The following is a 57671-nucleotide window of genomic DNA, read 5'->3' as shown; positions in this document are numbered from 1 at the left end:
TTTAGATATTTCTTTTGCGTTCAAGCAAGGAAATTTTGGTAAAAAACTAATTTTGTATTATATTGACCCAAAATTATTTGAATATATTTATAAATTTTATCTAAAAATCAAAGGTTAAATATGGTTAATCCACTAATTTCAGTAATAATCCCCGTTTATAATGTCGAAAATTTTTTGCATGATTGCCTAAATTCGGTAATTTCGCAAACTTATACAAATTTAGAAATTATTTTAGTCGATGATGGAAGCACAGATAAAAGTGGCGAAATTTGCGACGAATTTGCCGCGCATGATAGCCGTATAAAAGTGCTTCATCAAAAAAATTCAGGTCAAGCAGTAGCAAGAAATAATGCACTTGATATAATGCAAGGCGAATATTTAAGCTTCGTCGATAGCGATGACATAATCGATGAAAACTATATACAAATTCTTTTTGATTTGATTAAGAAATACAATACGAAAATTTCTATGGCAGGTTATAAAGAATTTAGCAAAAACGAGCAAATTCAAAGCTACAAAGAAGAGAATTTACAAAATAATGATGAAAAATTATTAGAGCCAAAAGATATATTTATCGGTAGTTGTGTTGAGAAGTGTTATTATTTGACTGCTGTTTGGCGATGTTTATTTCATAGAGATATTTTTAAAAATTTGCGTTTTCCAGCTGGCGAAATTCACGAAGATGTGGCGATTTGGTTTGAAATATTCAATAATGCCAAAAAAATCATTTCGAGTAAAAAAAATATATATTTTTGGCGTGATAATTTAGCTTCTACGGTTAGGAAAAAAATCGATGATAAATTTTTTGTAATTATCAAAAATACACAAAAATTTACAAATCAATTTGAATTGGCATACCCACAATATGCTAAATTTGCAAGATATAAGATGTGTTGTGTGTATTCAAGTCTTAGTTATAAAATAATTTCTAATGAAAGCATTGAATATTACGATAGTTTGCCAAAGTATCATTTCTATGTCAGAAAAAATTTGGATTTGAGCCTAGCGTTTAAATATATAAAAATTAGTTTTACAAACAAAATATTATTTTTATTTTATATTCATCCAAAACTGCCTTGTAATTTGGTAAATTTTTACTCAAAATTTATAATGCCGATAAAAAATCAAATCAAAAAAGTGATTAAACGATGAAAAAATTGAGCGTATTTATTTATTCTATGGCTGGTGGTGGGGCTGAGCGGGTTGTGAGCAATCTTCTGCCAGAACTTTGCAAGGCTTACGAAGTGCATTTGATTTTGATGAACGATACTATTGCTTATCAAATTCCAAATTCGGTGCAGGTGCATTTCATAGAAAAATCAGCTCCGTTTGAAAATGGCTTAAAAAAGCTAATCAAACTACCATTTTTAGGGCTAAAATATAAAAATTTATGCAAAAGATTAGGCATTGATATTCACTTTGTCTGGATGAATCGACCTTGTTATGTGGCTGGTTTTGCGCGAATTTTTGGAGATAAAAAACCTTTGATAATCAACGAGTGTTCGACGCCAAGTGTGCTTTATAAGGAGCCGAATTTAAAATCGAAAATCAGTAAATTTTTACTTCGCTGGCTCTATCCGAAGGCCGATTTTATCTATCCAAATTCGCTTGGCAATTTGGCCGATTTGCGTGATAATTTTGGCATAAATCCAGCTAAAATGGGTGTTTTATACAATGCGCTAAATTTAGACGAAATCGCGCACAAATCGCAAGAGAGTATAAATTATGAAAAGCCGTTTTTTCTAAGTGTTGGCAGACTTGATGCTGGGAAAAATCACGAGCTTTTAATCCGCGCCTATGCAAAGCTTAAAAACTGCGATAAGGACTTGCTAATTTTAGGCGATGGCGTGTTGCATGAGCATTTGCAAAATTTAATAAACGAGCTTGGGTTAGAAAATAGAGTAAAACTGCTCGGTTTTGATAACAATCCTTATAAATATATGTCAAAATGCTACGCTTTTGTTTTCGTTAGCCTTTTTGAGGGCTTTTCAAACGCGCTAATCGAAGCTTTGGCGTGTGGAAAACTCGTCATTTCAAGCGATCATCAAAGCGGCGCAAGAGAGCTTTTGGGTGATGATGAATGGGGCGTTTTAGTTGGCGTAAATGACGAAGAGGGCACCATAAAAGTTATGCAAAAAGCGATTGATGAGCCTGAATTTGTAAAAATTTATGAAAAAAAGGCTAAAATAAGAGCCACTTTTTTTGACAAAAAAAAGATAAGCAAAGATTTAATCTTAAAAATTGAAGAAATCTACAAAGGATATAGGGGTGAATAATAGCGCGCAAAACACGCAAAATGGGGCAAATTTGCCACAACAAAAAGGTAGCGTTTTTAAATTTATTAAAAATTTTGAACTCTCCAAACATTTGTTAATTTTGATTGTTTTAGCTTACGGCGTGAGCGTGATTTTTAGGCTGTATTGGGTGCAGTGGGCAGAGGGATACTCTCACATACTTTCGTGGAATAATCAAATCATGATCAACACAAACGACGGATATGCGTTTGCTGAGGGGACGAGGGATTATTTGGCTGGATTTCATCAGCCAAATGATTTAAGCTACATTGATTTTCCCCTAGCCAAGCTAACTGCGTTATTAGCGCAGATTACGCCATTTTCGTTAGAAACCCTATTTTTGTATATGCCGGTTGTTTTTTCATCGCTTATCGTCGTGCCGATTTTGCTCATTTCGGCTGAATTTCGCGCCCTTAGGGCTGGATTTATAGGCGCGCTAGTTGCTTGCGTGGCAAACAGCTACTACAACCGCACAATGGCTGGGTATTATGATACCGATATGTTAAATATCGTCTTGCCGATGTTTATCTTGTGGGCGTTTATCAGGGTTTGCACCAAGGGCGATGCTAGGGCGCTATTTTTTACAGGCGCATTTGGGATTTTTTATCTGTGGTGGTATCCATCTAGCTTTTCGCTAAATGCGATGATGTTAGGCGCGCTAGTGCTTTACACGCTGATTTTTGCGCGCAAAAATTTGGTGAATTATGAAGCGATAATTATATTTTTGCTAGCGATTTGTATGTTTAATTTATATGCTAAAATTTTGCTTTTTTTAGCGATTTTTTATCTTTTTGCATACAAAAAAGAGCTTGTAAATTTTAGAATTTTGCTTGGTGTGGGAATTTTGGTCTTTGCGATTTTTGTTTATTGCGGTGGATTAAATCCGATTATTTTCCAGGCTAAATTTTACATTTTCCGCTCACTTGCGGACAATCCTGACACGGTTTTTCACTTTTTTAATGTCAATCAAACTATCCAAGAAAGCGGTCTCGTGCCAAAAGAGGTCTTCATGCGCCGAATCAGTTCGAGCGTGATTGTCTTCGTGGTGGCGTGCGTAGGGTATGTGGTGCTGTGTTTTAGGCACAAAGAGTTTTTGCTATCACTGCCACTTTTGCTTTTGGGCTTTGCGGCAAACAAAGCTGGGCTTAGATTTACCATTTATGCTGTGGGCGTAATGGGGCTAAGCTTTGGGTATATTTTGTATTTTTCGGTAAAACGGCTAAATCTGCCAAAATTTGCCGGTCGTATTATCTTGCTAGCCTTAACTATTTTGGCGCTTTATCCAGCGTGGCAACACATCAAGGCCTACACCGTCGAGACTGTGTTTTTCAAAAGCGAGGTTGAGGTTTTAGACAAGCTCAAAACTATCGCCGATCGCGAGGATTACGCGCTTGCGTGGTGGGATTATGGATATGTGATAAGGTATTATTCCGATGTCAAAACCCTAATCGACGGCGGCAAGCACCTAGGCAACGACAACTACCCGGTAAGTTTTGCGCTTTTGGCTGATCAATACAGCTCAGCGCACATGGCGCGCGTAGATGTCGAATATACAGAGCGAAATTTCACCGAGAAATTTCCAAATAAAATAAAGCAAATTTTAGCTGATTACAAGCTCGATGATTTCAATGCGTTTTTGCTAAATTTAAGCTTGCCAGATTTCAAAACACCAGCCAAAACGCGCGATATTTATTATGTCTTGCCAGATCGCATGATGAGCATACTTTCGACCGTGTCGCAGTTTTCGAACATCGACATAACCACAGGCAAAATGAAAAAAGATAAAATTTTCATTGCTAGCGAAAGGTTTTGGCAAGATGAAAGCGGTATAACTATGGATAATGGTATCAAAATCGCAAATAACTTGCTTAGCATAGAGGCTGAGGGCAATAAATTTCCGATAAATACATTTTTTGAAACCAGCCACAACGCTAGTGGCAAACTCGAAGTCAAAGAGATCAAAGTCGATAGTTCGGCGCAATTTTCGATAATTTATATGAAGGATTATGGTAGATTTTTGTTGCTTGATAGAGAAATGCTAAATTCGACCTATATCCAGCTTTTTGTGCTAGAACGCTACAAAAGCGATCTTTTCGAGCCTGTGGTCATAAGCCCAGCTGTGAAAGTTTATAGATTAAAGAAATAAAATGGCGAAATTTGGTTTCCTTTCACACTCGGATATGAGCATTTATTTTTTCAGAGCGCCCATTATGCGGGAGTTACAGTGTCTTGGTCACGAGGTTTTTGCGATAGCACCACGCGGAAATTATACGGCGGATTTGGAAAAAGAATTTATTAGCGTAACTTACGATTTAGACAAAGCTAGTCTAAATCCGCTCAAAGTATCGCAAAATACGGCAAATTTAGCCAGAATTTTAAAAGGGCTAAATTTGGATTTTTTGCAAACTTCGGCGCACAAATCAAATGTTTTTGGCACATTTGCGGCCAAAAAGGCTGGAATTTCGCGTGTGTTAAATTTAGTCGAGGGGCTAGGAAGCTTTTATATCGACACTGACCTTAAATCTCGCATGGTCAAATTTAGCATTGAAATGCTCTATAAAAGGGCGTTTGCGCAAAGTCAGGGTTGCATTTTTGTAAATGACAGCGACCCTGATTATATGCTCTCTCGCGGACTTATTAGCGAGAATAAAATTTTTCGCATTAAAAGTGTCGGCGTAAATAGCGAAATTTTCGACGAAAACGCTCACGAGCGCGCGAGTCTGCCTGAGATCACAAAGGGCAAAAAAATCGTGCTAATGAGCGGTCGTGCGCTTTGGCATAAAGGAATTGCCGAATTTTACAAAGCTGCTGAAATTTTAAAAGAGCGAAAAGACGCTGTTTTTGTCTTCGCAGGCGATGTTTTTGCGGGAAATAAAAGCTCGGCTGATGAGGCGTTTTTGCGCTCGGGAAATGTCGTTTGGCTAGGGTGGAGAGATGATGTAGCGGCGCTTTATAAGGCGTGCGATATTTTCGTGCTTCCAAGCTACAAAGAGGGCTTTCCGCGCACCGTTTTGGAGGCTATGAGTATGAGTAGGCCTTGCGTGGTAAGCGATGTGAGTGGCTGTATCGAGGCTGTGAGCGATGGCGTAAATGGGCTAATCTGCAAGGTTAGAAACGCAGACGACTTGGCTAAAAAAATTGAAATGCTACTTGATAATGAGAGTTTGGCGCGCAAAATGGGGCAAGCTGGGCGTAAAATGGTGGTCGAAAACTACGATGAGAAAATCATAGCGAAAAAATATATTGAAATTTACAGGAAATTTATCGATGTATAGGGCATTTTTCAAACGATTTTTGGATTTTTTTGGCGCACTTTTTTTGATAATTTTGACTTCGCCACTTATGATTGTGACATATTGTCTAATCCGCAAAAACATAAGCAAAAGCGCGATTTTCACGCAATCTAGGCCGGGGCTTGACGAAAAAATTTTTAAAATTTATAAATTTAAAACCATGAGCGACGAGCGGGACGAGGGCGGCGAACTTTTGAGCGACGAACTGCGCCTGAACGAATACGGCAAAAAAATTCGTGCTTTAAGTTTGGACGAACTACCACAGCTTTTCAATGTCCTAAAAGGCGATATGAGCTTCATCGGACCTAGACCTTTGCTCGTAGAATACCTGCCACTTTACAACGAAGAGCAAAAACTTCGCCATAGCGTGCGACCGGGCATAACGGGTTTAGCGCAAGTAAATGGGCGAAATGCCATTAGCTGGGAAAAAAAGTTTGAATTTGACACATTTTACGCTAAAAATTTAAGCTTTTTACTAGATCTTAAAATCGCGCTTTTAACCATAAAAAAAGTCATCAAAAAAGACGGCGTTAATAAAGACGGTATGGCGACAACGGAGAAATTCAATGGAAAAAACTAAACTCTACATTTACGGCGCAAGCGGTCATGGTAAGGTCGTAGCAGATGTCGCAAAAAGCGCAGGTTATAAAGAAATCATTTTTTTAGACGACAATGGCGAGTTAAAATTTAGCCCTGATTTGCCGAAATTTCCCGTTATAATCGCAATCGGCGATAATAAAATAAGAGCAAATTTGCAAAAAAAAGTCAGCGAAGCGGGTTTTGAAATAGCCACACTTATCCATGAAACTGCCGTGATTTCGCCCACAGCTAAAATCGGCAAAGGCGTGGTTATCATGCCAAATGTCGTGGTAAATGCGGACGCGATTATCGGCGACGGGGTGATTTTAAATTCAGCTTGTATAATCGAGCATGATTGCGTAGTGGGCGAGTTTAGCCACATTTGTCCGCGCGTGGGCGTGGCTGGAAATACCAAAATCGGGCGTGGCGTGTGGCTCGGGATTGGCTCGTGCGCAATCCAGGGCATAAATATCGGCGAGGGCTCATATATAGGGGCTGGAAGCGTTATCATCTCAGATATCGCCCCATTTAGCCTAGCTTACGGCAGCCCAGCGAGAGTGATAAAAAACTTGTCAAATTCTAGGTAAAATTTTAAAAAATTTAACTTTATGATAGTAAAATACAGGCTTTTATTTATAGGAGATTATAAATGGCAAGAATATTTTTAAGCCCCCCAAATATGGGCGGAAACGAATTAGAATATATCAAAAAAGTTTTTGAAAGCAACTACATCGCGCCACTTGGCGAGTATGTTAATAGATTTGAAAAATCAGTTTGCGATTACACTGGCGCGAAATCAGCTCTTGCACTAAATGCCGGTTCAGCCGCACTTCATCTAGCATTGCGAACGCTAGGCATAAAAGACGGCGATGTGGTGCTGGGATCGACTTTTACCTTTATGGCGAGCCTTAATCCGATCTTTTATGAGCGTTGCGTCCCTGTGCTAATCGACAGCGACGAAAGCTGGAATCTAAGCCCCGAACTTCTAAAAAAAGCAATCAAACTAGCGCCCAAAAAACCAAAAGCCCTAATCCCGACCCACCTTTATGGACAGGCTGCGAAAATGGACGAGATAATGGAGATTTGCGAAAACGAAAATATCGCCGTTATCGAGGACGCAGCTGAGGCACTTGGCGGATTTTACAAGGGCAGGGCGCTTGGCACGATTGGCGCGTGTGGTGCGCTAAGCTTTAATGGCAACAAAATCATCACCACAAGTGGCGGCGGAATGCTAATTTCGGGCGACGAAGCCTTAATCGCCAAAGCAAGGTATTATAGCACGCAAGCCAGAGAGCCACTTTTGCATTATGAGCATTTGGATTATGGCTATAACTACCGATTAAGCAATGTTTTAGGCGCGATTGGCGTGGGACAAATGGAAGTTTTGGAAAAACGCGTCGAGCGAAAAAGAGAAATTTTCGCACTTTATAGTGAGCTTTTAAAAGACTGCGCCGAATTTATGCCAGAAATCGAAAATTCACGCGGAAACAGGTGGCTTACGACCTTGGTTTTCAAAGAAAAAAATGCTCACTTACGCGTAATCGACGCACTCAATAAAGCCGATATCGAAAGCCGTCCGCTATGGAAGCCAATGCACATGCAGCCAGTTTTCAAAGGCGCATTAAGCGTAATCGATGGCACGAGCGAGGATCTATTTAGTCGCGGAATTTGTCTGCCAAGTGGAAGCGATATGAGCGATGAGCAGGTCGCAAAAGTCGCCGAAATTGTAAAGAAAAGCTTATGATTTTTAGACCGACCAAGCTCAAACGCTTCGCATTTTTTCTGATTTTAGATATTTTAATCTCGATTTTTAGCGTTGCAATCGCCTTTGTTTTGCGTTTTAGTGGCGATATTCCAAACGAATTTTACAAAGGCTTGCTACTAAGCGCGACCCTAATTACCGCTATTCGCATTGCGTATTTGTGGTTTATGAAAATTTATCTGGTACCGTGGCGATTTTTTGGGCTTTACGAAGCGCGCAAAATTTTCTACACGCACATTTTCACGGCTTTGACATTTTTGGCGATTTTCTTTTTAATGGAGAATATTTTCAACCCCTTCCCGCGCTCTGTGATTGCCATAGACGCCGCGATTTGCTTTATTTTAATCAGTGGCGTAAGAATCTCAAAACGCATGTTTTTGCTCCACGAAAAGTCAAATTCTAGCGCCAACGAACCCTGCGTCGTCGTGGGGGCAACTAGCAAAACCGTGCATGTGCTAAAAGGTATGCGCCAACACCACATAAACTACTATCCTGTGGGCGTCGTCGATGGCAGAAAAGAGCTAGTGGGCACATACTGCGAAAATTTCGTCGTGCGCGCAAAAAGCACAATCCCAGAAATGATAAAAGAAAGTGGCGCCAAAACCGCTATCGTGGCACTTTCGCTGCACCCAGAAGATCTCAAAGAGCTCTACGACGAGCTAATCGCGTATGGGCTAAAAGATATCAAGCTATTTTCGCTACTAGAAAACGAGCAGAAAAAAATCCGCGACATTTCGATCGAAGACCTGCTCGCGCGCAAACCAAAGGATTTGGATAAAGAGGCGATTAAAAATTTCATCGACGGTAAGGTCGTTTTAGTAACTGGCGCAGGTGGCACGATAGGAAGCGAGATTTGCAAACAATGCTTGAATTTCGGTGCAAAACGGCTGATTATGGTCGAGCATAGCGAATTTAATCTTTATCAAATCAACGAAGCCACGAACGCAGACCCTCGCAACGAATTAAAAATGATAAATATCGTTTATCGCGATGAATTCGATGAAATTTTTGCCGAATTTAAGCCTGATGTCGTGGTGCATGCAGCAGCGTATAAACATGTGCCACTTTGCGAATTTAACCCGCATTTAGCGGTGAAAAACAATGTCCTTGGCACAAAAAATGTGATTGATTTATCGAAAAAACATGGCGTTAAAAAGGTCGTTTTAATCTCCACCGACAAGGCTGTGCGCCCTACGAATATCATGGGCACGACAAAGCGAATTTGCGAGCTTTACAGCCTAAATTCGAGTGATGAAGCCACTCAAATCGTGGCTGTGAGATTTGGAAATGTGCTAGGAAGTAGCGGAAGCGTAATCCCGAAATTTAAACGCCAAATCGAAGCAAACGAGCCACTCACCGTTACGCACCCTGATATCGTAAGGTATTTTATGCTAGTGAGCGAAGCTTGTCAGTTAGTGCTTCAAGCAGCCTCAATCGCCAAAGGCGGGGAGCTTTTCGTGCTTGATATGGGCGAACCTGTCAAAATCGCAGACCTTGCTAAACGCATGTTGCAGTTAGCTGGAAAAGAGGAGCTTGGGATTAAATTTGTAGGACTTCGTCCCGGCGAGAAGCTTTACGAAGAGCTTTTGATTAACGAAAACGATAAAAGCACGAAATATCAATCAATCTTTGTTTCAAGCTTTACAAAATACGATTTAGAAAAGCTAAATTTGCAAATTTCAGAGCTTGTAAATGCGCAAAACTGCGAAGTTGCAAGCAAACTCAAAGAGATTGTGCCAGAATTTGACCATAAATTAAATAAGGATTGATTTTGATAGGAATTGTTGATTATGGTGCTGGAAATATACGAAGCGTGAAAAACGCCCTTAGCTTTTGTGGGGCGAAATTTGAGTTAGTGAGTGAGCCTGAAAAACTTTTAAGAAGCGACAAAATTTTACTTCCTGGCGTTGGGGCGTTTGGCGAAGCAATGGCTAAACTAAAAAGCGCAAATTTAGATGAAGCGATAAGAGAATTTGTCGCAAGTGGGCGGTATTTTTTGGGAATTTGCCTTGGTATGCAACTTCTCTTTGACAAAAGCGCAGAATTTGGTTCGAGTGAGGGGCTTGGGATAATTAGTGGCGAAGTGGTGAAATTTGATGAGAGCAAATTTAGCGAGAGTTTAAAAATCCCGCACATGGGCTGGAATACACTAGAATTCACGCGCGCCACACCCATAAATTCGGGGCTTGAAAGCTCGGTTTATGCGTATTTCGTGCATTCTTATCACGCGCTTTGCGATGAAGAGTTTATCCTAGCAAAGACGGCGTATGGGTATGAATTTCCTAGCGCAGTTTGCAAGGAAAATGTCTTTGGCTTTCAGCCACACCCCGAAAAAAGCCACGAAAATGGCATAAAAATAATTAAAAATTTCACGGAGTTATAATGGAAATTTTACCTGCGATTGATTTAAAAGAGGGCCTTGCTGTGCGCCTTAGTAAGGGCGAAATGGGAAGTGCTAAAATTTATTCAAAAACCCCTTGGGAACTAGCCAAAAAATTCGAAGACATGGGGGCGAAATACCTGCATTTGGTAGATTTAGACGGAGCGTTTGCGGGAGAGCCGATAAATTTCAAAACGATTGAAAAAATCGTAAATTCGACAAATTTAAAGGTCGAAGTAGGTGGTGGAATCCGCGATGAAAAGCGCATAAAAGACTACCAAAATTTGGGCGTTTATAGATTTATTTTAGGCTCAGTTGCGCTAAAAAATCCAAATTTTGTCAAAGAAATGTCGCCAAAATACAATATCGTCGTAGGAATCGACGCGCTTGGTGGCATGGTCGCAACCGAGGGCTGGGCAGATGTGAGCAGCATTAAGGCGACTGATTTGGCTAAGCTTTACGCAGGAGCGGGAGTTGGCGCGATTATTTGCACGGATATCGGCAAAGACGGCATGCTATGTGGCGTAAATGTGGGATTTACCGAAGCAATCGCCGAAGCTAGCGGGATTGATACAATCGCAAGTGGCGGCGTGAAGGACATTAGCGACATTTTGGCGTGCAAAAACAGTGGCAAAATCGCAGGCGTGATTGTCGGCAAGGCATATTACGAGGGCAGTATAGATTTAGAAAAAGCGTTTAAAATTTTGTGATATCGTAATGGCTTTTAAGGTTTTGAGATGAAAGAATTTTATAATGAAATGAGTGTAAAGAGCCAAAACGGCTTGGAATTTTTCAAAGATTTTGTCTTTGAGCTTGGGATTTCGTGCATAGAAGAGCGCGAGGGCGAGTTTATCGTGCGCGATGAGGATAGCCTAGAAATGGTGAAATTCGCGCTAATCGAATTTAAAGAAGCCTTGCAAAAATCCACAGGGGCGCAAATTTCGCTAGAAATCGAAATTTCGCAAAAGAAAAATCAAGATTGGATAAACGAGTATAAAAAGGGCGTCGAGCCGATCGAGGTGGGTAAATTTTATGTCCGCCCTAGCTGGTGCGAGAGCAGGGCAGGGCTAATAGATATTTTAATCGATCCAGCGCTTGCCTTTGGCTCAGGGCACCACGAGAGCACAAATATGTGTTTGCAAATTTTAAGCGAGATTACCAAAGAGGGCACAAAAGCCCTTGATGTGGGCTGTGGAAGCGGAATTTTAAGTATCGCGATGAAAAAGCTTGGCGCAAATGTCAGCGCGTGCGATACTGACGAGCAAGCCACTGATGCTAGCGTGCAAAATGCGCAAAAAAACGGCGTGAGCTTGGATAAAATTTGGACAGGAAGTATCGCAGGAGCGGGCGAAAAATACGATTTAGTCGTAGCAAACATAATCGCTGATGTGATTTTGATACTAGCCAGCGATTTGAAAAATGCGCTAAATTCTGGCGCACACCTCGTGCTTTCTGGAATTTTAGAAAATTACAAAGATAGAATAAAATCTGTATTTTCGGATTTGCGCTTCGTGAAAATGGAGCAAAAAAACGAGTGGTGTAGCTTTGTTTATGAGAAAGGTGAAAATGAATAATCAAAATAATAAAAATCAACAAAACGGCGGAGGAAATTTTTTCAACAAAAATCCTATTGGTATGTTTGTGGTTTTTGCGCTGATTTTAATTGTGATTTTTAGGGCAATTAGCCCAAATGGTGGCGGTTTTGGCGAGGGTGCGACCCTTGGAAATTTAGGCGTGGGACAGACTAGAAATGTCAGCTACTCAGAGCTAAAATCACAGCTTAAAACAGCTCAAATTTCAATGGTTTCTATCGGCAAAACCACGATAAAAGCCCAAAGTGGCGATACTATGTATGTGGCTCAAAGGGTCGATGATAACGAGCTTGTGAGTATTTTGGAGAGCAGAAATATCCCTTATGGCGCATATAACGAAACAAATTTACTCACAGATTTGCTTTTTAGCTGGGTTTTACCGCTTGTGATTTTCTTTGGAATTTGGATGTTTTTGGCCAATCGTATGCAAAAAAATATGGGTAGCGGTATGCTAGGAATCGGCAGTTCGAAAAATTTAATGAGCGCAGAGAAGCCAAATGTCAAATTTAGCGATGTCGCCGGTGTCGAAGAGGCCAAAGAAGAGGTCAAAGAGATAGTCGATTTCCTCAAAAACCCTGAGCGATACATAAGCTTAGGAGCGAAAATCCCAAAAGGCGTCTTGCTCGTAGGCCCTCCTGGCACGGGTAAGACACTGCTTGCAAAGGCTGTCGCAGGCGAGGCTGATGTGCCGTTTTTTTCGATTTCGGCTTCTAGCTTTATAGAGATGTTTGTGGGCGTGGGCGCAAGTAGGGTTAGAGATTTGTTTGAAACAGCCAAAAAACAGGCGCCCGCGATTGTTTTTATCGATGAGATTGACGCGATTGGAAAAAGTAGAAATTCAGGTGGAATCGGCGGCGGAAACGACGAGAGAGAGCAGACCCTAAATCAACTTTTGGCAGAAATGGACGGCTTTGGCACAGAGTCTAGCCCAGTCATCGTCCTAGCTGCGACAAACCGCCCAGAGACGCTTGACGCTGCGCTTTTGCGCCCGGGTAGATTTGATAGGCAGGTTTTGGTCGATAGACCTGATTATGACGGCAGAATCGCGATTTTAAAGGTGCATATGAGAGATGTCAAATTTGCCCGCGATATCGATATTGAAGAGATTGCTAGGCTAACTGTGGGCTTTGCAGGAGCTGATTTGGCAAATATCATAAACGAAGCCGCGCTTTTGGCGGGTCGTGAGGCGAAAAAAGAGGTCGAGCAAAAAGACCTGCTCGAAGCAATCGAGCGCGTGGCGATAGGATTAGAAAAAAAATCGCGCCGCGTAAATCCTGTGGAGAAAAAAATCGTCGCCTACCACGAGAGCGGTCATGCGCTCATCGCCGAGCTTACCAAAGGCGCAATGCCAGTTAGCAAGGTTACGATTGTTCCGCGCGGGCTTGGCGCAGCTGGATATACGCTAAATTCGCCGTTTGAAAATAGATTTTTGCACCAAAGATATGAAATTTTCGCTGAAATTGATGTTTTACTCTCTGGTAGGGCGGCCGAGGAGGTATTTTTGGGTGAGATTACAGACGGGGCTAGTAATGATTTACAACGCGCTACTGATTGGCTAAAATTTATGGCGGCCAAGGTTGGTATGACAGACGAGCTAGGCTTAATCGTGCTTGAAAAACAGCAATATTCGTTTTTAAACGGTGGTCAGAGCATTAAGGATTACAGCGAGGAAACAGCGGTAAAAATCGACAACTATGTCCGCACGAAGCTCGATGAGCGCTACAAAGCTGTGAAAGAGACCTTGCGAGTTTATGCGCCTGCAATCGAGGAAATGGTAAAAACTCTGTATGAAAAAGAGACCGTCGCTGGCGAGGTTATCGTGGATATTATAGATAAATTTGAAAAAGAAAACAACTTGCCAACGCGTTTGGTGCGAAATTTAGCCAAAGAAAATCCAGAAGAAGAGGCGTAAAATGGAAGAAGAAAGAGGAAAATTAGTATATATTTTGCCAAATCTTTTCACCGCGGCTAGTATATTTTTGGCAATGCTAAGCATTTTTGCCTCGATAAATGGCCATTATGCTAGCGCGATTGCGTATATAATTTTTTCTTTGATTTTTGACGGACTTGACGGGCGCGTGGCAAGGCTCACGCACACGACGAGCAAATTCGGCGTGGAATTTGACAGCCTAGCCGATATAGTGGCGTTTGGCGTGGCACCAGCGGTGCTATTTTATTTCGTAATCGGCAAGGATTATGGGCAGGTTGGCACGCTAATTAGCGCGCTGTATGTGATTTTCGGCGCTGTGAGATTAGCGAGATTTAATGTCACTGTGGGCACCTACGAGCCAAATGTTTTCATCGGTCTGCCGATCCCAACTGCGGCTATTACGATTGCTGTGTGGATTGGTATTTACCTCAAATACGAGGTTTCGTCAGTGTGGGGTGGCGTATTTATCATCGGCATGGCGCTTTTATCGTTTTTAATGGTTAGTAATATCCGCTTCCCAAGCTTTAAAAAGATAAATTTAAAACGGCCAAATGCGATTAAAATTTTGGTTTTGCTCATTGTGGTGTTTTTTTCGTGTTTGTATCTTTTCAAGCTCGAATTCCCTGCATTTATCATCTTGCTATACATAGGATACGGGCTCGTGCGCGCGGGGCTAACGCTTATCGGGGTTAAATTTAACAAACAAAGCAAAGAGAACTAAATAATAAAATTTATCAATTCCAACTAAATTTAAGCTAAAATTGCTATAATCGCCAAATTTTATCAAATGAAAGGGTAGGTTATGGATAAAAATAAAATTATTATTTTTGATACGACATTGCGCGACGGCGAGCAAAGCCCGGGCGCTTCGATGAATACAGAAGAAAAAATCCGCCTTGCACTCCAACTAGAAAAACTCGGCGTCGATGTTATCGAGGCTGGGTTTGCAGCGGCTAGTCCGGGGGATTTCGACGCGATTAATCAAATTGCAAAGGCTACTAGCAAGATTAGGGTTTGTTCGCTATCTCGCGCGCTCGAAAACGATATCAAGGCCGCAGCACAGGCTATCGCGCCAGCGAAATTTCAGCGCATACACACCTTCATCGCTACTAGCCCGATTCACATGGAATTTAAGCTAAAAATGAAGCCTGATGAGGTCATCAAACGCGCAGTTGCAGCTGTGCAATACGCGAAGACTTTCACAGATGATGTGGAGTTTAGCTGCGAGGATGCGTGCAGAAGCGATGTGGGCTTTATGAAGGAAATTTGCGAGGCGGTTATCGGCGTGGGCGCAACTACGATAAATTTACCAGATACCGTGGGATATCGCTTGCCAAATGAAATTTACGCTATTTTTAAACAAATGGTCGAATTTATAGGCGATAGAGCGATAGTATCAGCTCACAATCACAACGATTTAGGACTTGCCACAGCAAACACACTAGCGTGCATTGAAGCTGGCGCGCGCCAAGTCGAATGCACTATAAATGGCCTTGGCGAGAGAGCTGGAAATACTGCGCTCGAAGAGATTGCAATGGTCGTAAAAACCAGAAATGACCATTTCTCGCCACTTTATACAGATATAAATTTCAAAGAAATTTATCCATCAAGTCGTTTGGTCGCAAGTATCACAGGTATCGAACCGCAGCCAAATAAGGCAATCGTGGGCAAAAACGCCTTCGCACACGAAAGTGGAATCCATCAAGACGGCGTTTTAAAACACCGCGAAACTTACGAGATTATGAAGGCTGATGATATCGGGCTGGATAAAAACTCTCTCGTGCTTGGCAAACACAGCGGACGCCACGCTTTCAAGGACAAATTAATCGCCCTTGGCTATGAGTTAGATGACGAGCAATTGCAAGTAGCATTTGAGAAATTTAAAATTTTAGCCGATAGCAAAAAAGATGTCTATGACGAGGATTTAAGAGAGCTCGTAAATGACGAATTTATGGGCGCGAAAACCAAAGCTTACGAGATCGCGCTTCTTAGCTCAAATGGCTGCAACAAAGGCCACGCAAGCGCGGCTGTCACGCTAAATCATGATGAAATTTTGCTAAGCGATAGCGCGCTTGGAAATGGTGGGGTCGATGCGATTTTTAAAGCGATTGATCGCATAAGCAAGGTTAGCGGTGAGCTTAAAGATTATCAAGTCAAGGCTGTATCCAAAGGCAAAGATGCTCTTGCCAAAGTAACCGTTAAGGTCGAATTTGAGGGCACTGGCGCGATTATGGGGCATGGGCTTGATGTCGATACAATGCTAGCCTCAGCCAAGGCTTATGTCGGCGCACTAAATACATATTTAGCTTCGAAAAAATAAAATTCATAAAGTGGCGAAATTTGGGCGAATTTTGCCACTTTTTTAAACTAATTAAAAGCAAAATTTCACTAGAATACCGCACTCAAAATGTTCTTAGTAGGGGACAGATCCGAAAGGCGTTTTGAAATTTTATTTTGGAGACTTTTATGAAAAAAGTTTTGGTTTTACTTTTCGCGCTTTGTGGCGCAGCATTCGCAGGTGAGGAGCTTAGCGCTTATACTCAAATCGTATCATACTCAGCAATCGCTGTTGGTATCGTTCTTGGTTTTGCCGCTCTTGGTGGTGCTGTTGGTATGGGTAATGCAGCTAATGCAACTATCCTTGGTATCGCTCGCAACCCAAGCGTAGCTAGCAAACTATCAACTACAATGTATATTTCGCTAGCGATGATCGAAGCACAAGTTATTTATGCGCTTGTTATCGCATTTATCTTGCTTTTCGCTAATCCTTTTGTTACAGACGCTCTTACAAAAGCAGCTGCGTAATCACTCGCCCGCGCCTTTGCGGGCTCTTTCATGCGACCATGGTGGAATTGGTAGACACGCTATCTTGAGGGGGTAGTGCGCTTCGCGTGTGCGAGTTCAAATCTCGCTGGTCGCACCATAAATTTTATCCAAATTTACTATTTTAAATTCACCCATTAACAAAATTAAACAAAAATCACGCAAAAATAACATTTTTTCCGAATTTTAAGCAATATTATTTGTAAATGTTACATAAATTCAAATTAAATTTATGTAACATTATATACAATTTTACAAACAATTTTTTTTGTTTTGAATTCTTTTTTGAGGAGGCAAAAATGCTTTGGTTTTTCTTTTGTGTAGCGCTTCTGATTGGAGCGTTTTTTACATACGGAAAATTCGTAGAAAGTGTTTTTGGTGCCAGTGCTGAGCGCAAAACTCCTGTGCATGACATGGCCGATGGCGTGGATTATGTCAAAATGTCAGATTGGAAAATCTATCTGATCCAAATCCTAAACATCGCCGGTCTTGGACCTGTATTTGGTCCGATTATGGGTGCGCTTTATGGTCCTGTGGCTATGCTATGGATCGTCATCGGAACGATTGTAGCAGGTGCTGTGCATGACTACTTTTCTGGTATGTTGAGCGTGCGCGCAAACGGTGCTTCTATCCCTACCGTCGTAGGTGTGCAGTTAGGAAACTGGGCGAAACACTTCATGAACATTTTCGCTCTTGTATTGCTCGTGCTCGTTGGTGTTGTTTTTACAACTGGTCCTGCTGGCCTTCTTAAAGGCATTACAGGTATGGAAGCTGGTATTTGGGTAATCATCATTTTTGCTTACTACTTTATCGCGACACTATTTTCAATCGATAAAATCATCGGTAGATTCTATCCGATATTCGGTGCTTTGCTGATTTTCATGTCAGTTGGTCTTACTGTCGGATTTATCGTCAGCGGCAGAAGCTTCTATCCAGAGGGTCTAAATTTCTTCGTAAATATGGATCCAAAAGACCTTCCACTATGGCCATTGCTTTTCGTTACTATTAGTTGTGGTGCGCTTTCAGGCTTCCACGCTACACAATCACCGCTTATGGCTAGATGTATCCAAAACGAAAAATCAGGTAGAATGGTTTTCTACGGCGCAATGATTGGCGAGGGTATTATTGGTCTTATTTGGTGCACACTTGGTCTAAGCTTCTATGAGACCAGAGAGGCTCTTGCAGCAGCTGGTAACCCAGCACAAGTAGTCCATGAGATCTCAAAAACACTTCTTGGACCTGTTGGTGGTATCATTGCGGTTCTTGGTGTCGTTATTTTGCCTATCACATCTGGTGATACTGCGTTCCGTGCGGCTCGTTTGATTATCGCTGATTTTTTCAAAATGCCACAAAGAGATATCGTAAAACGACTTTTCATTGCTGTTCCGTTATTTGCTATCGGTATCGGTCTATCTCAAATCGACTTTGGTATCATTTGGAGATATTTTGGTTGGGCGAACCAAACAACTGCGACTATCATGCTATGGGCAGCGTCAGCCTACCTATACCGCAGAGGTAAATTCTTCTGGGTTACTTTGATTCCAGCAATCTTTATGTCAAATGTCGTAATCGCTTACCTTGTAAATGCGAAAATCGGCTTTAACATGCCTATGACTATCGCGACAGCGGCTGGTATCATCGGCACTATCGTTATCTTGCTACTATTTTTCAGACTTAAAAAAGTTAGCGAAGAATAATCCATAAGGGGCAAATTTTGCCCCTTTTTTAAATTTTGATCCATTTTATGACACAATCTGACATAAAATTTCTCTATGATATTAAAAAAATTAATGGAGTTCATAGATGAAAAAAATGTTTGTTTTGCTTTCGCATACGCTTAGTGATACACAAATCGCCGAAGCTAGGGCTAAATTTGGTGTGCATGAGTTTGTAAATTTGCCTGCGAATTTGCAAGAAGCGTTTTCGTCTGTTCCGCCTGATTTAGACGATTTGAGCGATTTTGCGCGTCCTTTTATGGAATTTTTGTCGAAAAATGCTAAAAATGGCGATTTGGCTGTGATTCAGGGCGATTTCGGGCTTACATATATTTTGGTGGGCTTTTGCAAAAAAATTGGCATAAAGGCGCTTTATGCTACGACTAAACGCGTTGTCTCTGAGAGTAACGAAAATGGCAAAATAAGCAAAATATCGACCTTCGAGCATATAAATTTTAGGGAATATAAATGTTAGATTTGGTAAACTTTTGCATTTTATTTAAAGGTCGCTTGTGAAATACACTAAAATTTCGCTTATCATGCGTGAAGCCCCTCCTTATTTCATTGGTTCGCAGATTCGTGGTGGCCTTGGTGTCGCACTTAGACGGGTGAGCTGTATCAATCCAAAGCAAATTTGCGATGGTTGTTTTGGGGCGCAAAACTGTGTTTATTATGATTTTTTTGAGCGCAAAAACACTTATCACGATTTTAGACTTGATTTTGAGCTTGGGAAAAGCTTTTACGATTTTAGTATTTTTTTGTTTGAAAAATCTTGCGAAAAAGCCCCGTATATAATATCTGCTTTGCATTTGTTACTCAGTAAAATTGGGCTTGGAAAAGATAAAAAAACTTTCGCTAAATTCGACATTTTTGTAAATGAAACTTCTTGCTTTGATGGCGAAAATATTAAACTTCCGCCAAATTTAACCCAAAATATAATTATAGATGAATTTAAAAATAAGCTAAATTTAAAGCTTATAACTCCGCTTCGCATAAAAAAAGAAAATAAATTTATCCGCGATGATAGTGTAGAGTTAAACGATATTATAAAATCTATTTATATGCGACAAATGCGAATTTTAGGCAAAGAATTTAAAAATTTTCCTTACGAAATACAAGGTGAAATTGTAGAAAAAAATCTGAAATTTATCGAATTAACCAGATATTCAAATCGCCAAAAAACCAAAATGCAACTTGGCGGAATAATCGGCGAGATGAAAATTGTGAATTTAAATAAAGAGTGTTATGAAGTTTTGAAATTAGGCGAGATTTTAGGCGTGGGGAAATCCTGCGCCTTTGGTCTAGGAAAGATAGTTGTGGAGAGTAGTGATGAATAAATTTGATGAATATTTTAATGTGCCGAAGTTGGCAAATTTTGAGTTTAAAAAACCCCAGCCAAAAAAATCGCCATTTTCAGATGGTGATATGTGGCTCATAAGTGGCGATTTTTATGGAATTCAAAAGTTTATTTTCGAAGGACTTGGCACAAAAAATGCCGCCAAAGTCTTGCGTGCAAAATCGGCTTTTATACAGCTTTTTAGCGAATTTATCGCCAAATATATTTGCGAAAAATTAGGAATTTCGCACGATAAAATTATCTCGCTAAGTGCTGGAAAATTTGAAATTCTAAGCGATAAAGAACCAAATTTAAGCGAGATTAAAACTAAAATAAACGAGTATTTCATTAAAAATTTTTACGGACTAAGTGGCGTTAGCGTAGTTAGTGTCAAATGCGATAAAAGCGAATTTGCAGACGCAGATAGTTTTAAAAATTTACGAGATAAAATCGCAAAAGAGATAGAACATGCGAAATTTGGCAAATTTGATTTAGCAAAATTTGATAATTTTGCATTGAATTACGATGAAAATATCACAAATCAGACTTTATGTAAAATTTGCAATATTCGTAAAGTCTCAGGCGAAAACTGCGATATTTGCGACCATTTTATCGCTCTTGGGCAAAAGCTTGTCTCGGGTAAAAACGAGAAAATTTCTAGCGAAAATTTAGGCATTAAATTTGACGATTTTAAAACCGATTTAACCTTTGATGATGGCATAAAATCCTATGTCTTTAAAGAAGAAAATGGCGAAATTTGCGAATTTGAAAATTTGGCGCAGTATTCGTGTGGGGATGGCGAAAATGGCGTTAAGGCAATTGGAGTTTTAAAAGCAGATGTCGATGGTATGGGAAATTTTATCAAAGATGGCGGTGTGGCGAAGAGCTATGAAAATTTTTCCGTTTTTTCAAACGGCATAAACGACTTTTTTTCACTTTTTGTGCCAGCTTTGATGAGGGCGAAATTTCCACACACTTACACGATTTTTGGCGGCGGCGATGATTTGTTACTAGTGGGAGCGTGGGACGAGATAATCGCACTTTCGCGCGAGATAAAAGGCGAATTTGAAAAATTTGTAATGCCATTAAATAAATTAGGCTACGGCAAACTAACCATTTCTTTTGGCATAGTTATTTCTAAGCCTAGCACGCCGATTAGTTATCTAGCTGAAATTAGCGAGAGCTTGCTAGAAAAATCAAAGCAGCACATCGATGATGAAAATAAGGAAAATGATAGCAAAGAAAATTTTGTGAAAAAGAACGCTATAACGCTTTTTGGCGAAAGTGCAAACTGGGGTAAGTATTTGGGCGTGTATAAGGAGCTAATGCCAAAATTTGAAAATTTTGCAAACGACGATAGCCTAAATACGGCATTTTTATACAGATTGCTAGAAATTTGCGAAATGAGTAAAAAGGTAAAATTTGAGGATGATTATAAAGCCACAATGTGGAAATCAAAACTAAGCTACGCAATCTCACGCAACCAAAGCGAAAATTTGCAAAATGAGTTTTACGCCGTGCTTGATGAAAAAATAGAAGAAAATCCAAAGGAGACCAAAATGGTAATTTCAGAATTTATTTATAAAAGGAGAAAAAGATAATGAACAGCAGCTTTCAAAATACACACGAAAAAGAGCTACCAGATATCAAATTAGAGCTAAATAAAGACCTTTTTGATACGACAGCAAAAGAGTACGCTTATAGTTTTAATATTAAAAAAACCACTCCAACACAGATGAGAATTTTTTACGAGTATGTGCTTGATTTGTGCGAAAAATCAGAACAAAAGCCATTTAATGAAATTTTACCTTTTGTAAAAATGCTAAATTCAAAGGCAGAATATGCTTTTGGCAGAGATAAAATCGATATGAATTTTAAAAAAATGATTACCGATTGTGTGAAGCAAATAAACGAAAACGACAAAGAAAAGCTTAAAAATTTTAAATTATTTTTTGAAGCTGTTTTAGGTTTCGCAAAAGGTAGAGAATTTAAAGAAAAAATGGAAAAAAATAAAGGGAGCAAAAAATGAAAATCATAGAATTAAATGGACAAATCGAGGTTTTAACTGGACTTCATATCGGTGGTGGTGATGATGTGATGAAAATCGGCGGAATCGACAATGCTGTCGTAAAAACTACAAAAGGTGAGCCTTATATCCCGGGAAGTAGTTTAAAGGGAAAAATGCGAAGCCTTTTGGAGTGGGATTGTGCATTGGTTGGCGTAAGCGGAGGCAGTGTTTTTAGTTCAAAATTTTTGGATAATTCTGTCGTAGATAGGCAAAAAGCCGAAATTTTGCTCAAACTTTTCGGCGATAGTGCAGATACTAGGGGCGAGAAAAATCTCGGTATCACTCGCATTAGCGTTGGAGATTGCTTTGTGTGCAAAGAGCAGTTAGAATTAGCCAAAAGCGACAAAATCAAACTCAGCGAAGCAAAATTTGAAAATGTCATCAACCGCAAAACCGGCACCGCTAGCAATCCACGCCAAAGTGAGCGTGTGCCAAGCGGAGTAAATTTTGATTTTTCAATCAGAGTAAAAATTTTGCCAAATGATAACGAAGCCGAATTTAAAACAATGATCGAGCGTGGGCTTGATTTGATAGAAAAAGATTATCTAGGCGGTAGCGGCTCTCGCGGATATGGAAGAGTGAAATTTCGCGCAAACGAGTGGAAACAACTAGCTTAAAAAGGAGAAACTATGAAGCTTTTTAAAGCCGTAATTTCGCCAAAATCTAGCTTTTTAACCCCGCTTAAAGGCGATACGCTTTTTGGTCAAATTTGCTGGGCTATTAGTTATAAATTTGGCGAAAAATTTTTAAACGATTTGCTTGATAGTTACGATACTGCGCCGTTTTTAGTGGTTTCTGATGCGTTTGTGAGCGGGTATTTACCAAAGCCAAATTTACCACTTTCTATGCTAAATGAGCCTGATTTTGACAAAAATAAAAAAGAAATTCGTAAAAAAATTTGGCTTAGCTTAGATGATTTGCAAAACGGAGAATTTCAAAACGCAAAGAAAAATGATGAAATTTTGCAAAATTTAGAAAAAGAAAACAATAAAAGCACCCACTCTTCGCAGCTAATCATGTATAATACGATAAATCGCCTTAGCTTCACCACGGGCGAGAGTGATGAGTTTGCGCCGTTTAGTTTGCAAGAATTTACCATTAGCGAATGCGATATTTATTTTCTTTTAGATGAGGCGAAATTTAGCAAAGATGATTTACAAAAAACGCTTGAATTTATCGGCAAAATGGGCTATGGCAAAAAATCTACAATCGGCAAAGGTCGCTTTGAGATTTGCGAATTTATCGAGCTTAGCACTCTACAAAGCAGTGCTAAAAGCTTTATGACACTCTCGCCCGTGGTGCTAAACTGCGACGCGGTCAAAAACGCCAAAGAGTGCTTTTATGAGCCGTTTGTGCGTTTTGGCAAACACGGCGGAGATTTAGCAAATTCTAGCCCGTTTAAAAAGCCGATTTTACTAGCAGATACAGGCGCAGTAGTGGTGTATGAGAGCGAAAAAGAGCTTAAATTTATCGGTCGTGCCGTGCGTGGTATCTCAGCGCATGATGCCACACTTCATCAAGGCTACGCCATAGTTTTGCAGGTAAGGATAAAAAATGAAAAAGCGATATAAGCTAAATTTAAAACTTCTAAGCCCCGTTCATATCGGCACCGGTGAAGTTTATGAGCCGATGAATTTCGTAATGGATAAAATCAAAGTAAAAACAAAAAGCGGAGAGATTAAAACAGAGGGGCGTATGTTTGTCTTCGATGAATTTGAGTTTTTTAAAAATTTAAATCCAAACCAAAAGGCGGAATTTACAAAATTAGCTAGCGATATTAGCGCAAGAGCTGTTTTTGGTTTGCATAGTTTCGTCAAAACTCACAAAGATATCGCCAAAACAATCGCTCATAAAAAAATCCTAGCCAAAAATGAAATTTACGAGTATTACGATGAAAAGTGTGGAAAAATAGTGCAAAGCAAGGGCGGAGGGTTTGATAATTCGAGGCAAAATTTTAAAGAATTTAATAAATTTGCTATCGAAAAAACCTACACTTCGCCAAATTCTAATAAAGCCTTGATTTTGGGAAGTAGCCTAAAAGGCGCAATTTCTACGGCATATCAAGAAATGCTTTATAAGGAAAAGAAAATTAGCAAAACAAAAATTACGCAAAATTCGGCAAGTGAGCAAATAAACGAAATTTTTAAAAATTTGCTTCTTAGCGACAGCACCGAGGCTAAGGGGACTTTCGTGGGCAAGGCGATTAATTTCAAACGCTTTAAGGAAAGCAAACAACCATTATATAAATTTATCGAAGCGATTTTGCCAAAGCAAAATTTAGAGTGTGAAATCACCATAAATGGTAGCGAAAATTTAGATATTTCTCGTATAGCTCGCTCGTGCAACGACCATTATTTGCCAATTTTTGAAAGCCTATTTAAAGGCGAGTTGGCTCACTATGAATTAAGCGATAAATTTAAAGATGAATTCGCGGATTTAAAGCCACAAAAAAATCAATTTTTGCTTTGCGTGGGCAAACACGGTGGTGCTAGGGCTGTTAGCATTGATGGACTAAGAAATATAAAAATCATGCGTGGCAAGGGCAAAGCACCTAGCTTTGAAGATGAAGAGACCACTTCGTGGCTTATAAATTCTTTGCCGTTTGGTTGGGTTTTATGCGAATACAATGAAATTTAAAGGATAGAAAATGAGCGAAAATTTAGAGAAAAAAAGAGTTGTGATTACGATTTTAGGTATGGCTGGCGGCAATGATAGTGCAAAAAAGGCTAGTTATTATTTGGAAAATATGGAGTTGAATACACACTTTGAGTATTTTAATACTTTTCCGTTTTTATGTGATACTTTTGGTTATAATTATGATATTGTGGCGGTTTTTACACAAAGCGCAAAGCAAAATAACCATAAAGTGATTGAAAAAACCGATTTTAGAAAAGAAAATTCAAGGCAAATTGCCTTAAATTCACTACAAAACGGTTACGAGATAGACGACACAGACTATGATAAAATTTTTCAAAAAATAAATGAAATTTTAAATGATGAAAAATATGGTGAATTTATTATAGATATTACACATGGATTTCGCCACTTGCCGATTTTGACGATGGTTGCGATGATGATAGCAAATTTTAAAAATACACAAAAAATAAAGCACATATTTTTTGCAAAAGAAAAAGAAAAAAATGAAATTTATGAAATCGTTGATTTGAAAGAATATTTAGATATCGCAAATATTTCATTTATTTTAAGTGAATTTGGCGATAATTATACTGTCTCAAATCACATAAAATCACCTAAATTTGAAGATCTATTAAAAGCATTAAACGATTTTTCAAACGATATGATGGCATTAAATGTTGGAAAATTGCAAATTTCACGAAATAATTTAATTGAATATTTGGAAGAAGTAGATGACGAAGCAATTAAACAACAAGCCATAAATTTAAAAATAAAAATTGAAAATTTAGCCGATTTTAACGCTAAAAGAAGTGAAATTTTATACAAATTAGCAAAAGATATGTTTGATAAAAATTATCTACTTTTATCGCTTGCTGCACTATTTGAGAGCACGAGAAGTTATATAGTCGAATTTATGTATAAAAATAATAATGAAATAATGCAAAAAATAGAAGACTTGTATAAAAATAAAAGTGATAGAAAAAATTATCTTATAGATAAGTTTTGCAAAAATACTCTTAAATTTTTTCCTAAAAATAAAAATAATGTATATGCTGAATTTTTAGATAGAACATCTGAAAAACATGAAAAATTAGAACTTACTAATAAAGAAATAGACAGAATTTTATCATCATTAAAAAAGTTAGAAAATAGAAATAAAATAGTAAGTCTTTATGAAAAAATAGAGACAAAACGAAACGACCTAGCCCATGCAAATTCTAGTGGAAAAACTTTTGAAAATATCAAAAACGATATTAAAACGATTTTTGATAAATACGAAAGTTTAATAACACACAATTAAAAGGATAAGTAATGCAATCAACACAAAGAGTTCTTTGGATTTTAAAACAACTTAATGACTATGGTCGAATAAGCATTAGCGAGATAGAAGAATATATGGGAACTAGAAATCGTCAAAGATATATAGAAGATATTAGGGCTATTTTTGGTGCAGATAATTGTAAAAAAGAAGGTGATTATTATTTGGCTCCGACTGGGAAGCTTTTGCAGTTTGATCCATCTGTTTTCACAGCATTGGCTCTAATTTCAAATATGCTAGATGATTCTCAGCGCAAATTTATCTTTAAAAACATTGACGAAAAGACTCTTGCTGCTATTAAATCTAAGATGAATATCTTGCAAGAAAACTATAAATTTCTCTCCAAGCCTTTCGAGGAAGTGAGCCTAAAAACCCTAGAAGAGCTTAAAATTCCGCTTGAAAATTCGCAAAAAATCTCGCTTAAATACGCTGGCGAGAGTATGCTCATCAAGCCTTATAAAATCGTATTTATTGATGAAAATTTCTACCTTGCCTGCCTAGATGAAGGCGACGAGTTTAAAATGCTTCGCATTTCGCATATCTCAAATATCGCCAGACAAAAAGACACTTTTAACAAAAAAGCCAGCGTCAAAAGATTTATCGATAGCCACATGCAGACCTCTTGGACAAATTTTAAAAACTTTGAAGCAGACGAGATTATCGATGTCAAACTGCGTGTGGATAAAGCTGTGGCGCGGTATTTCACGGATAAAAAGCCGTTTTTGCGTTCGCAAAAAATCGAGTGTGAGTGCGAAAATGGCGATAAAATCGTCAGCTATCGGATAACGCAGTTTATGGAGATCAAACCATTTATCAAAAAATGGCTTCCAAGTATCGAAGTTATCGAACCAGCTCAACTACGAGATGAGATTTTGGGCGAATTGCGCGAGTATTTAGAGACTCAAAAATATTAAAATTTTCGACATATTATGTCGTTTTTAGGTGCTATAATTTTGGCAATTAAAGAAAAAATCTTAACAAAGGAGCCAAAATGTTTGAAGCTATTTTTAAACCTCTTCCTGAGACACCAAAGACACTAATCGAGATTATTGAAACTATCATCGATGAGATAATTGAAGACTCGGTTATAACATATTGATTTTTAATCCGTAGATTTTCGCGAATTTACTATGCGATTTTTCTTGCCGTTGTTGTGGTTATAAGCAAAGCGATAAGAAAATCTACGAGTATAAAAATTTGATAGATTTATGTCATATTATGTCATAGGTAAGTGATATAATTTTTCAAACAAATCAAATTTCAAAGGAGAAAAAATGTTTGATTCTATTTCAGAAACTCTTGCCGATATACTAATCGTGATTGTTGAAACCGCTGCCGAAGCTATCATCGAGGTAATTGAAGACTCTGTTGATAGCAATAAGAAAATCTAAGAGTATAAAATTTGATAGATTTATGACATATTATGTCATAGGTAAGTGATATGATTTTTCAAACAAACCAAATTTCAAAGGAGCCAAAATGCCTATATTTCTATCACCATTTGCAAAAGAGCTTATTGTAGCGGTTGCTTGCACTGTTGCTACTGTGGCTACAAAAGAATTAATAAAAAAAATCAAAGAAGACTAAAAATCTAAGTGTAGCCTAGTTTCAGATAGCGGTAGCACGCATTAGCATGGTAGATTTTTTGCAAAAATTATCCTTGTTTTGAGCGTCGTTTTCGCTCCTGAATTGTATTTTTAATATGACATGCTGTGTCGTTTATTTGTGTAAAATTTAATTTAAAATAAAAAACTTGCACTAAAAAATGCGTTTTGCGCAAATATTAGTATTTTTTAAATTTGCTTTGTTGCGTGTAAGTTTAGTTTGATTTAGCATATATTTTGTAGAAAAATTTTAGATTTTTATGACAAAATATGTCAATGTGGCAAGGTATAATACTTGCATATTGAGCCAAATTAAATATGATAAAAACTATACAAAAGGAGACAAAATGACAAAAAAACAAAATAAAGAACCATGGATTGAAATACTAAATCAAACAGATAAGGTTGTTAATAGCGCACAGCGTTTGTCTAATAGTGCCGGAGATTTTGCGCGATCTTTAAATAAAAAACATATTGATATTAAGCAATACAGACACAAATCTACTAACTTAAATAAGGTATGCGTTTTTGATATCGATTTAGACGAAAGCGCCTTAATGCAAATTATTACAGACTATATTCAGACAGAAAATATAACAGATGAATATACGATTGGGTTGTTATTTGCAGAACCAGAGAGCTGTATGGATAGAAAAACATTTATTAGATACTATGGCAGATACAAAAAAAATCAAATTTGCGAATACACACGCAATGAGCCATGCGCTAAATCTGATTTTGCAAATATATGCGATAATGTTAGTTCTGGGTTAAAGGTAGTAGCGGGCATTCTTGGCGTATTGGTTGCTTCTCGTTCATTATATGAGCACTGCTCTAAAAGTAGCGCCTCCAGAGATTTTTCAATAGGTTACGCCTACCGGCGGCTGGTAGGCCAAGTGATATAATTTTTCAAATAAATCAAATTTCAAAGGAGAAAAAATGCTTATATTTCTAACACCATTTGCAGAAAAGCTTATTGTAACGGTTGCTTGCACTGTTGCTACTGTGGTTACAAAAGAATTAATAAACGAGTTCAAAGAAGACTAAAATTCAAGCACGGCCTATTTTTCGATAGTGACGATATGTGTTCGTGAGACAGATTTGGACAAGCTGTGGGCGAAGTTAAAAATTTATAGTGCGTAAATTTGCCGTCATTGCGAGGCGTATAACGCCGAAGCAATCTAGTGAAATTCAAATAAATTTTAATTTGCAAACTAATTTTGATAAATCAAAATTTCCATCGCCAAATTTTGCTTCAAACCCCCAAAATTTCGCGTGATTTAACCCGCTTTTTAGCCAAATTTTTATATAATTCAAACTTGTTCTTTAACTTAATATTTGTTTAATTTAAAGATAAAAGTTTCGTTTAAGAATTAAATTTTCCGTTTTGCGAGGTTTGCGCCATGTTTTGGCTTAAAATTAGCTTATTTCCTATTTGTAAGTTTGATTTAAGAATTCAAAACGCCCAATCTATCGCAATCGGATGCTATTACATACTGACCCGAATTTAAGGGGATTGAAACTACAGCGCATAGCGTTAAGTATGGAGCTCCCGTTATTACATACTGACCCGAATTTAAGGGGATTGAAACTGTCCGTGATACTTAATCTCTGTTTTCATTGTTTATTACATACTGACCCGAATTTAAGGGGATTGAAACCGTCCATAGCTTCTTCGAGTACTTCGTACTCGTCCTCTGTATTACATACTGACCCGAATTTAAGGGGATTGAAACCCATTAGTTAAGTGTAAAGATAATAATAAAGAATTACATACTGACCCGAATTTAAGGGGATTGAAACTTCAATAAGTTTAGTAGGTTGAACATAGATAGATTACATACTGACCCGAATTTAAGGGGATTGAAACTTAATTTTTAACATATTTTTATCCTTTCATTATTACATACCGACCCGAATTTAAGGGGATTGAAACATTAAACTTAAAAGTCAATAAAAGTAAAGATAAATTACATACTGACCCGAATTTAAGGGGATTGAAACCTATACTCGTTGCCTTGTACATGTATATGATAGATTACATACTGACCCGAATTTAAGGGGATTGAAACGTTGTGTTGTAGATATAAAAAGAACAGATATAATTACATACTGACCCGAATTTAAGGGGATTGAAACTTTATTTGACTTCGCAATTTCTCGCGAATCCGTTTATTACATACTGACCCGAATTTAAGGGGATTGAAACGTTGTGTTGTAGATATAAAAAGAACAGATATAATTACATACTGACCCGAATTTAAGGGGATTGAAACTAATCTATGTGTGTATGATATACTTCTTGAACAATTACATACTGACCCGAATTTAAGGGGATTGAAACAACTCTTCTGCAGGAGTTAAATCGTCTGGCAGAATTACATACTGACCCGAATTTAAGGGGATTGAAACATGTCGATAAAGTGAAATTTGTTAATAGTTAAAATTACATACTGACCCGAATTTAAGGGGATTGAAACTCTTTCGAGAAGTAGTGTTGATAACGAGCTGCTAATTACATACTGACCCGAATTTAAGGGGATTGAAACTCTTTCGAGAAGTAGTGTTGATAACGAGCTGCTAATTACATACTGACCCGAATTTAAGGGGATTGAAACTATTGTTTTTGATAAATGTTTTAATAGCTTCCATATTACATACTGACCCGAATTTAAGGGGATTGAAACCCCATAAGAAAGCATATGTCATAGGTAAATCTTTATTACATACTGACCCGAATTTAAGGGGATTGAAACAGTTTTGCTAAACTACCAGCTACTTTTTGTTCATTACATACTGACCCGAATTTAAGGGGATTGAAACACGAAATTAAATTTGTTAATTGTTATTTGAGTTTATTACATACTGACCCGAATTTAAGGGGATTGAAACTTTATCATAAGCTGACCTACATTGCCAGCCCAGATAATTACATACTGACCCGAATTTAAGGGGATTGAAACCCTAGAGCTACCTCACCAGCGCTCCAAGAAGAACTAGATTACATACTGATCCGAATTTAAGGGGATTGAAACTTCTCCTTGTTGGCTATTTGTTTTTTTAATTTTAATTACATACTGACCCGAATTTAAGGGGATTGAAACAATGACAATGGATACCAATTAGGGGTTGATACTCATTACATACTGACCCGAATTTAAGGGGATTGAAACTGATAGAGTATCACTGTTTTTTGTATATATTACGATTACATACTGACCCGAATTTAAGGGGATTGAAACTCCAGTGTACTTAATCTTTTTCTCGCCGTCGCGTATTACATACTGACCCGAATTTAAGGGGATTGAAACATGCCTACTAGCATCACAGTAAAAAGTGTTATGATTACATACTGACCCGAATTTAAGGGGATTGAAACACTTCTTTTTGGCACAACTCTAATAATATGTCAATTACATACTGACCCGAATTTAAGGGGATTGAAACACCTTTTGGTTTATCCAGTCTATGAGATTTTTTTGATTACATACTGACCCGAATTTAAGGGGATTGAAACCTAGGTTTGATAAGATAAATTGGATTTTTTTTATTACATACTGACCCGAATTTAAGGGGATTGAAACTTAGATTTTTTGATATATAGAAGAGCGTTATTATCATTACATACTGACCCGAATTTAAGGGGATTGAAACCTGAGTTTTCTACAATTTCGATTGCTGCCTCTATTACATACCGACCCGAATTTAAGGGGATTGAAACTAGTCTATTGTGTCCATAAATAACTGAAACATAGATTACACACTGACCCGAATTTAAGGGGATTGAAACATTGTGAAATTGTAGAGTTACTAATGGATTTAAGCTTATAGAAATGGAGATAAGTCAAAATTAGCGAAAATTTATTAATGATTTTAGCGCCATTTCGTATATCTATTTTTATAATAATTGGTATATTAATTATGGCTGTATATGAAAAAATATTTCATAGAACCAAATGGATATAAATACTATGACAGATTGCATTTTTGAAAATACAAGAAAGTATTATGGATTTTTATGTGTGTTGTTTTATTGCATACTGGTTTAATTTTAAAAAGATTGAAATTAATCTAAAATTTTGTAAGTATCATTTGTAATTGCGAGCTCGGCGTTGTAATCCATAGAAATTTAAATAAATTTTACTGGATTGCCATGCTTTTTTCGCTCGTTCGCAATGATAAATTTAAGCGTTTGTAAATTTAAAAATTCTCTGACACATTGTGTCATACAAAAACCATATAATTCCTTCAAACAAAATTAAATTGAAGGAGGTTGTAAAATGCCTTTGATGGTATGGATTATTGCTCTGAGATCACCGGCTGTTATCAATGCTGTAATTTCTTCAGCTTTGGTTATATATCAGATTTTAAATTCTGATGACGAGTAGGATAGGTTAGTCAAAATCTATCTGAATAAAAATTACATATCGACCCGAATTTAAGGGAATTAAAATCAAGGAGGATATTATGCTAGTAGGTAACAATTTAGAGTTAATAAGAGTCATTTTAAACACAATAGTGGGTGCGGACTTTAGGACTATTTATAAACCTCTCCGAGAATTAATCAAAGATATGGATAAAGACATATCGGAAGGTAAATTAACTCTTCTAGAGAGCTTTAAAAAACAACTCAAAGAATATGAGTATAGTCTAGGCAAGTATCTATATGATAGGACTTGCAACGGAAATCCTTTCGTTTATCAGAAAAAACTAACTTTGGAAGTTCTACCTGATGGCGAAAACTCAGACGAGAAAAATCAATACTATATGTGGACTTGGTCAGAAAACGACAAAATAATTGCGAGTGGCTCTGATATACCAGACTTAGGAAAGGTAATATCAGACATCTATGTTGCTCTTACACCTGACATAAGAAGTTCTGTATTCGAGGAAATCGAAAAGCAATTCAACGCCAGGGGTTAGAAATCGAAGGTCTTATCGCCAATACATGGAATTACATACTAACCTGAATTTAAATGATACATATTTTATTTATGCCCATAGATTACTTTGGCGATAAATTATCTTGTAATGACAAATTAGAGCATCTAATAAATCATCAACGATAAATTTGACAAATTTAAAATTTTAAAAATTCTATGACATATTGTGTCATACAAAAGCCGTATAATTCCTTCAAACAAAATTAAATTGAAGGAGTTTGAAATGCCAATAGTTTTAACTCCGTTTTTAAAACAGATCATTATCGCTGTCGTAGTTGCTGTCGCGACCACCATAACCAAAGAGTTGTCGCAAGAACTCAAAAAAAATTAAAAGCAATGAAAACATACCTCATTTGCTACGACATAAGCGATGAAAAACGAGCGCGCAAAGTGCGCAAGATCGCGTATTCATACGCACTTGGCGGGCAAAAATCAGCACTTGTCGCGCCACTGTCGCAGTGTGATTTGCAGAGCTTATGGTATTTTCTGAGTAAAGTAATCGCACCTGAGGATAAAATCAACATAATCGAAGTTGGCGCCCGTGCGCTGATTTTGGGCAAGGAATTGCCGCTAGAATACGAGAAGGAGGGGATAATCGTATGAAAAGCGTGATTGTAAAAAGCAAAATTTCTACTTTTAAAATCGATGGCAAAAGGCTCATTATAAACGGCGCTTCCGTGCCGTTTCGATTGATAGATATGCTAATCATCACCCAAGATTGCGAGATTTCATCAAAAGATATTGTAAGTTTAGCTAGCGAAAATATCGCGGTTTTGTTTATTTCAAGCACAAATCGTCATTTCGCGCTGACCTTGCCGCAGTTCGCTAAAAACAGCGAGCTCAAACTCGCACAGTATCGCACAAGTACGCAAAATTCAATGGAGTTTGCAAGGTGGATATTAAGGCATAAATTTATCTCTCATAAAGAATCTTTGGCAAAATTCGACATAAGCTTAGATATCGATGAGGCGCTAAATTCGCTCCAAAATGCCCCGACAAAGCAAAGTTTGCTAGGTTTGGAGGGGTGCGTGGCTAGGAGGTATTTTAGCGAGTATTTTGGGCTTTTTCCGCGAAATTTAGCCAAAGGCGAGCGTTCTAAACACCCGCCACAAGATCCGATAAATGCGATGTTAAGCTTCGTATATACGATTTTTTATAACCAAATCACGGTTGGGCTGTATATGGGTGGATTTGATCCTTCTATTAGTTATTTGCATACGCCAAATCGTTCGCACTATGCACTAGCAAGCGATTTACTTGAATTTTTTAGAGCCGAGATAAATGGCTTTGTGGCGGGGTTGTTTTTGGATAAGCTTTTTTGTATAGATGATTTTTGTGCAAAGGGTGGAGTGTATCTCAAAAGTGAGGCTAGGGGGAGATTGTGGGAGCATTTCAACCCTTTTGCTAAGGAGCTAGAACCTAAAATTTCAGAAAAAATGTCGGATTTGAAGTTTTTGATAAACAAACTCTGCGCTTAATGCCTGAAATTCGGCTTTTATCGCTATTTGTCGATGAGTGCGCGTGATTTTATCATCTGCTATGATATCGCCGATAAAAAACGCCTTGCCAAGGTGGCAAGGTATTTGGAAAAAATCGCTCTTAGGGTGCAGTGTAGCGTATTTTTGTGGATAAATCCGAGTGGGTTTGAATTTGAAGTCATAGTGGGTGCTTTGCGAAATTTGATCGACGAATATAGCGATGATTTGCGCATTTATAGGGTAAAAGACGCTGGCGTGCGCATGGGTGCGGGGTTAGATTTGCGCGAGCCGTTGGTTTTGTAAATTTTTAAAATTTTATGACAAATTGTGTCATGCAAAGTGAATATAATTTGGTCAAATCAAATAAAAATCATCGTGAAATGATTTTAGCGTTTTTTAAAATTTATGACAAATGGTGTCAGCGGCTGTGGGTATAATATACCTAAATTAAAAAAATCTCAAACAAAGGAGGCCACCATGGCTTATCGTTCATCTTACTCATCTAGTCGCGGTTCTTACCGCTCGTCTTCTAGTTCTCGCGGTTCTAGCCATAGCTATTCTAGCGGTGGCAGATCATACAGTTCGGCACGCGCTCACCAACATGTGGGGGAAAGCTTTGGTGGCTACACCAAAGTGCGCACCAGTAGCGGTGATTTCCGCATGCGCCCTACTAGCAAAAGCTAGGGGCTAGCCATGAAAAAGCAAAGCGTGAAAAATCACGCCGTAAAAAAGCGCGATAAAAACATAGTCTTGGCTGCTACGGGGCAGATTAGCCTTGGCGTGCGTGTAGTAAAATCAAAAAAGCTTTATGATAGAAAAGCGCAAAAAATGGCGCTAAAAAGCATAAAAGCTAGATTTTACTAGTGTAAATTTTAGTGAAATTTACCATTTATGAAAATTTTTAAATTTTAAAATTTTCACAAGTGGTAGTTTTAAACCACTTGGGCGCGGTCTTTTTCCTTCTAGCTCGTAAAACTCGCTTTTATGAGGCTGTGAAGATGTAAGGCTGCGTCGCTAAACCTATCCCTATAAGCGTGTAAATATTTTGGCAATTCACTATGAACACTGCTTGTGGATAGGTTTAGCTAAATTTGCAAATTTAGTCTATCTAAATTTTTCCCAAATTTTAGATAATCCATAATTAATTTATCAAATTTATCCCTTGTTGATTTTGGCGAAAGTATCACAAAATCAGGAAACCAACGCCTTGCTAGTGGCATTAGCATATCATCGCTACTTATGGTAAATTCGACCACTCGCCATAAATTTTCTAAAATTTCATCGGTGTTTTTTTGTGAAGCAAAAAATGTCTTTTTCTCGAAAAATTTAACCACTTTTGGCGAGATAGCCACTCGCACCACAAAGGGCTCGGCTCTGTATCCGTCAAAAAATGTTTCTAAATTTTGTATAAAATTTTCTGTGTATTTGTCGGTATAAAAAGTGTTTTTAAGCAACCTAATCTCATCTATAAAATTTACTCTTAAAACCTCGAAACCGCTGTTTTTATCGCAATCCCTGAGCGTTGCGACAGACCAATTTCCCTTTGAATAAATAAGCTTTAAAATTTTTACATTTTTTAAAATTTCATTATCGTATTTTAAATTTGTATATTTTTTAAATTTAATCGCTTGTTGAAGTTTGGCAAAAATATCTAAATTCGGCGTTTTTTCGTGCGGTGAGCCTTTTATTAAAAAAATTTCGCTTAGCTCTTTTTCTAGTTTATCATCGACTTTTTTGTGCGCAGAAGGCAAAAATTTACTAAATCCGGGATTTATGATATGGAGCAAATCGATGAGTTTTTCGCTTTCGTTTTGGTATTTGTTGGGGCTGATAAAGGTTTTGAAAAATTCTGTATTTTTGCAGATATAGCTTCCTTTGGCGAGTTTTGCGATAAATTCTTCGCCAAAAATCTCTCGCAGATCTTTTACATATCTTCTGGCTGTGCGGGTTGAAATGCCTGTTTGTAGGGCATAATCCTCGATGATTATCTCTTTTCCGCTAACGAAATCTTTAAGCAATTCCAAAATTTCAAAAACTTTTTTATTTGCCATGAAAAATCCAAATTTAAAAATTAAAAAGAGCGGAAAAATCCGCTCTTTTATTTTACCATAAACCTAGAACCTTCCACCAAATTCCGCCTATTACCGTCCAAATAAACAGATTTATCAGCGTTGTGATAAAGCCTAGTCTCCACCACTCGTTTTGGGTGTTGTAACCTGCACCAAAGATTATCGGTCCAGGAGCACCGCCGTAGTGGGTGATTGGCATCATAAGGTTGCTTGCATAAGCAAACACGAGCGCTACGAAAACAGCAGGAGCTCCTGCTGCGATAGCAACTGCACCAAAAGCCGCATACATCGCAGTAATGTGTGCTGTTAAACTAGCAAATAAATAGTGCGAATAAACATAGATTAAAAGCAAAATTCCCATTATCAAAATCCAGTTTATATCGCCCATACCGCCTGCGACGGTGTCTGAAAACCACTTGATAAAGCCAAGTTTATTTAAGCCGCCTGCAAGTGCGATTAGCGCACCCATCCACATTAGCGTATCCCATGCGCCTTTTTCGCCGATGACATCGTTCCACTCTAAAATTTTTAGAGCAACCATAACACAAACCGCTATCATGCCGACATTGGTCGCATTTATGCCTGTTAGGGTGCCAGTTGCCCATAAAAGCAATGAGCCGATAAAAACGCCTAGCATACATTTTTCACTTTTTTGCATAGGTCCGATTTTTGCAAGTTCAGCTTTTGCGATTTCCTTGCCTTGCGGAAACGCCTTTATTTCAGGTGGATAAATTTTATAAAGCACAAAGGGGATTATTATAAGCGAACAAATCGCAGGAACAATCGCACCAAGCGCCCACAATGTCCAGCTAATCTCCACACCAAATGAGCTTAACGCTAAGCTTGCAATCAGCGGGTTTCCTGCCATAGAGGTTAGAAACATACCATTTGTAATGGTGTTTCCTTGCCAAAGCGTTTGCATAAAATATGCTCCCGCCTTTTTTCTGCTTCCCTCATCAGGCTCAGAACCTAACGCCTTAGCTAATGAATTTACAATCGGAAATAAAATTCCACCAGCCCTAGCACCGCTACTTGGCATAGCAGGGCTGATAACCGCATCACTTATGACGATGGAGTAACCTAGCTTTAAGGTGCTATCTCCCAAAAGCGAGATGATTTTATAAGCAATGCGCCTACCAAGCCCTGTTTTAATAAATCCGCGCGCTATCATATACGCGCTTACGATCAACCAAATAGTCGAATTCCCAAAACCAGCTAATGCATCTGAGGGTTTCATCGTTTTAGTTAAAATCGTAATCGTAACACCGATAAAGGCAACCGCTCCGATTGGAAGCGGTTGGAGAATAAGACCTAAAATTGTGGCAAAAACTATGGCAAAAAGATGCCATGCTTGATCGCTCACAGCTTCAGGATGCGGACAAAACCATATAAGAAGCCCTATAATAACGACTAGAATTCCTTTTGTAAGCTTATTCATAGCTTATCCTTTTTAAATTTATCCGAAGTATTTTTTACTATCTTCGATAACTCTATCTACAAAAGTAGCACTCAATCCGACATATTTTTCAGGTTGCATGATTTCTTCTAAATCTGCTCTTGTGAAATATTTACTAACCTCTTCGCGCTCTAAAAGATCGTCGATTACTGGTTTGCCGTCTGTGAAGGCTTTCATACAAACTTCATAAACGATTTCGTGCGCAGTTAAACGACCAAGCTTTTCGCCTAGGTGTAGCATTACGGCTTCGCTTAGCATTGCGCCTTTTAGTGCATTAAGATTTCTTTTCATATTTTGTGGATAAACAAGTAAATTTTCTAAAATATCGTTGATTTTTTCAAGCGCACCTGCGATTAAAATAGAGCTTTTTGGAATTGCGTCCCACTCTACTGCCTCGCAACCCCAGTCGCGCTCGTTTTCGCACTCCATAGCCTCTACCATTAAAGGTGCTTGTGCGCGGACAATTTTAGTTAGAGCGATTACGCCTTCGCAAACTTGCGGATTTCGTTTATGTGGCATAGTAGAACTTCCTACTTTTCCCATGAAAAACGGCTCTTCAACCTCGCAAATTTCAGTTCTTTGAAGACTTAAAATTTCTCTTGCGATGCGTCCGATTGTTCCTGCGATTATCGCTAGCGTAGATACATACTCAGCCATGTGATCTCTGCTTGGGTGCCATGAAATCACAGGGATATTTAAGCCCAAATCCTCCATCATAAGTTTTTGCATTTCTAAGCCTTTGCCCTCTTGGCTTGCCATAGTGCCGACTGCACCGCTTAATTGACCAACTAAAACTCTTGGAGTAATCTCTTTTAATCTATCAAGGCTTCTGCGAATTTCTTGCGCCCACATTGCAGTTTTAAAACCAAATGTAATAGGCAAAGCGTGTATTACATGCGTTCTACCAGCCATAACTGTGTTTTTGTGCTCGGCTGAAATTCTCAATGCCTCTTTGTAGGTTTTTTCCAAAAGTTTTTTGATGAGCGGCAAAGCTTCTTTGATTTGCAAAACCATACCATTATCCATAATATCTTGGCTTGTCGCACCCCAATGCACGAATTCGCCACTATCATCGTCGAAAACCTTTTTAAATTCTTTTAGCAAAGGAACGATTGTGATAGAGCTTTTGTAGTTTTCACCTATTGCGTCTAAATCTAAAAGCTCGGCTTTGGCAAATTTTGTGATTTGCTCGGCGCGTCTTGGCTCGATAATGCCTAGTTTTGCTTGCGCTCTTGCAAGAGCAGCTTCGGTATCTAGCCATTTTTGCGCTTTGTTTTCGTCGCTGAAAATCTTTCTCATCTCTTCGCTGACGAACATAACTCTAAAAACTCTACTATCTACTACGCCTGATGCCATTTTGCACTCCTTAAAAAGAAATTTGTTTTTCTAATTTTCTTGGCAAAATTTTACTGAATAAAAATGTCAGAAATTGTCCGTTTGGATTTTAAAAAATTTGGGTTAGTGAAATTTTAATTAAAAAAAGTGCGCTGTTTTGGGAATTTGCTGAAATTTGGCTAAATTTGATTTATTTAAATTTAAGCCCAAATTTAGGGAATAATTTTAAAAATAGTGTCAAAATTCGTCCGTTTAAATTTAAAAAAGCCAAATTTTGATTTGGCTAAATTTTAGCGAATTTTACCAGCTTTGGATTTGCGATTTTTTGGTAATCTTTCGCGTCTAAAATCACCGAGTGATCGAGCAAGCCTGCGTTAAATGCGATTTCGTCATATCGCGTAAAAAGCGCAGGGTCGCAGACTAGCACTAGCTTTTCGTGGAAGCTAAACGGCGGCACAGAGCCAAAAACGCAATCACTTAGCTCCAATCCCTCGGTCGGAGAGACTAGGCTGGCGCGATTTCGCTCAAACGCCTTTGCTAGCGTGCTCAAATCCGCTTGCATATCGGCTGGAAGCACGGCTAGGGCATAGATTTTTTCTCCGCCACCTTTTAGGGTGCAAATTAGAGCTTTTGCACCCTGTCCAAGCTCAGTGCCTCTTGCTTTGGCAACCTCTGCGCTAGTGCCTACGCTATCGTGAGTTACGACGCGAAATTTCGCCCCATTAGCCTCTAAAATTTCAACGATTTTATTAAAAATTTTCTCGCTCATTTTCAATCCTTTTTAAATTTTAAAAGCTCAATTTTACCAAAATTTCATAGAGTTTTTGATACTATCGCACGCAAAATTTTAAAGGAAAAATATGAATTATGATGTGATAGTTATAGGCGGCGGACACGCTGGAATCGAGGCTGCGCTAGCAAGCGCGAAAATGGGCGTGCGCACACTTTTGATTACGATTTTAGTCGAGCAATTAGGCGCTGCAAGCTGTAATCCTGCAATCGGAGGCCTAGCTAAGGGGCATTTGGTCAAAGAACTCGACGCTCTTGGCGGTCAAATGGGGCGCACCACCGATGAGTGCGGTATTCAATTCCGCATACTAAACGAGAGCAAAGGCCCAGCTGTGCGTGGTTCGCGCGCGCAAATCGATATGGATAAATACCGCATTTATATGCGAAATTTGCTTTTAAACACACCAAATTTGGAGCTCACGCAAGAGATCGCAACCGAAATTTTAAGCGAAAATCGTGGTGATGAAATCATCGTGCGAGGCGTGAAAACCCACCTTGGCAATGAATACACCGCCAAAAAGGTCGTCATCACCACAGGCACATTTTTAAACGGCCTTGTGCATGTGGGCGAAAGCACCATAGAAGCGGGGCGCGTGGGCGAATTACCATCGAAAAATCTCTCAAATTCGCTCAAATCTTTCGGGTTAAAAATGGGCAGGCTCAAAACCGGCACCTGCCCTAGAATTGACGCAAAAACAATTGATTTTAGCGTCTTAGAGCGCCAAGACGGCGACGAAAATCCAAAGCCATTTAGCTTCCGCACCGAAAATTTCGCGCCAAATCAGCTTCCATGCTACATTGCTTACACGAACGAAAAAACCCACGAGATAATCAGCTCAAATTTCGCCCGTGCGCCGATGTTTACTGGGCAAATTTCAAGCACAGGACCAAGGTATTGCCCTAGCATAGAGACTAAAATTTATGAATTCCCAGACAGAGAGCGCCACCATGTCTTCGTCGAGCCCCAAACTATGGAGGCTAGCGAGTATTATGTCAATGGACTTTCGACTTCGCTTCCTTACGATGTGCAAGTTAGCTTTATCCGCTCGATTAAGGGCTTTGAAAACGCTAAAATCGTGCGCCCAGGATACGCTATCGAATACGATTATGTCGATCCAACTGAGCTCAAACACTCTTTGGAGTGCAAAAAGGTCTCGGGGCTGTATCTTGGCGGACAGATTAATGGCACCACAGGCTACGAGGAGGCTGGGGCGCAGGGGCTTATGGCGGGCATTAACGCAGGCCTTGCCGTGCGCGCCAAAGAGCCACTAATCTTGCGCCGTGATGAGGCCTACATCGGCGTGCTAATCGATGATTTGGTCACCAAAGGCACGAAAGAGCCATACAGAATGTTCACTTCGCGCGCCGAGTTTAGGCTACTTTTGCGCGAGGACAACGCGATTTTGCGCCTTGGCAAATACGGGCATGAAATAGGGCTGATTGATGATGAAATTTATAGCAAAATTTGCAAGATTGAGGGCGAGACGAGGGCTGGCGTGGAGCTTTTAGAAGCCAAAGAACTCACGCCAAACAAGGCAAATTTGGCGTTTTTAGCAGAACTTGGCGAAGAGGCGATAAGCCAAAATGTAAGCTTGCAAAAAATCGTAGCCAGAAAGAGCTTTACAAAAGAGAAATTAAAGTCGCTTGATCCGATTTTTGCGGGATTTTGTGATGAGAGTTTGGAGCAAATTTTAGTCGAGTGCAAATACAAACACTACATTGCCGAACAGCGCGCCAGTATTGATAAAATGAAGGATATGCTAAGTGTGAAAATCCCTGAGGACTTCGATTTTCGCGCGGTTAGCGGGCTTAGCAATGAAGTGGTCGAAAAGCTAGAAAAATTCGCTCCGCCGACGCTGTTTGCTGCAAGTGAGATTTCAGGTGTAACACCTGCCGCGATTGATATTTTGCACATTTATATCAAAATGCGCGGGAAAAAATAGCGAAATTTGCGCTAAATTTGCTGTCATTGCGAGAAAACGAAGTTTTCGAAGCAATCCAGAAAAATTTAAATTCAAAATTCAACCTAAATTTAGCATTGAACGATTTTTTGAATTTAACCTGCGCCGTGAAATTCTCCGTAAGGGGGAGGGCGCGCTTTTTAGGAGACGCTACCCTCCCCCTTACCAACCCCCACCCCTGTAAAACCTTAGAAGTGGCTAAATTTAAAGCTTCGCTTTAAATTTAGCTGATTTTATTTTTACGGAAATGCTTTGCATTTCTTTGCAATTTCGGGGGCAGTGTTTGGGGGTTGCGCTAGCGAAATGCGAAATTTTAAAATTTCAAATTTACCAAATTTAAAATTTATAAAATTTTTTGTGCTTAAATTCCGCGATTAAACAAATTTAAGGAAAAAATTTTGAAACACTACAAAGGTTTTGGCAAGCAAATTTTGCTAATGATTATCTTTAACGCCGTTTATAGTGGCGCTGGAATCGCGATTTTAGCGTTTATCAATAAATATTTGTTAGGCGAGGGCGAGAAAACAACCTCGCTAATTTTTATGTTTTTTGGGCTTTTGGTGCTGTTTTTGGCTCTCTCGGTCGCTTCGCGCGCCGTGCTTTGCGTGATTGAGAATAACTTCGTCTTCAACCTGCGCTCAAAGGTCATCAAGCAGATAATCGATACGAAATTTGAGCGCATTGAGGCCGCGTCAAAGGCGAATTTGCTGGCGTCGCTAAGCTCTGATATTTCGCGCCTGACTGATGGATTTATGCGCATTAGCGAGCTAATCCAGGGCGGTATGACGGTCGTGTTCGCTGGAATTTACACGATTTACATTTCGCCGAAAATGTTTTTGTTTTTGTTCGTGTGGATTGGCGCGCTGATGATTTTAAACCAGCTAATCATGCGCAAAGTAATGCAAAATTTCGACGCTTACCGCAAAAACGAGGACGAGCTTTACAAAAACTATTCCAAGGCGATCGAAGGGCACAAAGAGCTTTCGCTAAACATAAAAAAAGCGCGCTATCTTTACGAAAACGAATTTATCCCAAACGCAAACAATCTGCGCCAAACCTCGCTAAAAGCGCAGGTTTATCAGGCGTTTGCGGGGAATTTTATGAGCGTGATGATGCTAGGCGCTGTGGGCGTGGTGCTGTTTTGGGGGCTAAATGGTGGCGCACAGGCTCTTGCAAACGCCGTAACAATCGCGCTTACGATATTATTTTTGCGTGCGCCACTTATGATGCTTGTTTTCTCTTTCCCAAGCATTTTGCGCGCCAAAATCGCTTACCAAAAAATCGAGGAATTAGGGCTAGATCCGCATGTGGCGGGATTTGAAATAAAAAATTTGCCTGCGTGGCAAAAACTCGAATTAAAAAATGTAAGCTTTACCTATAAAAACGGCAAATTTGGCGTGAAAAACCTAAATTTAGCCATAAATTCGGGCGAGGTCGTGTTTCTAGTCGGCGAAAACGGCAGCGGCAAATCGACGCTGTTTATGATTTTATCTGGGCTTTATGGCGCACAAAGTGGCGAAATTTGCGTCGATAATAAGGCAGTAAGTGCAGATGATTTGCGTTCATATAGCAATAATATAAGCGCGGTTTTTAGCGATTTTTATTTGTTTGATTATATCGTGGGCGATGAAAATACTGCGCGCGAGTGGCTCGAAATCATGGAAATTTCGCAAAAGGTCAGTATCGAAGGGGGCAAATTTAGCACCACAAATCTCTCCGCAGGTCAGCGCAAACGCCTAGCACTCGCAGCTGCGCTTAGCGAGGGGCGCAAATTTATCATGCTCGATGAGTGGGCAGCAGATCAAGACCCGCATTTTCGCGCACACTTTTACGAGTGCATAATCCCAAGGCTCAAAGAGCGCGGATACACGATATTTGCGATAAGCCACGATGATAAATATTTCGGCGTGGCGGATAAAATTTATAAAATGAGCGGGGGCGAAATTTCGCAAATTCGCTGAAATTTTGGTTTAAATTTTACCAGATTAATTTTTCTTTGATAAAAATTTAATTTTAATTTACAAAATTTAGATTATACTTCACACGCAATTTAACTGAAAGGATCGAAAATGAAAAAAGTTTTCATCGCATGTGCTGCATTAGCGGCAATTAGTTCAAGTGCTTTTGCTGCTGACGGAGAGGCGCTATTCAAAAAATGCGCAGCATGCCACGGCGCAAACGCTGACAAACCTTACCTAGGCGGTAAAGTTCCAGCGCTAAACACACTTGCAAAAGACGATATTATCGCTAGCGTCAAAGGCTACAAAGAAGGCACTGTCGGCGACGGCGGTAAGGGCAAATACGGCATGGCTGGCGTAATGAAAGGCCAAGTCGCAACACTAGATGACGAGTCAATCGCAGCATTGGCTGATTTCATCGAAAGCAAAAAATAATCCCCCTTTTTAATCAATTCTAGCCTGGCGCGTCCCCCTCGCGTCAGGCTTTTTTAATTTAATCAAATTTATAATCATTGAAATTTCAAAATTTGGAGCTTTTATGAGCGATTTAAATTTTATAAACGAGATGAAAGACAAGGTTATCGCCGGTGAGAGTTTAAGCAAAAATGAAGCGTTAAATTTAGCCAAAACTAGCGATTTGGACGCACTTTTGAGCGCGGCAAACGAGATTAGGCAAATTTGCTGTGGCGATGAGTTTAATTTTTGCTCGATTATAAATGCGCGTTCTGGCAAATGCTCGGAGGATTGCAAATATTGCGCCCAGTCTGCGCATTTTAAAACAGGTTGCGAAACCTACTCACTTTTGGATACTGCGCCCGTTTTGCAAATGGCACAGCAAAACGAAAAGGCAAAAGTTCATCGCTTTTCGCTCGTTGCCAGTGGTCGCGGGATAAGCGAAAATGACAAAGATATGCCAAAAATCGAGCAAATTTATCGTGCGCTAAGAGAGCAGACGAATTTGCACCTTTGCGCTTCGTTTGGGATTGCGAGCGTGCAAGCCTTGCAAAAGCTTAAAGATAGTGGCGTGAAAACCTATCATCATAATTTAGAGACTTCGCGCAGGTTTTATCCGCGAATTTGCACCACACACAGCTATGATGATAGAGTGCAAACTATCAAAAACTGCCACGCTGTCGGGCTTGATGTGTGTAGCGGCGGGATTTTTGGGCTTGGCGAGAGCGTGGAAGACCGCATAGATATGGCGTTTGAGTTGCGAGAACTTGGCGTAAGCTCTGTGCCGATAAACATTTTAATGCCGATTTCAGGCACTCCACTTGAAAACAGTGCGCCGCTTAGCGAAGAAGAGATTTTACGCTCAATCGCCGTGTATAGATTTATTTTACCGCGTGTTTATCTGCGTTTTGCGGGCGGGCGAGTAAAGCTTGGTAAAAGTATCGAAAAGGCGCTAAATTCCGGCGTAAATTCGGCGATTACAGGGGATTTTCTCACCACCACAGGGGATAGCATAAGTGGCGATATGGCGCTTGTTTCTTCGCTTGGATTTAGGATATAAATTTGCGAATTTAAGCTGTTTTTTGTAAAATTTCGCAAAAATTTTGGAGAAAAAATGTTTAACGGACTAATTAGAGAAATCGCCGAAGTCGTTAGTTTTAGCGGAAATTCGCTTCGAATTCGCGCTAAATTTCGCCCTGAGCGTATCGGCGATAGTATCGCCATAAACGGCGCGTGTTTGAGCGTAACGCAAATTTTGGCTGACGGCTTTGTCGTGGAGATTTCGAGCGAAACCGCCGCACTCATCGCCACGCAAAATTTCAGAGGCAGAGTGCATATCGAACCTGCTATGCGACTTGGAGAGCGGATTGACGGGCATTTGGTGCAAGGACACATCGACGGCGTGGGCGAAATCACAAAAATCACAAAGCTAAAAAGCGGATATGATTTTTTTATAAATTTGCCAAAAAATTTAATGCCGTTTGTCGCAAACAAAGGCTCGGTCGCAATCGACGGCGTTAGCCTTACCATAAACGAAGTTTTATCTAGCGGAATTCGCCTAACCACAATCCCGCAAACTATGAAAGATACGCTATTTGGCGAGTTTAAAATGGGGCGAAAAGTAAATGTCGAAACCGATCTGCTCGCAAGATACGCAGCGCGAATTTTGGGCTTTGTAGGCGAGAAAAAAGAGAGTTTGTCGTGGGATCAGGTGAATTTGATTTCAAGCCTTTACTAAATGCCTTTAAATTCGGCTTTACCGATAAATTTGGTTTAGCTAACGCAATTTTTAAGGATACTGCGCCGAAAAATTTGAACGGCGAAAATTTGGGAAAATTTGGCAAATTTAACCTTGCTTTTCATGTTGGCGATAAATTTGAAAATGTGCTAAAAAATCGTTTTAAACTGGCAAATTTGCTGGGTTTAGAGTTGCGAAATTTGATTTTTATGAACCAAATTCATAGCGATAAAATTTGCGTTGTTGATGAAAAATTTATGGCTGAATTTGGGGCGAAATTTGATAAATTTTTTGAATTTGGCGAATTTAAAAGTGAAAATTTGCAAAGCGAATTTGTGAAAATTTTCCCTGAGTGCGACGCTTTGGTTACAAATTTGCGTGGCGTGGGGCTGTGTGTCATGGTGGCGGATTGTTCGCCGGTGCTACTTTTTGATGAAAAATGTGGTGCTGTCGGCGTGGCTCATGCTGGCAGAGCTGGGGTTACGCAAAAAATCGTAACCAAAACAGCGCATAAAATGAGTGAAATTTACGGCACGAAAATTTACGATTTAAGCGTGATTGTGGGGGCAAATATCGGGGGCGAGTGCTACGAAGTGGGCGAAATGGATTTGGGCGAATTTAATAAATTTAAAAACGGCGATAAATTTGATATGAATTTGGCTTTAAAGGCTGAATTTAGCGAACTTGGCATAAAAAAATTCAAATTTAGCAAATTTTGCACTCACTGCGAAAATCATCTTTACTCATATCGCAGAGAGCGCGAAACCGGTCGTTTCTGCGGCTTTGTGGTGAAAATTTTATAAATATATAGTTACACAAATGTGTTTAAGAAAAAATATTATAAAATTTGGGATATTTTTATTAAAGGATTTATATGTCAAACAAAACGCTAAATTGTCCAATTCGTGGCGAACTGAAAGTTAAAGAAAAAGCCAAAGATGATTTAACTTTTACAGAAGAATATCGTAGAATAGAGTGCGTGAAAGAGCTATTAAATTTGGGTTATCCAAAAGAAAGATTTGATTTTGAAAAAATTGTTTGGGATAATTTAGGAAATTCTGGTAGAAATAATATACGAGCGGACATTGTTATTTATGATGACGACAAAAAAGAAAAGATTTTTCTAATAGCCGAAATAAAGAGAGATGATGTAAATAAAAAAAATGAAACAATAGAAACACAATTAAAACCACCGCTGATAAAAAATAAAGCTACTTATGGAATTTATTATGATGGTGTAGAAAATGTATTTTTAGATGTGGGGGGGGGGCTACGAACAAGAATATCCTTTTGTAAAATTTCCAAAGTATAATTGGACTTTCAAAGATGAGCCATTAAAATATTCTGACTTGCAACCAATAAAATCATTTTATCCATTTCTATATATAATTCATCAATTATTACACAATTTGGGTTCAACAAAAGAAAAATCATATAAAGAATTTTTTAAAATTTTAATATGCAAATATTATGATGAAAAAGAGCATTGTAATGATGACGAGCCGTTGAGTTTTCAGCTTGGAAAAGATTTGCAAACTAAAATGCAAGAATTATATGAAAAGGCGAACAAATATTATAAATTAGATTTAGATGATGAATTTAACCTGCACAATGAAACTTTGATAAAAATAGTTAAATTATTAGAACAATATACATTGTTGGAATCTCGACAAGAAGTATTACAAGCATTGTTTATGAAATACGCAGAAAGCACTTTGAAAACGGAATTATCACAATTTTATACACCTATTGATATTATAGAATTTATTGTTGGAATGCTGGTTATAGGAAATATGACGACAGTTATAGACCCAGCTGGTGGTAGTGGTGATTTTTTGATAGGTGCTTTAAAAAAGAATAAAAATATTAGAGAAAATTTATATTATTTTGATTGTTCGCCAGAAGCTTGTAAAGTTGCTAAAATGAATATGATATTAAATGGTGATGGCAAAACAAATATTTATGAAAAAGATAGTATTGCTGAATTTGATATATATAATGAGCGTTTTGATTTAGTAATAACCAATCCACCGTTTGGAACTCAAACTATTTTCAATGGAAGTGATGATATTTTAGAACAATATGATATTTTTAAATATTTCAAAAGCGGCAAAAGCAAAAGTTTTGATAGCAAAGATAATCAAGGAAAAAGGCTTGGTGTATTATTTATAGAGAGAAGTCTAAAATTGCTCAAAAACAATGGTATTTTATGTATAATTTTGCCAAATGGATATTTAAATAATCCTAGCGATGTTGCGATTAGAAAATTTTTACTCAATTATAGGATAGTAGCTTATATTTCTTTGCCAGAAGGCGTTTTTAAGGGTAGTAATACTGGTGTAAAAACTGGAATTTTAGTAGTAAAAAAAGAAAAAATGGAAAATGATTATAGGATTTTTACTGCCGTAGCTAATGATGTGGGGTTTGATTTTCATAAGAAAACATTAGATAGATTATATCAAAGAGATGAAAATAACGGAACTGAAATTTTAGATACAGATAATAATAAAATTCCATTAAGTGATTTTCCGTTAATTTTACAAAAATTTAAACAATTTATTTTTGATAATAATATAAGTGGTTTTGAAAAAGAAAACACTAATATGGATTATGCGTATATAACTAGAAATAATTTTTTAAAAAATTTGATTTTAAGAGCAGAAAGTAATGAATTTGAATATATATCAACTATAAATAAGATAAAATCACAAGATTATTTTACATTATCACCTAATGAAATAACAAATAAAAAAGAAGTAAAAAAAATATCTCATGATGACTATATTTACTTAGATATAGGCAATATTGGATATGGCTCATATAGGTTAGATAATATTTTAAAAGGTTGGCAATTACCAAATAGGGCTGCAATGAATTTGCAAAAATATGATATATGTATATCAAAGTTAAAAGGAAGTTTGGAATCGTTTGCTATGATTTTGCATGATAATGCAGAAAATTTTATTTTAACAAATGGGTGCTATCGTATTAGAATTGATGATGAAGTTAAAAGGCTTAGTTTTTATGGTTTTTTATTTTCACAAGATTATTTAATACAAATGAAAGCATTGGCAACTGGTTCAATTATGCTTGATGTAAAAGAAAACGATTTGTGCGACATAGTATTTCCGAAATTAAGTGACTATAAATTACATGCTATAAAAAATTATATAAATAGTTCAAGGGAATTTATAAATCTTAATACAAAACTATTTAATTCATAATTTTTTATAATCAAATTCGAGATTTTTACTATGTATTTTTGTAGCGAAATCTCGAATTTTTAATTTATCTTAATTTCAGAATAATTTCAGTATAATCCAAGTTTCATTTCACACGCATTTATCCTTATTTAGTTGCAAATTTGGCAAGTTGTGAAAGCAAATTTCACGCCCAAAAAGCCCTAAATTTGCTAAAAAATGCGGAGGAAGAAACTAAATTTCGGGCTAGTCCCATAAGGAGAAAACTCATGGTTACAATGAGAGATTTATTAGAATGTGGCGTTCATTTTGGTCACCAAACACGCCGCTGGAACCCAAAAATGAAAAAATTCATTTTTGGCGAGAGAAAAGGTATCTATATCATAGATTTGCAAAAAACTATCCGCTACTTCCGCTACACTTACAATGTCGTTCGCGACGCAGCAGCTGAGGGCAAAACAGTGCTATTTGTCGGCACTAAAAAACAAGCAGGTGCGACTTTGCGTGAATACGCTGAAAAATGTGGAATGCCATTTGTAAATCATCGCTGGTTAGGCGGTATGCTAACAAATTTCAGCACTATCAAACAATCAATCCGCAAACTAGAAGTCATCGAAGCTATGGAAGAAGACGGCTCAATCAACCTTCTAACAAAAAAAGAAGCCCTAATGCTACGCCGCAAAAAAGAGAAATTAGAGCAATATCTAGGCGGAATTCGCAATATGAAAAGCTTGCCTGATATGATTTTTGTCATCGATGTAGTAAAAGAAAAAATCGCCGTTGCAGAAGCAAACAGACTAAAAATCCCTGTTGTTGCCCCACTTGATACAAACTGCGACCCAGATGTTGTAGATTTCCCAATTCCGGGCAATGATGACGCTATCCGCTCGGTTCAACTTTTCTGCCAAGAAATGGCTGAGGCTATCAATGAAGGAAAAGCGCTAAGAGACCAAGACGGCGAAGTAAGCGAAGAAAAAGCAGAAGTAAGCCAAGAAGAAAAAGATGAAATCGTAGAAGAAGCGATGAGCGAAGAAGATTTCGAAACAGCAGAGGACGCAGAATAATGGAAATTTCAGCACAAATGGTAAAAGAACTGCGCGAAAGCACTGGCGCAGGTATGATGGACTGCAAAAAAGCATTAGTTGAAACAAACGGCGATATGGAAAAAGCCGTGGATCTACTACGCGAAAAAGGTCTTGGCAAAGCTGCGAAAAAAGCAGATCGCCTAGCTAGCGAAGGTCTAGTATGTGTCGAAGTAAATGGCAACGCTGCAACAATTAGCGAGGTAAATTCAGAAACTGATTTCGTCGCAAGAAACCAAAATTTCATTGATTTGGTTAAAAATATCACTATTCATGTCCAAAAAAATAGCATCGAAACAGTAGAAGCGCTAAATGAGAGCGTAATCGACGGCGTGAAATTCGAAGATCACCTAAAAACTCAAATCGCGACAATCGGCGAAAATTTGGTTGTCCGCAGATTTGAAACCGTCAAAGCTGGCGCAAATGGCGTAGTCCAAGGATACTTGCACTCAAATAGCCGTGTGGGCGTCATCATCGCAGCAGCTTGCGATAGCGAAAAAACTGCCGAGGGCGCAAAAGATTTAATCCGCAACCTTTGTATGCACGCAGCAGCTATGAAACCAAGCGTGATTAGCTACAAAGATTTGGATAAAGAATTTATCGAAAAAGAATTCGCAGCACTTGTGGGCGAGTTAGAAAAAGACAATGAAGAGAGAGTAAGACTGGGCAAACCTTTGCACAAAATCCCAGTATATGGCTCACGCGCTCAAATCACTGATGAAGTTTTGGCAAAAGAGACTGAGAATTTAAAAGCAGAACTTAAAAAACAAAACAAACCTGAGCAAATTTGGGACAAAATTATCCCGGGTCAAATCGATAGATTTATCGCTGATAACACTCAAATCGATCAAAGACTTACACTTATGGGACAATTTTTCGTAATGGACGATAAAAAAACTATCGAGCAAGTAGTGGCTGAGACAGCTGAGAAACTCGGTGGCAAAATCGAAATCGTAAAATATGTCCGCTTCGAAGTAGGCGAGGGTTTAGAGAAAAAAGTCGATGACTTCGCAGCAGAAGTCGCAGCACAAATCGGCTAAAAATGACACTTTTAAAGGGCGTTAATCTTACTCATGCGTATGATTATACGCTCTTTAACGATATAAATATCACAATAAATTCAAATTCTACTAGCGCCATTTTGGGCGTGAGCGGTTGCGGTAAATCCACACTTTTGCACATTTTATGCACACTTTTAAAGCCAAATTCGGGCGAAGTTTTTTACAATGACACAAATTTATACTCGCTAAGCGCCGATGAACGGCTTAAAATTCGCAGGCATGATTTTGGCATAATTTTTCAATCACACTACCTTTTTAAGGGCTTTTCTGTCAAAGAAAATATCGAACTTGCAGCTAAGCTCACAAACAACAAAATTGATTATGAAATTTTAGAAAAACTAAAAATTACTGGGACGCTATCCCAAAATATCGGCGAGCTTAGCGGTGGTCAGCAGCAGCGCGTCAGTATCGCTAGGGTGCTAAACAAACGCCCACGCATTATTTTTGCCGATGAACCAACTGGAAATTTGGACAAAAACACCGCTAATGAGGTCATGGAGGTGATATTTGATTATATCGCCAAAAATGACGGCGCACTCGTGCTTGTAACCCACGATGAGTCGCTTGCAGGGAAATGTTCGTCAATTTATCGCCTAAATAATCAAAATTTAGCTAAAATATAAGCAATCACTAACCAAAATTATCCTAAAATAGGGAAATTTTTTTTCAAAAAGGCTAAAAATGAAAATTTTACTTGATAGCACAAATGAACAAGTTGCAAAAGTAGTTAATATTTGTTGCGAACGCACACACTCTGATTTAGCGAATTACAGCATTGATGAACAAGATTATGATTTGGTGATAAAAGATTATAGCGAAGAGGATAGCATTTCTCATTTTGATGTCGATAAAACCCTGTTTTTGATCTCCAAAGACGATATTATCGTAGGCGCGACACACACGCTGACTAAGCCGTTTGCGCCTGCTGAATTGATTAAATTTATTAGCGGATTTTCATCGGCAAAACCAAATCCTGAGATAAAATCAAAAATGGCACAAGAATTCGCCGATGTCAGCTCGATGATGAAAGAGATCGAGTCAATCGATGAAAAGGGCGATAAGGGCGCTGATATGGGAATTGGTCTAGCGCCAATCAATGATAGCGCAGATGAGGAAACAAAAGCTGAAAACCCTGCACTAAAACCAAAACCAGCCCTAAATATCGATGCTGGCGATACAATCTCTCTTGCTACTAGCGTAGAAGCTAGCAATGAGACGCAAAACGAAGTAAAATCTGAACCTGCAAAAAATGAGCCTTTTAATATCGAAATTCCTGATAATTTAGATGATTTGGTTTTAGAACTTGCCCCTAGCGAGCCAGAAGCTAAACCAAGTGATGAGAGCGTTAGTGAGCCTGCAAACGAGTCCAAAACTACCGCAGAAGCTAGCGTAGAGCCAGCTAGCGAGATAGCTTCTGAAAGCAGCGAAGCTAGCCAAAGCGAGGCTAACACGCAAAATTTCGAAAGTCTTTTAGATGATTTTTATAACTCTGACGATGATGTTCCGCTATCTGCATTAGCTGAAAATATCGATGATGACACACCGCTTTCTGCTATGCTAGATAATGTAAATGACGATGTCCCGCTATCTGCATTAGCTGAAAATATCGGTGATGATACGCCATTAAGTGAAATTTCGTTTGATGACCTTGATGATGATAAACCTTTAAGCGCATTAGCAGATGAAATTTCGCTAGATGATATCGATGATGACATGCCACTAAGTGCTGTTATGGATCAAATTTCAGACGATATGCCACTTAGCGAGATTGCGCAAAATAACGAGCCAGAAGAGGCGCAAGAAGAGCAAAAAGAAGAAGTAAAAGAAGAAGCCAAAGAAGAGGCAAAAGAGCAGAGCGAAGATTCATCTGATAGTGATTTTGGTTCGATGTTTTCTTCGATGTTTGATAATTCTAGTGATGATGAGCCAGAGGATAAAGTAGAGAGCGAAAAAGAGAGTGAAGCCCCAATCGCGCTAGCTAGCGACACAGAAATTCCTTTGGCAAATGTTTCGTTAGAGCCAGCATTTGAGAGTGTAGAGCACGGCGAGGACGAGGCAAAGGCTGAGCCAGAAGCCCAAATTTCACAAGATGAGACCTCAGATGAGGACGATGAGGAAACTGGCGATGATGATTTGCTTTTTGACAATATTTTAGCCCTTGAAAAAGATAAAAAAGTCGCTTCCGAGCCTGTTAAAGCGGCAGCGCAAGATGAGAAAAAAGATGAAAAACCAAATTTTGATGATTTGGATTTACCGCAAGTCGCAAGTGGCGTAGAGCTACCTGATATCAAACCAGCTGTCGATGTCAGTGTCGAGCCGACCGCTCAAAGTGAAGTTCCTGCGCATGTCGCACCAAAAACTCGCGATGAAGTTAATCGAATTTTGGAGCAAGAGCGCAGATTTTTAAGCGTCGATGAGTTAAAAGAACAGTTACGCTACGATTTAGAGGCAAATATCGCTAGTGTGTTGGAGCAATTCTCTGGCGAGGAAAACATACAAGAAGCACTTAAAGACCTTAGAATCAATATCAATATCTCATTTGAGGATAAATAATTGCTAGGTAAAATTTTACTAGTTTCAGGTCCAAGCGGAAGCGGTAAGAGCACCCTTATAAAGAGGCTTATCGCTGAGTTTGGCACAGATGAGATATATTTTTCTATCAGTTCTACCACAAGAGATATGCGAGATGGCGAAAAAGACGGCGTGAATTACCATTTTATCAACAAAGATGAATTCCGCCATGGCATAGAAAATGACGAATTTTTAGAGTGGGCGCTCGTGCATGGCAATTACTACGGCACATCGTTAAAAGCCGTGCGAGAGGCGCTAAATTTGGGCAAAATCGTGATTTTTGATATCGATGTGCAAGGTTTCGAAATCGTTCGCCAAAAAATAAGCAAAAACGAGCTTACCACGGTTTTCGTAACCACTCCGAGCCCAACAGAGCTAGAAAAGCGTCTGCTAGCACGGGCAGATACAGCCTCTGGCGATATCGCTACGCGTTTGCAAAACGCAAAAGACGAGATAAAATATCTCGCGCAATACGATTATTTCGTGATCAACGACGAGCTAGAAAGCGCGTATTTAAATTTTAAATCAATCTACAAAACAATCAGATTAGAAACCGCTAGATGCGATATTTCAGCGGTTATGAAATCTTGGAAATAAGGAGAGACAATGGGCGTTAGCGTTCAACAATTGCTAATTATTTTGGCTATTATAGTGTTGCTTTTCGGAGCGAAAAAAATCCCTGAGCTTGCAAAAGGCGTAGGCAAGGGTATCAAGTCGTTTAAAAAAGAGATGGAAGACGACCCTAAACTCGAAGAGAGTGTGAAAAAAGAGAGCGAAACTACCAAAGCTGACGAATCTCAAAAGGCTTAGTTTTTGAAAAATTTAGCTATAAACGAAATCTCTCGCGTCCTAGGGCGCGAGGTGATCATCGAAAAACCAAAAGATAAAACCCTAGCTCACTATGCTTCGCCTGTGGCTTTTTTGCTCGCAAAAGAGCTTAGAAAAGCCCCTAAAATCATCGCCCAGGAGCTAGCGGCTAAATTTAGCGATAACGAAATTTTATCAGCAAGTGCGATAAATGGGTATTTGAATTTTCATATAAAACCTAGCGTGCTTGGAAATTTAGCCCAAAATGCGCTAAATTTGGGCGAAAATTTTGCGAAAAATAGCGCAGAGCATAAAGGCGAAAAAATCTTGCTTGAATACATCAGCGCGAACCCAACCGGCCCTCTTCACATAGGCCATGTCAGGGGCGCAGTATATGGCGATACCTTCGCTAAGGTAGGAAACTACCTAGGTAGCGAGGTTTGCACAGAGTATTACATAAACGACGCTGGCAATCAAATCGAATTGCTTGGTATTTCAATGATACTGCGCGCGAAGGAAATTTTCGGGCAGAGCGTCGAGTATCCCGAGAAATACTATCGCGGCGAGTATATCGATGAGCTGGTAAATTTAAGCGTAGAGAAATTTGGCAAAGAGATTTTTTATGATGAGGGTAGAGTTTTAGAGCTTGCAGAATTTGCCAAAGACGAGGTTTTGAAAATCATCAAAAAAGATTTGGCGGATTGTGGCATTTCTATACAAAACTGGGCTAGCGAAAAGAGCCTTTATGGCGAGCTTGACGCGACTATCGCCAAACTTGAAAAAAGTGGCGAAATGTATAAAGAAGGTGGCAAGGTTTGGATCAAATCCAGTGCCGTGGGCGACGAAAAAGACCGCGTCGTCATCCGCGAGGACGGCCGTCCGACATATCTAGCGGGCGATATTGTATATCACAATAACAAATTCGAGCGCGGATTTGAGCGATATGTCAATGTCTGGGGCGCAGATCACCACGGCTATATTGCGCGCTTAAAGGCGGCAATCCACTTCCTAGGATACGATGAAAATGCCCTAGAAATCGTGCTTATGCAAATGGTAAATTTGCTAAAAAACGGCGAAGCGTTTAAAATGAGCAAACGATCAGGCACCAGCGTGCTAATGAGCGATGTGCTAAGTGCGATTGGCAAGGATAATTTGCGCTTTATGTTTATTAGCAAAAAGGGCGAAACACCGCTAGAATTCGACATTGACGAGCTTGGCAAGGAAGATAGCTCGAATCCGATTTTTTATATCAATTACGCTCACGCTAGAATTTACCAAATTTTTGGCAAAGCTGGCAAAAATATGAGCGATAGCGAGGTTTTGGGCGCAGATTTTAGCACGCTTGACGAAGCTGGGCTAAATTTGGCTTTTGAGGCGATGACGCTAAATGAGGTTTTAAACGAAGCCTTCGCTAGCAGAGGATTGCAAAAAATCCCTGATTTCCTTAAAATTTTAGCCGCAGATTTTCACAAATACTACAACGAAAACCGCGTGGTTGGCAGCGAAAATGAAAATGCCAAACTCAAACTTTTTGCCCTTGTCGCGCTTAGTATTCGCACGGCGTTTGGCTTAATGGGGCTAAGTGCGAAAGAGCGCATGTAAATTTTGCCGAATTTTCGGCAAAATTTTATTTCAAAATGAAAAATCCTATCAAAACTCTACTTTATAAAATCAAAAAACCGCTCCCGCCAGGTGCGCGCAAAATCAGCGGAATCATCAGCGATGTGCGTGCCTGCGAGGTGAGGGAGAATTTTTTTGTCGTGATTTTTTATGTAGGAGGGCTTAGGTTTAGCTCGATTTTCGCCAAATGGTGGGCGAAAAACGGCGATTTGATCGATGTGATTTACACCAGAGGCTGGCAGGAGGGCACTTATAGCGCGCTTAGTGTCACCAGCTATTCGACCACGGCTTATTGGGGAAATTGGAACTTGATAAAGCGATTTTGTGGCGTTGTATTTTCGCTACTTTTTGTTGCATTTATGAGCGCGGTCATCGTATCTGGCGTGGAAGAAATCGCGCGGATAGAGTATTTTTACGACAAGCTAGTTTATTTTCTTTTCTTTTGTATTGTCGCAATCGTCTATGGCATGGGCGTGGTAAATGCCTATGTCAAATTTAAAGTATTTTTTAGTTTTATCTACTACAAACGCAAATCTGATAAATTTTTAAAAGCCCTAAATTTAAGATTTCCGTTAAAATAAATTTTAAATTTTAGTCCAAATTTTGATTTTTCGCCTTAAAATAGCTTCCAATCTCGCTGATTAGCACACCTGCGATTATCAAAACAGCGCCTAAAATTTGCCAGCGATTTAGGATTTCTCCACCCACGAAAACCCCCATAATACCCGCAGTTACTGGTTCTAGCGTGAAAAACAGAGCGACTTTAATCGGCGTGGTGTAGCGCTGCATCAAAGCCTGCGCAAAAAACCCAAAAACCGTCCCTACAAGGCAAATGAAAATCATCGCGATGAAAAATTTCGTATCCAGCACGGGCGCGACACTCACGCCACTGACAAAGTAGCTTGCCAATGCGCAAAACAGGCTAAGTGAGGCGATTTGGACATAGACCATGCCAAAAATTTCGCATTTGCGCACGAAATTCGCCGTTAGCACGATATGAAACGAATACGCGCTCGCGCAAACGAGTGCCAAAATTTCGCCCGCTCCAAAGCCAAGCTCGGTTTGGCAGATGAGATAAAGCCCCGCCACAGCGAAAGCAACGCCGATATAGGCGTATGAGTAGATTTTGTATCCAAACAAAATGCTGGCGATAAATGGCACGAGCGCGACATTTAGCCCCACGATAAAGGCTACCGACGAGCTAGCGGCGAATTTCATCGCAAAGGCTTGGCTTACAAATCCTGCGAACAAAAACAGGCTCAAAACCACGCCATAGCGGATTTGCGTGCGCGAGATAGATTTGATTTTGCGCCAAAACAGAGCCGCGATAATCACGCTAGCGATAAAAAATCGCCAAAAAAGCAAGACAAAAACATCGTTGCTCTCAATCGCCCATGCTGTGGGCAAATACCCCAACCCAAAGGCAATCGCCACAAAAATCATGCCGATATCGGCTCTAAATTCCATGCTTAAATTTTTCATAAAGACCCTTTTTGTATTTGGCAAAAATTTAGCAAATTTGGCTTAAATTTTGAATTTTAAAATGTAATTAAATTTACAAAATAATCAAGAATTAATTATAAATTTTCCGCTTCGCAAGCCCGCAACCCTGCGCTGGAATTTAAAATTTAAAAATGGGGTCAAATTTGACCCCATTGCACTTTTAAAGCAGAGTTAGAAAGTTATTTCTATGATTTCATAAGGCTTAGTGAAGCTTTCGTCCTTGACTTCGAGCAGGTTTTGAAGCTGTGGCGCTAGGACATAATAAACGATTTTGACATCGACGGTGTAGGTGTTTTGTGGCATAGTTACGCTAAAT

At 38.9% G+C, this 57671-nt stretch carries 55 protein-coding genes, 1 tRNA gene and 1 CRISPR repeat array (2 of these 57 running past the window's edge); of the genes, 50 read left to right on the top strand and 6 right to left on the bottom strand.

What is annotated here, in order from left to right:
- The 34 genes from OFO00_RS01345 to OFO00_RS01180 all read left to right on the top strand — a co-directional run.
- Positions 1-118: the end of a glycosyltransferase family 2 protein gene (locus OFO00_RS01345; protein WP_270864589.1), read on the top strand. 869 nt of this gene lie to the left of the window's left edge; only the last 118 of its 987 coding nucleotides appear in the window; its start codon lies off the left edge, out of view; it ends in the stop codon at positions 116-118.
- 2 nt (positions 119-120) lie between these two features.
- On the top strand, positions 121-1152 hold the full coding sequence (locus OFO00_RS01340) for a glycosyltransferase family 2 protein (RefSeq protein ID WP_270864588.1): 1032 nt from the start codon (positions 121-123) through the stop codon (positions 1150-1152).
- The gene (gene pglJ / locus OFO00_RS01335) at positions 1149-2276 is read left to right on the top strand and encodes an N-acetylgalactosamine-N,N'-diacetylbacillosaminyl-diphospho-undecaprenol 4-alpha-N-acetylgalactosaminyltransferase (RefSeq protein WP_270864587.1); all 1128 of its coding nucleotides are present in this window, start codon (positions 1149-1151) and stop codon (positions 2274-2276) included. The genes OFO00_RS01340 and pglJ overlap by 4 nt, the downstream gene beginning before the upstream one ends.
- Positions 2269-4440, top strand: a complete 2172-nt coding sequence (locus OFO00_RS01330; RefSeq protein WP_270864586.1) for an STT3 domain-containing protein — start codon at positions 2269-2271, stop codon at positions 4438-4440. The genes pglJ and OFO00_RS01330 overlap by 8 nt, the downstream gene beginning before the upstream one ends.
- A gap of 1 nt (position 4441) precedes the next feature.
- The gene (locus OFO00_RS01325) at positions 4442-5569 is read left to right on the top strand and encodes a glycosyltransferase family 4 protein (RefSeq protein WP_270864585.1); all 1128 of its coding nucleotides are present in this window, start codon (positions 4442-4444) and stop codon (positions 5567-5569) included.
- Positions 5562-6167 (top strand): undecaprenyl phosphate N,N'-diacetylbacillosamine 1-phosphate transferase, encoded by a 606-nt coding sequence (pglC, locus tag OFO00_RS01320; RefSeq protein WP_270864584.1) that lies wholly within the window; start codon positions 5562-5564, stop codon positions 6165-6167. Before OFO00_RS01325 ends, pglC begins: the two co-directional genes overlap by 8 nt.
- Entirely contained in the window at positions 6154-6753 is a 600-nt protein-coding gene (locus tag OFO00_RS01315; protein WP_270864583.1) for an acetyltransferase, read from the top strand. The genes pglC and OFO00_RS01315 overlap by 14 nt, the downstream gene beginning before the upstream one ends.
- A gap of 62 nt (positions 6754-6815) precedes the next feature.
- A complete protein-coding gene (pglE, locus tag OFO00_RS01310) occupies positions 6816-7910 on the top strand; it encodes a UDP-N-acetylbacillosamine transaminase (protein WP_270864582.1) in 1095 nt (364 codons plus the stop codon).
- The gene (locus OFO00_RS01305) at positions 7907-9697 is read left to right on the top strand and encodes a polysaccharide biosynthesis protein (RefSeq protein WP_270864581.1); all 1791 of its coding nucleotides are present in this window, start codon (positions 7907-7909) and stop codon (positions 9695-9697) included. Before pglE ends, OFO00_RS01305 begins: the two co-directional genes overlap by 4 nt.
- A 2-nt stretch (positions 9698-9699) precedes the next feature.
- Entirely contained in the window at positions 9700-10311 is a 612-nt protein-coding gene (gene hisH / locus OFO00_RS01300; protein ID WP_270864580.1) for an imidazole glycerol phosphate synthase subunit HisH, read from the top strand.
- Entirely contained in the window at positions 10311-11018 is a 708-nt protein-coding gene (gene hisA, locus OFO00_RS01295) for a 1-(5-phosphoribosyl)-5-[(5-phosphoribosylamino)methylideneamino]imidazole-4-carboxamide isomerase (protein ID WP_270864579.1), read from the top strand. Before hisH ends, hisA begins: the two co-directional genes overlap by 1 nt.
- Before the next feature lie 27 nt (positions 11019-11045).
- A complete protein-coding gene (locus tag OFO00_RS01290) occupies positions 11046-11882 on the top strand; it encodes a 50S ribosomal protein L11 methyltransferase (protein ID WP_270864578.1) in 837 nt (278 codons plus the stop codon).
- Positions 11875-13812 carry an ATP-dependent zinc metalloprotease FtsH gene (ftsH, locus tag OFO00_RS01285; RefSeq protein WP_270864577.1) on the top strand — a complete coding sequence of 646 codons (1938 nt, stop codon included), beginning with the start codon at positions 11875-11877 and terminating at the stop codon, positions 13810-13812. Before OFO00_RS01290 ends, ftsH begins: the two co-directional genes overlap by 8 nt.
- Position 13813: 1 nt before the next feature.
- Positions 13814-14551, top strand: a complete 738-nt coding sequence (pssA, locus tag OFO00_RS01280) for a CDP-diacylglycerol--serine O-phosphatidyltransferase (RefSeq protein WP_270864576.1) — start codon at positions 13814-13816, stop codon at positions 14549-14551.
- An 81-nt stretch (positions 14552-14632) separates the two neighbouring features.
- Positions 14633-16150 carry a 2-isopropylmalate synthase gene (locus tag OFO00_RS01275; protein ID WP_270864575.1) on the top strand — a complete coding sequence of 506 codons (1518 nt, stop codon included), beginning with the start codon at positions 14633-14635 and terminating at the stop codon, positions 16148-16150.
- 146 nt (positions 16151-16296) lie between these two features.
- A complete protein-coding gene (atpE, locus tag OFO00_RS01270) occupies positions 16297-16635 on the top strand; it encodes an ATP synthase F0 subunit C (RefSeq protein ID WP_270859398.1) in 339 nt (112 codons plus the stop codon).
- A 32-nt stretch (positions 16636-16667) separates the two neighbouring features.
- A tRNA-Leu gene (locus tag OFO00_RS01265) sits at positions 16668-16753 on the top strand.
- A gap of 199 nt (positions 16754-16952) precedes the next feature.
- The gene (locus OFO00_RS01260; protein WP_270859151.1) at positions 16953-18350 is read left to right on the top strand and encodes a carbon starvation CstA family protein; all 1398 of its coding nucleotides are present in this window, start codon (positions 16953-16955) and stop codon (positions 18348-18350) included.
- A gap of 106 nt (positions 18351-18456) precedes the next feature.
- Positions 18457-18843: a CRISPR-associated protein Csx20 gene (gene csx20 / locus OFO00_RS01255; RefSeq protein ID WP_270864574.1), complete on the top strand. Its 387-nt coding sequence runs from the start codon at positions 18457-18459 to the stop codon at positions 18841-18843.
- A 37-nt stretch (positions 18844-18880) separates the two neighbouring features.
- On the top strand, positions 18881-19705 hold the full coding sequence (gene cas6 / locus OFO00_RS01250) for a CRISPR system precrRNA processing endoribonuclease RAMP protein Cas6 (RefSeq protein WP_270864573.1): 825 nt from the start codon (positions 18881-18883) through the stop codon (positions 19703-19705).
- On the top strand, positions 19683-21305 hold the full coding sequence (gene cas10, locus OFO00_RS01245) for a type III-A CRISPR-associated protein Cas10/Csm1 (RefSeq protein WP_270864572.1): 1623 nt from the start codon (positions 19683-19685) through the stop codon (positions 21303-21305). Before cas6 ends, cas10 begins: the two co-directional genes overlap by 23 nt.
- Positions 21305-21733: a type III-A CRISPR-associated protein Csm2 gene (gene csm2 / locus OFO00_RS01240; protein ID WP_270864571.1), complete on the top strand. Its 429-nt coding sequence runs from the start codon at positions 21305-21307 to the stop codon at positions 21731-21733. The genes cas10 and csm2 overlap by 1 nt, the downstream gene beginning before the upstream one ends.
- The gene (csm3, locus tag OFO00_RS01235) at positions 21730-22389 is read left to right on the top strand and encodes a type III-A CRISPR-associated RAMP protein Csm3 (RefSeq protein WP_270864570.1); all 660 of its coding nucleotides are present in this window, start codon (positions 21730-21732) and stop codon (positions 22387-22389) included. Before csm2 ends, csm3 begins: the two co-directional genes overlap by 4 nt.
- 12 nt (positions 22390-22401) lie before the next feature.
- A complete protein-coding gene (gene csm4, locus OFO00_RS01230) occupies positions 22402-23343 on the top strand; it encodes a type III-A CRISPR-associated RAMP protein Csm4 (RefSeq protein ID WP_270864569.1) in 942 nt (313 codons plus the stop codon).
- Positions 23327-24409 carry an RAMP superfamily CRISPR-associated protein gene (locus tag OFO00_RS01225; RefSeq protein ID WP_270864568.1) on the top strand — a complete coding sequence of 361 codons (1083 nt, stop codon included), beginning with the start codon at positions 23327-23329 and terminating at the stop codon, positions 24407-24409. Before csm4 ends, OFO00_RS01225 begins: the two co-directional genes overlap by 17 nt.
- 10 nt (positions 24410-24419) lie before the next feature.
- Positions 24420-25709, top strand: a complete 1290-nt coding sequence (locus OFO00_RS01220; protein WP_270864567.1) for a TM1812 family CRISPR-associated protein — start codon at positions 24420-24422, stop codon at positions 25707-25709.
- 11 nt (positions 25710-25720) lie between these two features.
- The gene (locus tag OFO00_RS01215; protein ID WP_270864566.1) at positions 25721-26641 is read left to right on the top strand and encodes a helix-turn-helix transcriptional regulator; all 921 of its coding nucleotides are present in this window, start codon (positions 25721-25723) and stop codon (positions 26639-26641) included.
- Positions 26642-27678: 1037 nt separating this feature from the next.
- Positions 27679-28236 carry a hypothetical protein gene (locus OFO00_RS01210; RefSeq protein ID WP_270864565.1) on the top strand — a complete coding sequence of 186 codons (558 nt, stop codon included), beginning with the start codon at positions 27679-27681 and terminating at the stop codon, positions 28234-28236.
- A 583-nt stretch (positions 28237-28819) separates the two neighbouring features.
- A CRISPR array of direct repeats spans positions 28820-31121; the repeat unit is 35 nt; unit sequence ATTACATACTGACCCGAATTTAAGGGGATTGAAAC.
- Positions 31122-31798: 677 nt separating this feature from the next.
- Positions 31799-32254, top strand: a complete 456-nt coding sequence (locus tag OFO00_RS01205; RefSeq protein WP_270864564.1) for a hypothetical protein — start codon at positions 31799-31801, stop codon at positions 32252-32254.
- A gap of 356 nt (positions 32255-32610) precedes the next feature.
- Complete coding sequence (gene cas2 / locus OFO00_RS01200) at positions 32611-32877, top strand: CRISPR-associated endonuclease Cas2 (protein ID WP_270864563.1); 267 nt, start codon at positions 32611-32613, stop codon at positions 32875-32877.
- Positions 32874-33752 carry a CRISPR-associated endonuclease Cas1 gene (cas1, locus tag OFO00_RS01195; protein ID WP_270864562.1) on the top strand — a complete coding sequence of 293 codons (879 nt, stop codon included), beginning with the start codon at positions 32874-32876 and terminating at the stop codon, positions 33750-33752. The genes cas2 (OFO00_RS01200) and cas1 overlap by 4 nt, the downstream gene beginning before the upstream one ends.
- Positions 33753-33785: 33 nt before the next feature.
- On the top strand, positions 33786-34055 hold the full coding sequence (cas2, locus tag OFO00_RS01190) for a CRISPR-associated endonuclease Cas2 (protein ID WP_270864561.1): 270 nt from the start codon (positions 33786-33788) through the stop codon (positions 34053-34055).
- 174 nt (positions 34056-34229) lie between these two features.
- Positions 34230-34436: a hypothetical protein gene (locus OFO00_RS01185; RefSeq protein WP_270864560.1), complete on the top strand. Its 207-nt coding sequence runs from the start codon at positions 34230-34232 to the stop codon at positions 34434-34436.
- A 9-nt stretch (positions 34437-34445) separates the two neighbouring features.
- The gene (locus OFO00_RS01180) at positions 34446-34616 is read left to right on the top strand and encodes a hypothetical protein (protein ID WP_270859136.1); all 171 of its coding nucleotides are present in this window, start codon (positions 34446-34448) and stop codon (positions 34614-34616) included.
- A gap of 221 nt (positions 34617-34837) precedes the next feature.
- Here the strand turns inward: OFO00_RS01180 and OFO00_RS01175 are convergent, their stop codons facing one another.
- From OFO00_RS01175 to OFO00_RS01160, 4 genes are all read right to left on the bottom strand, one after another.
- A complete protein-coding gene (locus OFO00_RS01175; protein ID WP_270864559.1) occupies positions 34838-35803 on the bottom strand; it encodes a helix-turn-helix transcriptional regulator in 966 nt (321 codons plus the stop codon).
- Positions 35804-35855: 52 nt separating this feature from the next.
- A complete protein-coding gene (locus OFO00_RS01170) occupies positions 35856-37259 on the bottom strand; it encodes an anion permease (RefSeq protein ID WP_270864558.1) in 1404 nt (467 codons plus the stop codon).
- Between the two features lie 18 nt (positions 37260-37277).
- A complete protein-coding gene (gene purB, locus OFO00_RS01165; RefSeq protein WP_270860740.1) occupies positions 37278-38633 on the bottom strand; it encodes an adenylosuccinate lyase in 1356 nt (451 codons plus the stop codon).
- A gap of 262 nt (positions 38634-38895) precedes the next feature.
- A complete protein-coding gene (locus OFO00_RS01160; protein WP_270864557.1) occupies positions 38896-39381 on the bottom strand; it encodes a YbaK/EbsC family protein in 486 nt (161 codons plus the stop codon).
- 91 nt (positions 39382-39472) lie between these two features.
- Between OFO00_RS01160 and mnmG the strand changes: the two genes are divergently transcribed.
- From mnmG to OFO00_RS01080, 16 genes are all read left to right on the top strand, one after another.
- A complete protein-coding gene (gene mnmG, locus OFO00_RS01155) occupies positions 39473-41344 on the top strand; it encodes a tRNA uridine-5-carboxymethylaminomethyl(34) synthesis enzyme MnmG (RefSeq protein WP_270864556.1) in 1872 nt (623 codons plus the stop codon).
- A gap of 416 nt (positions 41345-41760) precedes the next feature.
- Positions 41761-43323 carry a cyclic peptide export ABC transporter gene (locus OFO00_RS01150; protein WP_270864555.1) on the top strand — a complete coding sequence of 521 codons (1563 nt, stop codon included), beginning with the start codon at positions 41761-41763 and terminating at the stop codon, positions 43321-43323.
- 108 nt (positions 43324-43431) lie between these two features.
- On the top strand, positions 43432-43755 hold the full coding sequence (locus OFO00_RS01145; protein WP_270859129.1) for a c-type cytochrome: 324 nt from the start codon (positions 43432-43434) through the stop codon (positions 43753-43755).
- A gap of 103 nt (positions 43756-43858) precedes the next feature.
- Entirely contained in the window at positions 43859-44833 is a 975-nt protein-coding gene (bioB, locus tag OFO00_RS01140) for a biotin synthase BioB (protein ID WP_270864554.1), read from the top strand.
- Positions 44834-44887: 54 nt separating this feature from the next.
- The gene (locus OFO00_RS01135) at positions 44888-45511 is read left to right on the top strand and encodes a riboflavin synthase (RefSeq protein WP_270864553.1); all 624 of its coding nucleotides are present in this window, start codon (positions 44888-44890) and stop codon (positions 45509-45511) included.
- Positions 45475-46314 (top strand): polyphenol oxidase family protein, encoded by an 840-nt coding sequence (locus OFO00_RS01130; RefSeq protein ID WP_270864552.1) that lies wholly within the window; start codon positions 45475-45477, stop codon positions 46312-46314. Before OFO00_RS01135 ends, OFO00_RS01130 begins: the two co-directional genes overlap by 37 nt.
- Before the next feature lie 71 nt (positions 46315-46385).
- Positions 46386-46823: a type I restriction enzyme HsdR N-terminal domain-containing protein gene (locus OFO00_RS01125; protein WP_270864551.1), complete on the top strand. Its 438-nt coding sequence runs from the start codon at positions 46386-46388 to the stop codon at positions 46821-46823.
- Positions 46768-48735 carry an HsdM family class I SAM-dependent methyltransferase gene (locus OFO00_RS01120; protein ID WP_270864550.1) on the top strand — a complete coding sequence of 656 codons (1968 nt, stop codon included), beginning with the start codon at positions 46768-46770 and terminating at the stop codon, positions 48733-48735. The genes OFO00_RS01125 and OFO00_RS01120 overlap by 56 nt, the downstream gene beginning before the upstream one ends.
- A 245-nt stretch (positions 48736-48980) precedes the next feature.
- Positions 48981-49775: a 30S ribosomal protein S2 gene (rpsB, locus tag OFO00_RS01115; RefSeq protein ID WP_270860623.1), complete on the top strand. Its 795-nt coding sequence runs from the start codon at positions 48981-48983 to the stop codon at positions 49773-49775.
- Positions 49775-50833 (top strand): translation elongation factor Ts, encoded by a 1059-nt coding sequence (gene tsf, locus OFO00_RS01110; protein WP_270864549.1) that lies wholly within the window; start codon positions 49775-49777, stop codon positions 50831-50833. The genes rpsB and tsf overlap by 1 nt, the downstream gene beginning before the upstream one ends.
- A gap of 2 nt (positions 50834-50835) precedes the next feature.
- The gene (locus OFO00_RS01105) at positions 50836-51477 is read left to right on the top strand and encodes an ABC transporter ATP-binding protein (RefSeq protein WP_270861911.1); all 642 of its coding nucleotides are present in this window, start codon (positions 50836-50838) and stop codon (positions 51475-51477) included.
- A gap of 58 nt (positions 51478-51535) precedes the next feature.
- Positions 51536-53407 carry a hypothetical protein gene (locus OFO00_RS01100; RefSeq protein WP_270864548.1) on the top strand — a complete coding sequence of 624 codons (1872 nt, stop codon included), beginning with the start codon at positions 51536-51538 and terminating at the stop codon, positions 53405-53407.
- On the top strand, positions 53408-54022 hold the full coding sequence (gmk, locus tag OFO00_RS01095) for a guanylate kinase (RefSeq protein WP_270864547.1): 615 nt from the start codon (positions 53408-53410) through the stop codon (positions 54020-54022).
- Positions 54023-54031: 9 nt separating this feature from the next.
- A complete protein-coding gene (locus tag OFO00_RS01090; RefSeq protein ID WP_270859118.1) occupies positions 54032-54235 on the top strand; it encodes a twin-arginine translocase TatA/TatE family subunit in 204 nt (67 codons plus the stop codon).
- A gap of 3 nt (positions 54236-54238) precedes the next feature.
- Positions 54239-55834, top strand: coding sequence for an arginine--tRNA ligase (argS, locus tag OFO00_RS01085; RefSeq protein ID WP_270864546.1), 1596 nt, complete (start codon positions 54239-54241; stop codon positions 55832-55834).
- A gap of 35 nt (positions 55835-55869) precedes the next feature.
- Complete coding sequence (locus tag OFO00_RS01080) at positions 55870-56433, top strand: hypothetical protein (RefSeq protein WP_270864545.1); 564 nt, start codon at positions 55870-55872, stop codon at positions 56431-56433.
- A gap of 10 nt (positions 56434-56443) precedes the next feature.
- Here the strand turns inward: OFO00_RS01080 and OFO00_RS01075 are convergent, their stop codons facing one another.
- Positions 56444-57334: a DMT family transporter gene (locus OFO00_RS01075; RefSeq protein WP_270864544.1), complete on the bottom strand. Its 891-nt coding sequence runs from the start codon at positions 57332-57334 to the stop codon at positions 56444-56446.
- Between the two features lie 192 nt (positions 57335-57526).
- Positions 57527-57671 carry the 3' end of an ammonia-forming cytochrome c nitrite reductase subunit c552 gene (locus tag OFO00_RS01070; RefSeq protein WP_270864543.1) on the bottom strand. 1043 nt of this gene lie beyond the right edge of the window, so 145 of the gene's 1188 nt are visible here — the last part of the coding sequence; the start codon falls outside the window, past its right edge; its stop codon occupies positions 57527-57529.

The organism is Campylobacter sp. VBCF_04 NA7, assembly GCF_027737405.1.
In the GTDB taxonomy this organism is placed as follows: domain Bacteria; phylum Campylobacterota; class Campylobacteria; order Campylobacterales; family Campylobacteraceae; genus Campylobacter_B.
This window is presented reverse-complemented; position numbering and strand designations above follow the sequence as displayed.

Bases quoted from the DNA above. Each gene is read 5' to 3' on its own strand.
- OFO00_RS01340 (WP_270864588.1), top strand. From the start codon at position 121: ATGGTTAATCCACTAATTTCAGTAATAATCCCCGTTTATAATGTCGAA.
- pglJ (WP_270864587.1), top strand. From the start codon at position 1,149: ATGAAAAAATTGAGCGTATTTATTTATTCTATGGCTGGTGGTGGGGCT.
- OFO00_RS01325 (WP_270864585.1), top strand. From the start codon at position 4,442: ATGGCGAAATTTGGTTTCCTTTCACACTCGGATATGAGCATTTATTTT.
- pglC (WP_270864584.1), top strand. From the start codon at position 5,562: ATGTATAGGGCATTTTTCAAACGATTTTTGGATTTTTTTGGCGCACTT.
- OFO00_RS01315 (WP_270864583.1), top strand. From the start codon at position 6,154: ATGGAAAAAACTAAACTCTACATTTACGGCGCAAGCGGTCATGGTAAG.
- pglE (WP_270864582.1), top strand. From the start codon at position 6,816: ATGGCAAGAATATTTTTAAGCCCCCCAAATATGGGCGGAAACGAATTA.
- OFO00_RS01305 (WP_270864581.1), top strand. From the start codon at position 7,907: ATGATTTTTAGACCGACCAAGCTCAAACGCTTCGCATTTTTTCTGATT.
- hisA (WP_270864579.1), top strand. From the start codon at position 10,311: ATGGAAATTTTACCTGCGATTGATTTAAAAGAGGGCCTTGCTGTGCGC.
- OFO00_RS01290 (WP_270864578.1), top strand. From the start codon at position 11,046: ATGAAAGAATTTTATAATGAAATGAGTGTAAAGAGCCAAAACGGCTTG.
- ftsH (WP_270864577.1), top strand. From the start codon at position 11,875: ATGAATAATCAAAATAATAAAAATCAACAAAACGGCGGAGGAAATTTT.
- pssA (WP_270864576.1), top strand. From the start codon at position 13,814: ATGGAAGAAGAAAGAGGAAAATTAGTATATATTTTGCCAAATCTTTTC.
- OFO00_RS01275 (WP_270864575.1), top strand. From the start codon at position 14,633: ATGGATAAAAATAAAATTATTATTTTTGATACGACATTGCGCGACGGC.
- atpE (WP_270859398.1), top strand. From the start codon at position 16,297: ATGAAAAAAGTTTTGGTTTTACTTTTCGCGCTTTGTGGCGCAGCATTC.
- OFO00_RS01260 (WP_270859151.1), top strand. From the start codon at position 16,953: ATGCTTTGGTTTTTCTTTTGTGTAGCGCTTCTGATTGGAGCGTTTTTT.
- csx20 (WP_270864574.1), top strand. From the start codon at position 18,457: ATGAAAAAAATGTTTGTTTTGCTTTCGCATACGCTTAGTGATACACAA.
- csm2 (WP_270864571.1), top strand. From the start codon at position 21,305: ATGAACAGCAGCTTTCAAAATACACACGAAAAAGAGCTACCAGATATC.
- csm3 (WP_270864570.1), top strand. From the start codon at position 21,730: ATGAAAATCATAGAATTAAATGGACAAATCGAGGTTTTAACTGGACTT.
- csm4 (WP_270864569.1), top strand. From the start codon at position 22,402: ATGAAGCTTTTTAAAGCCGTAATTTCGCCAAAATCTAGCTTTTTAACC.
- OFO00_RS01225 (WP_270864568.1), top strand. From the start codon at position 23,327: ATGAAAAAGCGATATAAGCTAAATTTAAAACTTCTAAGCCCCGTTCAT.
- OFO00_RS01220 (WP_270864567.1), top strand. From the start codon at position 24,420: ATGAGCGAAAATTTAGAGAAAAAAAGAGTTGTGATTACGATTTTAGGT.
- OFO00_RS01215 (WP_270864566.1), top strand. From the start codon at position 25,721: ATGCAATCAACACAAAGAGTTCTTTGGATTTTAAAACAACTTAATGAC.
- OFO00_RS01210 (WP_270864565.1), top strand. From the start codon at position 27,679: ATGACAAAAAAACAAAATAAAGAACCATGGATTGAAATACTAAATCAA.
- OFO00_RS01205 (WP_270864564.1), top strand. From the start codon at position 31,799: ATGCTAGTAGGTAACAATTTAGAGTTAATAAGAGTCATTTTAAACACA.
- cas2 (WP_270864563.1), top strand. From the start codon at position 32,611: ATGAAAACATACCTCATTTGCTACGACATAAGCGATGAAAAACGAGCG.
- cas1 (WP_270864562.1), top strand. From the start codon at position 32,874: ATGAAAAGCGTGATTGTAAAAAGCAAAATTTCTACTTTTAAAATCGAT.
- cas2 (WP_270864561.1), top strand. From the start codon at position 33,786: ATGAGTGCGCGTGATTTTATCATCTGCTATGATATCGCCGATAAAAAA.
- OFO00_RS01185 (WP_270864560.1), top strand. From the start codon at position 34,230: ATGGCTTATCGTTCATCTTACTCATCTAGTCGCGGTTCTTACCGCTCG.
- OFO00_RS01180 (WP_270859136.1), top strand. From the start codon at position 34,446: ATGAAAAAGCAAAGCGTGAAAAATCACGCCGTAAAAAAGCGCGATAAA.
- OFO00_RS01175 (WP_270864559.1), bottom strand. From the start codon at position 35,803: ATGGCAAATAAAAAAGTTTTTGAAATTTTGGAATTGCTTAAAGATTTC.
- OFO00_RS01170 (WP_270864558.1), bottom strand. From the start codon at position 37,259: ATGAATAAGCTTACAAAAGGAATTCTAGTCGTTATTATAGGGCTTCTT.
- purB (WP_270860740.1), bottom strand. From the start codon at position 38,633: ATGGCATCAGGCGTAGTAGATAGTAGAGTTTTTAGAGTTATGTTCGTC.
- OFO00_RS01160 (WP_270864557.1), bottom strand. From the start codon at position 39,381: ATGAGCGAGAAAATTTTTAATAAAATCGTTGAAATTTTAGAGGCTAAT.
- mnmG (WP_270864556.1), top strand. From the start codon at position 39,473: ATGAATTATGATGTGATAGTTATAGGCGGCGGACACGCTGGAATCGAG.
- OFO00_RS01145 (WP_270859129.1), top strand. From the start codon at position 43,432: ATGAAAAAAGTTTTCATCGCATGTGCTGCATTAGCGGCAATTAGTTCA.
- bioB (WP_270864554.1), top strand. From the start codon at position 43,859: ATGAGCGATTTAAATTTTATAAACGAGATGAAAGACAAGGTTATCGCC.
- OFO00_RS01135 (WP_270864553.1), top strand. From the start codon at position 44,888: ATGTTTAACGGACTAATTAGAGAAATCGCCGAAGTCGTTAGTTTTAGC.
- OFO00_RS01125 (WP_270864551.1), top strand. From the start codon at position 46,386: ATGTCAAACAAAACGCTAAATTGTCCAATTCGTGGCGAACTGAAAGTT.
- OFO00_RS01120 (WP_270864550.1), top strand. From the start codon at position 46,768: ATGTGGGGGGGGGGCTACGAACAAGAATATCCTTTTGTAAAATTTCCA.
- rpsB (WP_270860623.1), top strand. From the start codon at position 48,981: ATGGTTACAATGAGAGATTTATTAGAATGTGGCGTTCATTTTGGTCAC.
- tsf (WP_270864549.1), top strand. From the start codon at position 49,775: ATGGAAATTTCAGCACAAATGGTAAAAGAACTGCGCGAAAGCACTGGC.
- OFO00_RS01105 (WP_270861911.1), top strand. From the start codon at position 50,836: ATGACACTTTTAAAGGGCGTTAATCTTACTCATGCGTATGATTATACG.
- OFO00_RS01100 (WP_270864548.1), top strand. From the start codon at position 51,536: ATGAAAATTTTACTTGATAGCACAAATGAACAAGTTGCAAAAGTAGTT.
- OFO00_RS01090 (WP_270859118.1), top strand. From the start codon at position 54,032: ATGGGCGTTAGCGTTCAACAATTGCTAATTATTTTGGCTATTATAGTG.
- OFO00_RS01080 (WP_270864545.1), top strand. From the start codon at position 55,870: ATGAAAAATCCTATCAAAACTCTACTTTATAAAATCAAAAAACCGCTC.
- OFO00_RS01075 (WP_270864544.1), bottom strand. From the start codon at position 57,334: ATGAAAAATTTAAGCATGGAATTTAGAGCCGATATCGGCATGATTTTT.